Source organism: Acinetobacter variabilis, assembly GCF_000369625.1.
GTDB classification, from domain to species: Bacteria; Pseudomonadota; Gammaproteobacteria; order Pseudomonadales; family Moraxellaceae; genus Acinetobacter; species Acinetobacter variabilis.
Genome location: NZ_KB850117.1, coordinates 115,343 through 170,445, shown reverse-complemented (window position 1 = coordinate 170,445; position 55,103 = coordinate 115,343). Strand labels below are relative to the sequence as shown.

Genomic DNA, 55,103 nt, shown 5'->3' with positions numbered 1-55,103 from the left:
CGCTCCAATATTCTGTTGAAAATTGCCGACCGTCTGGAACAAAATCTGGAAATGTTGGCTGTAGCAGAAACCTGGGACAATGGAAAACCGATCCGTGAAACGCTGGCTGCCGATATTCCACTGGCCATTGACCATTTCCGTTATTTTGCCGGCTGTATCCGGGCTCAGGAAGGTGGCATTTCCGAAATTGATGAAGATACTATCGCCTACCATTTCCATGAACCGCTTGGTGTAGTCGGACAAATCATTCCCTGGAACTTCCCGATTCTGATGGCCGCCTGGAAACTCGCGCCAGCCTTGGCTGCAGGCAACTGTATTGTGCTGAAACCTGCAGAACAGACTCCGGTCAGTATTCTGGTGCTAGCTGAACTGATTCAGGACATTTTGCCGCCGGGCGTGTTGAACATCGTCAATGGCTACGGGGTCGAAGTCGGCCGTCCACTGGCGACCAATCCCCGTATTGCCAAGATTGCCTTTACCGGCTCGACTGCCGTCGGCCAAATGATAATGCAGTATGCAACTGAAAATATTATTCCGGTAACGCTGGAACTTGGCGGTAAATCACCAAACTTGTTCTTTGCCGACATTATGGATCAGGAAGACGATTATCTGGACAAAGCTCTGGAAGGCTTTGCCATGTTTGCCCTGAACCAGGGTGAAATCTGTACCTGTCCTTCCCGTGCCTTGGTACAGGAAAGTATTGCCGATGAATTTCTGGCGCGTGCAGTAGAGCGGGTGCAACGGATTAAGACTGGTCATCCGTTAGATACCGACACCATGATTGGTGCGCAAGCCTCACAGGAACAGCAGGACAAGATTCTGGGTTGTATTGCCACTGGCCGTGAAGAAGGCGCACAGATCCTGACCGGTGGTGAAGCACGTCATGAAGTGGGTCAAGGTTTCTATATTGAACCGACCATCTTTAAAGGCACCAATGACATGAAAACCTTCCAGGAAGAAATCTTCGGGCCTGTACTGGCTGTGACCACCTTCAAAGACTTCGATGATGCGATCAAGATCGCCAATGATACGATTTATGGACTCGGTGCCGGTGTCTGGTCACGCTCAGCGCATACCTCTTACCGTGCAGGCCGTGCTATTCAGGCCGGCCGGGTCTGGACCAACTGTTATCACATCTACCCTGCCCATGCGGCTTTCGGTGGTTATAAAAAATCAGGGATTGGGCGTGAGAATCACAGAATGATGCTGGATCATTATCAGCAGACTAAAAACTTGCTAGTCAGCTATTCGACCAAACCAGCCGGGTTCTTTTAAGAAGTGAAATAAAAGCGAACTTCGGTTCGCTTTGAATGTATGGTAGCTAGCTTTCACAAAATATCAGCAACATCTTCAAGCTGCGGCCAATTCAAATAAAGTTTTTAGTCTATAAACACTTTTTTTTAAAGGAAAGAGCATCACCTCAAATTTCTATTTGCAATAGTGTCATTTCAAGATAATGTCACTCTATGAAGATTTCGCCACATCCTCCAGCCATTTAGTGCAAGAAGAATAAAGAGAAAATAGAGTACAGCTGTTAAATACAATGATTTATGGGTGTACATACCGACATAAATTACATCTAGAACACACCATAATCCCCAGCTTTCAATATATTTTTTGGCTGCCCAATAACTTGCCACCAAGCTAAAAGAGGCCAACATGGAATCCAACCAAGGGAGTGATGCTGTGGTGAAATGAGCAAATAAGGCGCCAATTGCCAGACCGGCGACAATACCCACAATCAGACTATATACCCAGATTTTTTTATTCAAATAGCCAATCTGCACGGTGATAGCCTGATCATGATTTTTCTTCGACCAGCTATACCAGCCATACAGTTGCATCAAGATAAATACGGCTTGTAATGCTGCGTCTGCAAATAAATTGACACGATAAAAAATAATCATATATAAAAATACAGCGACAATATTCACCAACCAGCAGACTTTATATTGTTTGGAGGTCAGCCAGACACCTAAAACGTTTAAAATGAACGCTGCAATTTCTATATTTTCCATAGCAATATAACCTGATTAAGCAGCCAATTTAGAAGTTCAGATTGAATGACAAGGTTGCTGTACGCGGCGAACCCAAGAATAAATAATCATCACCCAAAAATTCACCTGCATCACGCCAGTATTTTTTGTTGAACAGATTATTAATATTCAAGCGCAGCAATGCATCGGTCGTATTCAGCTTAAATTGATAAGCAGCGCCTAAATCAACCACACTATAACCCGCGACTTTCGCAGTGCCCTCTTTATTGGCATATTTGCTGGAACTGTATTGACCACCTGCCAGAACAGTGAAACCTACAATGCTCGGTACGTTATAGCGAAGATGCGTTGCGAAACGAACTTTTGGCACGTTTTGCGCTTGATGATGGCCATATTCAACCGCTTCCACATTTTCTAAACGGGCTTTGATCAAGGCTAAAGATGAAGTTAAGGCCAGATGATCGGTTAATGCACCATTCAGTCCGAGCTCCAGACCCTGACTATGTTGTTCGCCTTCCGCAACAAAATAGCGAAGTCCTGAAATCGGCTTGCTATATTGGTTGTCTTGGCGTAAATCAAATAGCGAGGCAGTCAATAAAAACTGCTTGATCTGTTGTTTGAAACCAACTTCATATTGCTCTGAATAGATCGGCGCTAGAGTTTCAGCAGCATTCGCTGCAAACCAAGGCGCTGTTTTTCCATCTGACAAGCCTTTGGCATACGAGGCATAGACGGTAGTCGATTCCAAGGGGCTATAGCTGATTGCGAATTGCGGTAAAAATTTAGCTAAATCGGTATCGCGGACTTTTACCCGATCTGCATCATATGCTTGTTCATCCAGCTTGATCCATTTTCCGCCAATCAAAGTGGTCCAATGTTCATTCCATTCAATACGATCTAAGGCTGTGAATGCGGTTTGTTTACTTTTAAGCGCTTGATACTTTTGTCCAACATCAACAGTTGTTGGCTCAACATCAGTAGTTTCTGTATAAATATTACCTACACCAATCCATTCATAGACATCACCGAAACGATCACGTGATTTATTGGTTTGTGTAATATCAAAATTTAGATAATGTTGCGCCCAATTGGTAGCAATCACCCCATCCAATTTGACTTTAAATTGGTTGGTTTTAAAAGTGTCATCTGGATTTTGATAGTCGTAAATATCATACTCGCCAGCTTTACCAAACGTGTTACAGGAATACGCTTCTAGACAGCCTTCCCGATAATAACCATAAGCAAAGCTTGAATAGTCATCAACTCTGGATTTACTGTGGGCGGCAACGAGTCCCAAGTTCCAGTCATCATTCAAAGCATAACTATATTTTAAACTGCTATTCAGACTATCGATCGTGACCGGTTTGCCCCAAGTCTGATAACCCAGCAATCGATCCCATTTCACATTTTCTGGGACTTTGCCATCCAGTAATTGATAACCTGGCACTGATTTTTGTTCGGAACGCTGTGCTTCTAGATCAAGTTCTACTTTGGATTGCGCTGACATCTTCCAATCTAAGGCCAATGCCGCTAAATAGCGTTCACCCTCCACATGATCGACATAAGAATCCATCTGTTCATTCACCAGATTGATGCGATATCCGAATTGTTGCTCATCACCCCAAAAACCACCGAGATCAGTTGCCACTGAAAACTGTCCATGTTGGTCAGCAGAGAATGTCAGGGCCTGGATATCTTTAGGTCGCTTGGTGACATAATTGACCACACCACCCGGGGTCGACATACCACTTTGAATCGCGGAAATGCCTTTTAAAATTTCCACACGTTCTTTGTTTTCAAGTGCAACATTTTGTTCACCACGAATCACATTGCCATTAATGAGGTAGCTTGATGCCAAATCGAGTGCAAAGCCACGCGAGACAAAGTTTGGATAATAGCCAATTGCAGCATAGCCCTCACCGATGGCTGCATCATTTTTTACAACATCGCTCAGCACACGCGCGTGTTGTTCAGCAATGAGATCTGCAGTCAAGATAGAGACCGATGCAGGTATTTTTTGAAGACTGTCCGTACCCAAACCTTCAATATTCACTTTGGCACTTGAGTAAGGCATGCTTTGATCGGCTTTGATCACAATCGTGTCAAGCTGTTGAACATCGTCTTCAGCATAAGTCAGCGGGGCTAAACACAGCGGTGACAGAATGATCATTTTTAAAGATCGGGTTAATACATTCTGTTTGAGTTGACGAGTGTTCATACGAAACCTTATGTCTGTGAAGTGGGTGATGATGCTGGGTTTAGAGAGCATTGAGAAGCTTGCAATTCATCTTGAATGAGCCGAGTTAAAGTCTGGGTAAATTGTTGGCCTTGTTCGCCAATGAACCAGTCTACATGACCGATAATCCAGTCGTAATAAGCCGCATCTGCATGGTTGAGGTTGTGGGTAATACCCACAAAATACTCCAGCTCTGAAAAAGCGAAATCCAGATGCACGATTTTCAGCAGTTCTGGCAAAATACTAAAATCTTCTTGTGGATGTATTTGGGAAAAATAAGCATGGAGAAAAGCGGTTAAACCGGCTTCATCAATCGGAATATGTGGGTTCTGCTTTAATTCCAACCAATCAATGAAATTACGTTCAATCGTCACAGCCAGATCATAAAGTGCCGAATTTCGGTCAGATAAACCAAAATCAATTACGGCAGTAATCTCAGCTTTGGCATCTGGCGATGACCAAAATAGATTAGAAGCGTGTAAATCGTTATGGGTCCAAATTCTGCTTGCTTGTTGCAATACAGGCTGAATACGCTGGTGAACCTGTAAGATTTGATCTAAAAAGTAAGGATCCAAATTTTTGTCGGCAAAGTAACGGCTTAATTCTGGACTGTTTACAATGCGCCGTTGAATGGCTGTAACGATATTTTCACTGTCTAAAAGTTGCTGATTGGACACTAAATAAGATGCTGATCGGCCTTGCTGCTCAGGAAAATCCTGCATGGCCATATGTAACTTTGCCAGCAATTGCCCAGCTTTCGCAGCATGTTCAGCATAGAAAAAAGGTTTCCAGGATTGCTGATCTGCATACAGATCTAAGCCGGCTGCTTTTGCATAGACTTCATAGGTCCAGTCACCTAGCTCTAAAGCAGTCAGACCTTGATTTGAGCTAATCAATGCTGCAACAGGAATTTCTTTGCTAGCTAAATGCTGAAGAACAGCATGCTCCTGTAAAATATCGCGGGCACGACGAAAGGAACAATGGCTGCGCTTAATCAAATACTGATGCGCGACTGCTTCATCCCTGATCACAAAATCCTGCTCCACCTTGACCAGAGCCGCAGATGAAAATGGCCGGGGACTATACCACAAAATCTCAAAATGACCTTGTAAACAGGAATAGTGCTGCTGCAGGCTTTGTAATTCTGGATCAGAAATATGTGCCCAGTCTTTATTTTCCCAGGCATTGCCCATACCATGACCTAAATCATTGGTAATTATGGTCATCATCACTATTCCTGAGCTAGATCATTATCTAATAATGGAAAATCATCGTTTAGGCGAACATGCAAACAGTATTTTTAAATACATTTAATATTGAAGACACGCCCTAAAGTTAAGTGGTACATACCAGTATTAAATTGAAGGCAAGTTTAGCCTTATAAATATAAAAATAGAATAGATCTCTCGCATAAATCAAAAAATGATCTTCTTTTTGGTTAATATTCGAACTCCAGATTTCTTAGCATTCGCGCATAATCTGCGGATGAAATATATCGATTCAAACAAGCTTTCTTATCCTCAGTTCAAGCGATAACGTAGTTTTGAAATGTACCGTAATTCATTTTCATGACTTCACTAAGTAGCTCTTTAAATCCCTGTTTATCAGCAGCAAATTCTACTAGTGATTCATTGTTCAGATCAGTAACACATGCCATGGTCGAAATGACCTGTACACTATGAGCTTTGAATAACCCTCTCAAAATTTCATTTGAATGATTTTGGTCTTTAATGAAGTTCTTTAACGGCTCAGCAGGGATTGCCCAAGTATCGAAGTCTTTCATCTGTATCTGACGAACTTCAATGTCATTGATTTTGATGCTTCGATTCGTTTCTAGAAAAAAATCATTCATAATGATGTCTCAAATTAGATTTTAATGACAAAAAAATACCCTGATGGTTATCCCATCAGAGCTAAATATAAAATTATTTATTTCTTAATTTGAAATACTTTGATCAATCAGTTTCTCAATAGTATTAGAGGCAACATCATTAAAGTATGCACACTCACACTTAACTTCTTCTATTGTGCATTAATGGAAATACGATCCTCTTGGCTAACATATGATTGATGAAGCATATTTTCATATTCTTTCAATGTTTTTTTGCAGTACAGTATTTGGATCCTTTTCCCAATAACCAATACCCAGCTTACCATCAATATTTGCAGCGTAATATTTAGGTTGATCATATTGAACCGTACCGGGTTTGTCGGAGACCACTTTTCTTGAGATGAGAAGCATTGCTTCGAAAGACGTAGCGAAGCGTAGTATCCCGATGACAATATTAAAATATACCCCTGAAATCAGAGAAAGAGCGGTTCAATTATTGATTGAATCTGAAAAAGATTATCCATCGAATTGGGCTGCAATCACAGCAATTGCGCATAAGATTGGTTGTACTCCTGAAACACTTCGTGCCTGGCATCAAAAGCATTTAGATCAGCAAAATCCTATTAAAGTACAACAGATATCTGATCAAGAAAAAATGAAGCAAATGGAACGTGAAATTAAAGAATTAAAGCGTGCCAATGAAATTCTACGTAAAGCAGCCGCTTTTTTCGCCCAGGCGGAGCTCGACCGCCCACACAAATAATGGTGGATTTTATCCATAACAATAAAGATCGATATGGTGTTGATGCGATTTGTAGGATTTTACCGATCGCAGCTTCAACCTATTACCGGACTCTAGATCTCGCTGACAATCCAGAACATCGAGCAAAGCAAGATTTACATGATGAGCATCATGCTGAACAAATTAAAAGAATTTGGAAAGAAAGTTCAGGTCGGTATGGTGTGCGTAAGGTCTGGCAACAATTGAAACGTGAAGGTTATGTTATCGCACGTTGTACAGTTGCTCGATTGATGCAGAAGCTAGGTATACAAGGTGTTTGGCGTGGTAAGAATAAACAAACCACCCGTAGCCGAGATGATCAAAAAAGAGCAGATGATTTAGTGAAACGTAATTTTAATGCTGATCATCCTGACCCTTGCGAAGCAGTGCTTCTCAGGTGAGTGACTTTACCTATATTCAAACAAATTCAGGCTGGGTCTATACCGCCTTTATTATTGATGTGTTCTCACGAGCAATTGTTGGATGGAAAGTATCTACACGGATGAATACAGATATGGTACTCGATGCATTAGAGCAAGCATTGCACGATCGAGGCATGCCAAAGAATGTGATTCATCATTCCGATAGAGATGTTCAATATCTTTCCATTCGCTATACCAATCGTTTAGAAGCTGCAAATTTACGAGCATCAGTCGGTACAACTGGTGATTCATACGATAATGCTCTGGCTGAAACGGTGAATGGCTTATACAAAACAGAGGTGATTGTATATTTAAAAGCAGATTGGCAAGGTTTAGCAGATGTACAACTTGCGACACTAAACTGGGTAGATTGGTTCAATAAAAAGCGTGTACACAGTGCACTGGGTTATGTATCGCCTTTTGAGTTTGAAGCAATGTACTATGATAAGATTAACCCGTTAGGTCAGGTGGCCTAACTTAAATAAAAAAGTCTCCGACAAACCCGGTACGGTTCAACCATCATTGGATGACTACCGTAAACTAGGTAAAAAATATCACCAATATAGATATTATTCATCTTTAGTCAGCTAAGGGTAAGATTAAAATTCTTAAACTTCTGATAAATAAATTAATGCCATCAATTGAGGACTTTTTTAAGCTGAGAAAACCTTTATAAAGTCCAATTAAGTCCTTGTCCCATCTCATAAATAATGAGTATTAATGCAATTACCATTAGTGAAATGACAATGGCTTCGACCTTAGTGAGCATCTTAAATTCTCCACCTTTCATGTTCTCTATGATAAACAAAGTAAACGATAAATAACAATAAAGTTACAAAAAATTACTTGATGTTTCAAAGATGAAGCTGGTAAAGAAAAATCTCTCAGAGGAGGTGCTAATTCTTTTCAAACTTAACCTTATGTATCAGCGATGTCCTGTATAAGACTCATGACCTACTGCGATCATATCAACACCACCTTCTTCTTCTAAACTTAATAAGAAAGTATGAACACCCTGCATATCATTTAACTCAATATTATTGCCGAGCCATTTCATCGTACCTAGTTTCATATTGTTTATGTCTTCTTGGATTCTATTGTAGTTGACCATTGCTATGCTCTTTTTATAATTTGCCATTAAATTTTATTCCCTATAAAAGATTTTCAAGAAAATCGGTCCGTATTTGCCGATCAATACTACAAAAAAGCTCATCTGATAAGTATTCTTACATAAACCCAAGGTTCTATAACTTGGATCCATTAATGAAGTGATATAACGTCTAATTTTCCCTTCCTCTCAACTTCAATCAAATGCACTTCCCAATACCCCCTAATATTGGATTAAGTTTCTTGGCATTTACTGATATTGGCATCCTGATATGAAAGTCATGCTGAGAATTACGCTTGATTTAGAATTGTTCAAACACAATTTAAACCAGATCCCTTCAGGAGCCTTTGTTCTTACAGATAGAGGTTATCAAAGGATTTATACTTTGTATCCCCAATACCCTGTTGCCATTAGAGTAGAGGCCAAAAGCCGCTGTAAACTGGATCCTGAACTAAAAATCTATAATCAGGAAATCAATAAAGAAGAATAGAAATTAAGTATGTATTTGGCAGTCTAAAAACTTTCAAAATGCTTTCAGAACGTTATCGCAATAGAGCTAAAAGCCCCCCTCTTTTGAGATTCAATCTAGTTGCTGGAATTTATAATTTGCAACTGAGTAAGAATGATTTATGAAGGAGGTCTAATCTAAGAAAATAAAAAAAATCCTAAAACCATTTAACTTCTTAGGATTTGAATAGGCAGGATATAAATATAAGCTTATGCTTGAATATCTAAGGTCATTTCAATTTTGTCCTGTGACCAGATTTCGATGTCATATTCAATCACTAGATCATCTGATTTTGAAATACGTTCAATATAAGTGGCGGTTTGACTTAAAGGAATACCTAAGTGCTGGCTCTCAAAATGAGACACACCGGTATTTTTAATTTTTAACTGACTACTCGTGTAATTATAATGAAAGTGATTTTTAATGACGTCTTGGACCGAAGTAATCACATTATAATTCAGCACATCTGGAAACAGCGCAACAGGTAAATAATTATATTCTAGAAGTACTGGTACATCATCAGCATAACGTAAACGGATAATTTCAATAAAGCCCAATTTACGATTTTCTTCACTAAAAAGATGACTGTGATCAAATCGCTCCAGCTGTCTGGTCGAGATCAGTTCAGTTTTGGCATTAAAACCCTGTGCCTTCATATAAGAACGAAAATTTTCAATTGAGTTTGGATAGTATTGAATTTTTTTATTACTCACAAACCAGCCGAGATTTTGCCGTTTGAAAATTTTATCTTCGGCACGAAGCTGTTCATAGGCCTTACGCACTGTTTCCCTTGAACAGTCAAACTTTAATGCCAAGTACCGTTCGGATGGAATCATTTGATTAGAACTGTAATTTTTTAATTCAGCCTCAATCAAATCTCTGATTTCCATATACTTCATTCAGTGAATCCAGTGAGTGCTCATAAGTGATAAAGATAGTACTAAATTAAAGAACAGAGGAAAATTAAAACAAGGTACAGATCAGTAAAAGATGCATTCCCTTGTTTTAATGAAAATGTTTAGCAGCATGATTGATACGTGATTCTGAGAGAATATCGTTGTCCACTCATAATGTTCTCATTTATGCAAAAAGAATAAACTAAATTTGTCTAGGAGAGTGGTGACAGTCTAATCTAATTAAAAGGCATCTACAAAATCGGCGGCTATTCGTAATAATCGACTGAGAAAATTACGTACCTTGATTCTAGACATTATTGCCCACCTCTACTAGCACATTTCCTGACACAGTCCCTATCTATACATTTGAATGCCTTTGACTCTTAAAGATTATCTTTAATAAAATGAGCTTTATAGGGCAATATACTAAGATCTCCAGACTGTTGAATCCGGCAAGCGCACTGAGTGCGGTTCCGTAACGTGACACTGGGTAACGTCGTATGTAGACAAAAATTAAAGCTGTAGTTTAAGGCTGGCATCCTTTAAGATTTATTTTAATTTACCACTGATGTCTGGATTTTTAGCTAATTATACTATATCCAAAAAACATCTATTTACTAATAATTGCTTAGGCTATTTATTATAAAAAAACAACCATACATCATTGATATATGAACATTTATTTCTATTTTTTTCATAGACATAAATTAATTAATTTTTTAGGCCCCCATACACTATAGCTAAATTCCAAATAAGTTACTGCAATGTTCTTTGAATAATAAATCTATATCCTTAATTCTAAGTCTTTTCCTAACTGATTTTATTTGAGCCTACATTTTTTCTATCAGATTTAAGTCAGGGCTATATTTGAGTAACCATACAAGGTAATGGCCTACTTCTTGGATTAATTTTTTAAGACTTTTACCTTTATGGAACGTCGCATTATCCATGATGAGAACACTTTTCTCTTTTAATTTCGGCAATAGATCATGCTCAATCCAACCCTCAAATACTTCTGTCGTGATAGAGCAGTTGAATAAACTCACAGTCAGTAACTTATTTTTAATCAAGGCTCCAATGGCATTACAACTGTTCTTAATTTGCCAATTAAATGTACCTTCTGCTCGTGTACCTTTATGACTATAGCTGTGGGAGCGGGTATCATCACTCTGAAACCCACTTTCATCAATATAAATTAAGGGAAGTTCAGGTTCTAAATCTTCAATTGAATTTTTAAATTGTTCTCGTTGACGAGCATCTGATTTTGGAGGAGTTAACGTCTTTTTTACGTGATATTCCTGCTTTATGTAATGCATTAAATACAGCATGAGTACTTACTCCCAAACGTTCAGCTCGTTCATACTGATAATCATCAGGATATTTTTCAATATCTGCCAATATTTGTGCTTCAATAATTTTAGCTGGACGCCCAGGAATAGGTTTTCGCTCTGTGGACTTTTGCCACAGTTGGATCGTACGTGTAGAAACACTGAAATGCTATGCTGTTTTTCGCACAGACATTTTATCTCTGGTCATAATCTCAATGACTTTGTCTTTAAAATCTTTTGAATATCCCATAGTTTGCATTGTAGTTAATATTTTAGAACTTGGCTATATAAGCCAGCATTTCATTTACTGCGATTTGTTCGCTACTAAAAAGTGTAGCAAGTTACTACACTTTTTAATTCCTATATTGATTTAAATGAATAGGTAGTGTTCCAAAAAGTATGCTGAGATTAAATGAAGCCATTATTGATATATAATAAGGTCAACTCGAAAGCTTTAAAGTGGTTTCCAAGTTTTTTTGAAAAATTACAACTTCTCCTAAAGCAACATCTAATCTGATGCCTTATTTTGCAATTATTTCCTTCAATACCTACAGTGAAAAAACTTACCAATACTTTACTCACAATCTTTAAATGCAGTGATAAAACTATCCCATTGATCACTTGAAATTCGGGTATAATGAATACCTAACTGCTTCCACTTTTCCTTCAGTCGTTGGACTGTAGCTAGGGCCTGTCATCAATTAGCTTGAGAAAATCTAATCTGTCCTCATTATTTTTTCATGACTAAACGCTATGCATTAAGAGATGATCAGTGGGAGCAGATTAAGGATCTGTTGCCCGGACGAGCAAGTACTGTTGGAGTAACTGCCAAAGACAACAGGCTATTTGTTGAAGCAGTATTATATCGGTATCGTTCCGGTATTCCGTGGCGAGACTTACTAGAACGCTTTGGGGATTTTAGAGTCGTGCACACTCGCTTTAGCCGTTGGGCTAAAGCAGGCGTGTGGCAGAGAATTTTTGAAGTGCTATCACATGAAAGTGATAATGAATATGCCATGCTGGACTCAACCATTGTGCGCGCTCATCAGCACAGCGCCGGAAAAAAAAGAACAGGCAATCGGACACAGTAAAGGTGGCTTAAGTACCAAAATTCATGCCCGTACTGATGCTTTAGGCAACCCAACAGGATTTTATCTCAGTGCCGGGCAGGCTCATGACTTAAATGGTGCTGATGTGCTGCTGGATTTATCGTTAAGTCAGACTTGGCTCATGGATAAAGCCTATAATTCTAAGGATCGGGTGATTGATCCAATCCATAAGATCAATGGTCAGATCGTGATGCCGTCCAAAAGTAACGCGCTTGAACAGCGTGATTATGACCAGCATCTGTATAAGGCAAGACATCTGATCGAGAATTTCTTCGCCAAGCTCAAGCAGTATCGAGGTATTGCTACGCGCTATGATAAATTGGCTCAAAACTTCCTGTCAGCAATCTACCTTGCCTCAAGCATAATATGGCTTAATTGATGACACGCCCTAGTCCCCAAGAAGAAAGTTAGAGTTTAATCTTAGTCTAAAGTAACAGTACTCTCAAAGACTAAATGTAAAGAAGCATACTTAAGAAAATAAATCTCAATAATGCATGAGGATGTAATTGGTTTGAGGTTATTAAAAAAAAGTGTAGCAAGTTGCTACACTTTTTCGCTTTTTTGAATCAGCTGTTTTAAAAAATCTTCTAGTTGTAATAAACTGGCTTCGTCAATTTCCGAGATATTCAGAGAAACCTTAAGCTGTTTTTGATTCAGTTTAATATTCCCCGCAATCTTACCCGCATATTCAATTTTTCTGACCACTGATGTCGTGGTCAGTTTTTCTGGATCCTGACTCAATAATTTTTCAGCATAGGCAGTAACTTTGCTTTGCTCAAGTTTTTTGTCTTTTACTTTTTCCCAAGCCCCGAGTAAAGCCGTTTCGGCCTCAGAAAGTTGTTCCAGATGATCCGATAGAAATTTTTTGAATGCAGTTGCAGCAGTACGACCTAGCAGGCCTGGTTCCACATCAAGGTCATTTAAAATTGCTTGAGGCAGCTTTTCGTACGCTAAATACTTGTACATATCTTCGCGATTTAAACCCAGTGAATTGGCTAAACGTTGCTTGTTTTTCTTTAATTTCTCATCGAGAGAGTTCAGGCCAATAAAAATTTCATAATCTGTTAGATCCTGACGCTTTAAATTTTCTGCCAAGGTTAACAAAGATGCTTCTACATTATTTGCATCAATGATAATGGCTTCAATTACAGACTTACCGAGTAATTGATGCGCCCGTAAGCGTCGCTCGCCTGCAATCAGTTCATATTTCAGATTATCCAGTTTACGCACTGTAATGGGCTGCAAGAGGCCGATTTCATTAATAGAATCCGCCAGTTCCTTTAACTGTGACTCTTCAAAGACTTTACGCGGCTGGTTTGGACTGCGGCTGATATCCTCAATAGGGACATTACGTCTAAACTCTTTTAGCTCTTTAATATTGTCTTTCTGTGCTTGCTGGTGTTTTTCTGTATTCTGTTTCAGTTTCTGAGCTAAAAGCTCCTTGGTGCTTGCCATAATGCTCTCAGGTTTAAACTTTCGCTACAATTTCATTGGCAAGGCTTTCAAAAGCCTTACGTACTTTTGAATTTTTTTCTACTTTCAAAAGTGATTGTTGCAAAATCGCTGCTTGATTGACTTTAGTACTTTGAGGAATGGTGGTTTCTAAAATTTTTCCCACCTGTTTCAAGGCTTCCTCCCGAATCAGTTTACAAACATTCTGACGTTCATCATGCTTAATCAGTAAAGCGCCTAAAAGCTCTAAATCTGGATTAATACGTTTGATCTTTTCAAGATGGTTTAAAAGATCTGTTACCCCATACAGTCCATATTGTGATCCGGATTCGATAGGGATAATGACATGGGTTGAAGATGCCAGCGCATTGCTGGTTAATAATTTAAGACTAGGTGGACAATCAATCAATATGAAGTCATAAAGATCTTTTAACAGTTCTAGCTTGATATTTAACTCTTCAGAAGGACGGGGAGCTTCTTCTTTTAGTTGGTCTTCTGTTTTTCCTAAATTCAAGGAACCATAAATTAATGATACTTTTTCAAAGTTCGTTTCTTCTTGTAATGCATCTGCCAACAACGAAATATCGCCCACCAGTAATTCTGCTGTAGTCACAACAATTTCGCTTGGATGTTGGATCCCAATATGTAAACTTGCGTTTGCTTGAGGATCTAAATCAATAACTAAAACTTTATTGCCCAGATTGGCAAGTTCTGAGGCGAGGTGCACAACAGTCGTTGTTTTGCCACATCCGCCTTTATGGTTAGCAACAGTAATAATTTTTGCAGACATGCGTGTCAGATGCTTCCGTATTTGAATGTCTAGTAATATAAATAACTTTCACTCATCTTACTATAGTTTTTAAATTTATAAATCGTATTTGTTCAGATGTAAAACAGCTTAAAAAATAAATCTTTAACTAGGCTAGCTTAATTAATAATTAGAATAATTAGTTATTTAGCTAATTAATAATTAAGAGCATATTTTTATTATATAAAACAAATACTTATTTCTTTAAAAGTGGAAGGTTTGTCACCGTAAAGTGGAAGGTTTGTCACCGTAAAGTGGAAGGTCTGTCACTCTAAGGTGGAAGGTTTGTCATCGTAAAGTGGAAGGTCTGTCACTGTAAAGTGGAAGGTCTGTCACTAGGGTGGAAGGTTTGTCACTGCTACTTTTTAAACTGCTGTTTTTAAAAAAATATATTAAAAAAAACAATAATTTAGGTTGTTAATAAAGTCCCTTAAATAAGCTTTAAAGGTGGAAAGGTTGTCACTGTGTATTTTTGACCTGTGGATAATCTATTTTTATTGGATATTTCCTGATGATTATATGTGTAGTTATACCTTTCAAATCTGACTGAAAGGTGGAAGCCTTGTCACATCAGGGTTTCTATTTGAGCTAGCTTACCTAAATCTAAAAGAAAAAAGTAAAAATAGTCATTCTAAACTGTAATTTCGGGGGCTAAAGGTGGAAGGTCTGTCACTGTAGGGTGGAAATACTATATTTAATTCCACTTTAAAGGCAAAAAACCGGATAATAATGCTTTTTTTTGATGACGGACCTTCCACTTTTAGAATCTTGTGGTGAAAGTCTTGAAAGTTTTTCCACTTTTGTATATAAAAACTAAGTCAAATTATAAATATCACGGTTATGACAGAATCTGAACCATTGCAAGAAGAAACGAATTATATTCCCTATTGTATAGGCAACATTCGCCATAATGGCGTTGTCAGTACCAGTAACCGCTTAATTCGCCCAATCGAGTTGTCATCCAATGAATATAAGGCACTTCTATATGCAATGGCGGTTGCGAATTATAGTGAGAAAAATAGGGTAGATGGTGAAATTACCGAACAAACTTATATTTATTTGTATAAGGATGATTTGGCAGATTTACTAGGATTAAATAAACGTAACTCAATTAATGTTGCAATAGATCGGATCTATAAAGAGCTTTCATCCCGGGTAGCTCATTTTATTATTGAGGAGCCTGCTGATAATGGTAAGAGAAAGACTAAAAAAGTACATTCTGTCGTTCCCATTATCCGTGAGTTAAGATGGGAAGATGACTCTAAAAATGCGATTCAGATTCGTTTTACTAGTGAAGTGTTGCCGTATTTCACTCAACTGGCTGGGGGTAATTTTACTACCTATCAGCTAAAACATCTTTTTGCCCTGGATTCTGTTGCCAGTATGAGTCTTTATACTTATTTCATTAAAAACGAATTCAAGTATGCCAACCAGAAGAGTTATGAAGTGCCATTACTTTTAGAAAACTTGAAAGCACTGATTGATATTAATGAAACAAAATATGATCGTTGGGTAGATTTCAGGCGCTATGTATTAGACAAAATAGTGGCAGAAATTAACGAAAATACAGATCTACAATTAGAGTATGAAACTGTTAAGAAAGGCCGTCCAATTGTAGGTGTGAATTTTAAACTGCATCATCGGATTGCTGATAAAGCACCGGATGAAATGGCAGTAATTGAAAAAATCTATCTTGATGTTCCATTTGAAGACAATGTATTCGTAAAAGAGTTAGGTGCTAAATTCGATATGAATGTACGTTCCTGGTATATTTTTAATAATGATGAAAATTATCAGCAGTTCAAGAAGTGGTTTAAAAAAGTAGGGTGTCTCACTGACTCTCAAGCAAATATTGTCATTAATGACACTTTATTCCAAATGGATTTTGCTGAAATTGGTATAGGGCTGAATGACTTTAAACGAAACATGAAGCATAAACTTAAAAATAATCCGGAATTCGTTCAAAGTATTCGTGAAAGACTGAATGATATTTTTGGTAAAGACCTTATTTAGAAAAAAGTGTAGCAACTTGCTACACTTTTGGAGATATATGTTCTTAAAAATACAAGTGGTAAGGACTATAGAAGAAAAACGGCTCTATTGCATATAGGCTTTAGAGATAGATCCTTCCTAAGTTAGGCAAATTAGGTATAAAGTTTGCCTAATTTCGTAAATCTATCCAAAACTGCTACCCGTAGATGAATCTCATACCTGACTTTAAAAATGTTTTTCCGTCAACTCATCTCCTAATAATTTAATGCAATGCGCCTTGGTTTTAATCAAACTGCATCGATGATAACCTGACTTTTTTTCCAAACAGCTCTACCTAGACATTTGACTGTTTTTAATAATTCGTTTTTCTCTAAAGATTCTGTTGTTTGATCTTTTTAGAATTTTGCATTTTTTTTCTGGAGTAATGACAGTATGTGCTCATCGGTCTGAAATCACTTCTCTGCAGCATTTTATGTCTTACGCCCCATCGGTATAGACAGAATCTATTCGCTCATCTGACTGAATTTGGTCCAGCAAATCCTGAGTAATTGTGAATCACTCACATTATTTGTCGCAAGGTGAACGGCTCCAATTTGCATGGTTTCAACATCTATACAATAAGTTTATCTCATTCGACGGTATTCTGGGTGATGTTTCTTACGCTTCCATTCACCTTCACCTTCACCTAAAGATCTTGAACCCGTAGAGTCGATGAATAGGTGTAACTTATCAGTAACCTATCACGAATTTTTTAATAGCTTATCGCAATATCAATATGCTTTTGTCATCTACAGAGGACAGAGTAATCTAGTACTCTCCAATTCAAGCTACAGAGTTTAATTAGACTTCGAACAAAGCCTGTGGCCATGAATAAAAAAAGATGGAAAAAGGATTTGATCATTAAATAGCATTTAATGGCTTTATCGGAACAAGTTTGATTTCGTTCGTGCTTGCCTTGTGGTTGTGCACCATTGGGTCTTAGGGTCAAACCAGATTGATATATTTCCTCGCTTGATTAAAGTTTAGTTATACGAGGACCAATTGGTTATACGGTGGATTCTAGATGTAGGCGTCCTGGAAACTATATTGCTAAAGAAGCCTTTAAGAGTAGAGTAGTTTCGTGCAACAAAATCGTTTTAGAACTTTTAATCTTATTAGTAAATCTATTTCTAAAATTACTAGGGCGTGTCATCAATTAAGCCAGATGATTGTTGAAGCCAGGTAGATCGCTGATAAGAAGTTTTGAGCCAATTTATCATAGCGTGTGGCGATTACTTTAAATTGCTTTAGCCTTGCAAAGGTATTCTCAATTAAATGCCTGATTTTATAAAAATAACAACCCATATGATCATTATTTGAAAGCGTATTAGATTTTTTGGAAATATTAGTTTTATTACCAGTATTTTCTATCTGTTTTCTCAATGACTCAGAGTCATACCTTTTATCAGCATAGAGAATTTTTGTCTTATTTAGGTCTATGTTGTTAACTAAGTTCTATGCCACTTTTATATCGTGTATTGTGCCATCCTTTATTAGGAACTAAACAGGATTCCCATTAGAATCACCCCCCAAATGAATTTTAGAACTTTTTCCACTGATACTTTTTGAGATTGCTTGATCCTTGATTCCTATAGCGTGCTGCAGAGCCCTCACATTACGGGCATCACTAGACACCTATTCCGAATCAGCATCAGATCAAATTAACTTTAATATTTTTTAATAAGTTATTGTGTTTTGACTATGGGGAAAGCTTCTTGAATATGGAATTTGGTTCTCCAAAGGCAGCAGGTAAATCCCTCCATGGACAGCCCGTACGAATCCTAAAAAGAATAACTTCAATAAAATTTTCAAGATTTTGTTTATTCTTAACCACACCCAACACCTTGTATACCTAGCTTCTGCATCAATCGAGTAACTGTACAACGTGCAATAAGATAACCTTCAAGTTTCAATTGTTGCCAGACCTTACGCACACCGTATCGACCTGAACTTTCTTTCCAAATTCGTTTAATTTGTTCAGCATGATGCTCATCATGTAGATCTCGTTTCGCTCGATGTTCTGGATTGTCAGCGAGATCTAAAGTTCGGTAATAGGTTGAAGCTGCGATCGGTAAAATCTTACAAATAGCCTCAACGCCAGATAGGTCTTTATTGTTATGGATACAATCCACCATTATTTGTGTAGGCGGTCGAGCTCCGCCTGGGCGAAAAAAGCGGCTGCTTTACGTAGAATTTCATTGGCACGCTTTAATTCTTTAATTTCACGTTCCATTTGCTTCATTTTTTCTTGATCAGATATCTGTTGTACTTTAATAGGATTTTGTTGATCTAAATGCTTTTGATACCAAACACGTAGTGTTTCAGGAGTACAACCAATCTTAGGCGCAATTGCTGTGATTGCAGCCGAATTCGATGGATAATCTTTTTCAGATTCAATCAATAATTGAACCGTTCTTTCTCTGATTTCAGGGGTATATTTGGGTTCTTTCATCGGAACACTACACGTTATATTAGAATGAGAACCTCGATAACTAAGAGCATGATCACCAATAAAGTGACGCTTGCAGTTTTTGCATTGATATTTTTGCTTACCATATAGTTTGAAGCCATTTTTCTTTATACTGTCACTTAGACAGGTTGGACATTTGATTTCTAGTGTTATTTGCATCTCACTATCTTATCAAAAGCCAACCTATTTTTTTCAGCATATTGAAACACCACCGAAGATGATTAGGTAGTTATCTTGCTGAACACCGTTAGAAAACGAGCTGATAGCATAGTTTATGACGAAGCGAAAAAGTGAATTAAAGACTAAAATGGGAGGTATAAGCTCGCATTTTTGCATTCATATAATCACCACTATCTTGAATGTAGCTAAATTCCTTAATACGACAGAACCAAACTATACAAGCAGATGAACCAGAAAAGGACCTACCAAAACCATAAAAATACCAGCAAGTACCATTGTTAAGCTGGCAATCACCCCTTCTTCTTTATCACGACTATAGGCTTTAGTCGTTCCAAATCCATGTGCTGCGTTGCCCAAAGATGCACCCATGACAAAATGAGATTTTAACGGTAAGGCGGCTAGCACAATATCACCAATGATCATACCTATAACACCAGTAATCATGGTAAACAAAATAACCAGTTCGACAGAGCCACCTATATGATTGCTCAACTCCATTGCAAAAGGTGTAGAAATGGAACGCGCCATTAAGCTATAGGTCGTTGACTGATCAAAATTAAACAGCTTAGCCAAATAAAATGAACTGATCATTCCTGCTAGCATCCCTATCACCACGCCCATACTGATAGAAAGTAGATGTGTTTTGATTATTTCACGGTATTCATAAATTGGAATGGCAAAGGCGACTGTTGCAGGGCCTAACATCCAGACAATCCATTGGTTATCTTGCATATACGTATCATAGGATATATTCAAAGATAAGATTAAAATAATCAGAAGGATAGGGGGTAGTATCGCTGGTGATAAAATGAGATAAGGATATTTTTGATGGATTTTTTTTACGACAGTATAAAAAAGTAAAGTTGAAATCAGACAAACAATGGCGATTAAAGTCATGATTATTTTCCATCCTGATCTATATTACGCAGAGATTGGGAGCGATTATTCTTGATTTTATTTTCAAAATGAAAGCCAAGATGTACACTATATGCTGTAACCACCATGACACAAATGGTGCCCAGAATAACAGCAAAGATTAATTGCCAGCCTTCTGTTAAAAAAAGATGTTTATATTTAATTAGTCCAACAAAACAGGGAATAAAGAATAAAACCAATTCACCCAAAATAAAATCGGAGCCACTCTTGATCCATTCAAGTTTAAAAAATCCAGTCAATAAACCTGCTAAAACAATAAAAAGCCCGATCACTGCACCAGATACTGGAAGTTTAAATAAGGATTGAAGTATGCTGCCAATCCACCAGAAAGCAAGTAATAAACTGATTTGCAAAATGATTTTACTGATATATTTGAGTCGGGTCGGATGTTCGATTTGTACAGGCATTAATATCACAGCTTGATTTTGAAGATAAGGTAATTTTATATGCTGTACGTATGTGAAATAATGAATAATTTTATAAATATTATTCTATATTGGAATAATTTATGGATCTAAAATCACTTAAAATTTTTGTTGAAACTGTTAATAGCCAGAGTTTTAGTTTAGCTGCAGTACGCTTGTTTATGACGCAACCGACTTTAAGCAAGATCATTAAAAGCTTAGAAGAAGAGTTGGGAACAGCACTATTTAAAAAAGGTGAAGCAGGAAGAAAACGTGAAGTCGTACTGACTTATACAGGCGAACTGATTTATCAGCATGCATTAAACATACTGTCAGAACATGAAAAAATATATAACACGATTGAGCAAGTTAAGTTACTTAAAAAGGGTAAACTGACTTTAGGTTTACCACCATTAGGTTCTGTCTTATTTAGTTCACTTATTGCCTTATTTCATAAGCAACATCCGGATATACAGCTTAGTTTTTTAGAGGTAGGCTCAAATAGTATTGAGGAAGCAATTGCAGATAAACGTATTGATGTTGGTATTTTACTTGGTAATTTTCGACCGACTTTTGCGTCAATCCCAGTTGTTGATTCAGCAATGTGCTTACTATCCATAAAAGATTCACAGTGGAGAAATAGGAAAACTGTAAATTTGATCGAATTAAAAGAAGAATCCTTTCTATTATTTTCTGATACCTTTACTTTGAATAGTATGATTATTAAAGCAGCAAATACAGTAGGTTTTGAACCTAAAGTTGTCTGTAAAAGCAGTCAATGGGACTTTATTGCAAAAATGGTTGAATCAAATATGGGAATCGCATTACTTCCTCAAATATATTGCCAGCAATTAGATCAGGAAAAATTCAACACTGCCGTATTGGAAAATCCAGGTTTAAATTGGACTTTAAGTATGGCCTGGAATACGACTATAGCAATGAGTCCTGCAACTAGAGCATGGCTAAATATTGTAAAAGATCATAAACAGAAAATTCACTTTTAGTTCAATGCTTTTACAACCAGTTTTTGATTGTCGTTACAATCAGTTTTGGCTGTTTAATTCATCGGTGCTATCGCATTAAGGAATTTAGGTCTATTTAACTTATGTTTACCTAAAATCTAGTTTATAAATTATTTTTACAATATATTTATTAATTTCAATATTTTGAAGAAAAATAATAGAAATTTATAAAAATTAGTTGATGAACTTATAGGATTTTTAAGAGCATTTATATGAATGACTAAGTACTGTGAAAAAAGAGAACTAGATGACGTTTAGATAAAATTTTCAATCAAATAATCTTATTGTTGTTATTTCTAGTCACATAGTCTATTTTTATTATATGAATTATTCCTCCTCACCCAAAAGACCACGTGGTCGACCAACCAAACACGGTTGTAACTATGCAGACACTAAAGAAGTTTTAATCCACCGAGGTATCGAGTTACTGACCGAACGTGGAATGAATGCTATGAGCTTGGATGATCTCATGAAATCAGTCCAAGTTCCTAAAGGGTCTTTCTACCATTATTTTGTAAATAAAGAGGCTTTTATTTTAGAAGTCTTAGATGCTTATGAACTTTATTTTGTGAAGCGATTGAATAAGTTTTTAAGTCAAACTGATCTTTCCCCACTAGAAAAGCTGCAAAATTTTGTAAAAGATGCGGGTGAAAAAATGCAAAAATATGATTTTAAACGAGGTTGTATTTTAGGTAACTTAGGACAAGAAGTGTCGTATTTGCCACAAGAAATCATTGCCCGAATCGAAAGTATCTTCAAGGTATGGGAGAAATTAGTTTCTGATTGCCTACATCAGTCAAATTCACAATATAGCCTAGCTGATTGCGATGAAGCTGCTTATCAGTTTTGGATTGGGTGGGAAGGTGCAGTTCTAAGAGCACGTTTAGTCAAATCAACAAGTCCCTTAGATGCATTTTATCGCTTGTTTACTTTAGCTGTAAAACAACAAAATCACGTAAAAAGTTAATTAAAAAATAAATGCAGACGTCTGTATTTATTTTTTAATTAATTCTAGACAAGCAGTCTAATTAAATAGAGAGGAAGTTCTATGTACAAAGGTATTGTAATTACTAAAGATGAAGCAGGTTACACATCGCAAATTACTGAGATTGCATCAAAGCCTTTACAAGAAGGAGAGGTTAGAGTCGAAGTCAAATATTCAACACTCAATTATAAAGATGCTTTAGCCATTACTGGGCGTTCACCAGTGGTGCGTAGTTTTCCTTTGACTCCAGGCATCGATTTTTCGGGTGTTGTGATTGAATCAAAACATCCAGCATGGAAAGAAAGAGATGAAGTTCTACTGAATGGTTGGGGAGTGGGTGAAAAGTATTTTGGAGGGCTAGCCGAGCAAGTCACTGTTTCTGGTGATTGGCTCATACAAAAACCTTCTGCTTTTTCTTTTAAAGATACGATGGTTATTGGTACAGCAGGTTATACCGCAATGTTGTGTGTCATGGCTTTACAAAAACATGGTATTAAACCAAGTGATGGAAAAATTTTAGTGACAGGTGCAAATGGTGGAGTAGGTAGTATTGCCATTATTATTTTGAATCATCTTGGTTATGAGATTACAGCTTCAACTGGTCGACCTCAAGAGTCAGAATATTTAACCTATCTAGGTGCGAGTGAAATTATTGATCGTATTGAATTATCTTCCCCAGGAAAGCCATTAAACAAAGAAGTTTGGGCTGGCGTAATTGATACTGTTGGAAGCCATACTTTAGCCAATGCATGTGCTAGTACAAAATATCGTGGTGCAGTTGCTGCGTGTGGTTTAGCAGGCGGAATGGATTTTCCAGCAACAGTCGCTCCATTTATTCTAAGAGGGATTACCTTATATGGAATTGATAGCGTGATGGCACCAATCGAATTAAGAAAAGAAGCATGGGAACGTTTGGCTACAGAATTAGATCAGACAAAATTAGAAACAGTAACGACTGAAATTCAGTTGACAGATGCTTTAAATATTTCAAATGAAATTTTAGATGGAAAAATTCGAGGTAGAGTTGTTGTACAGATATAGTTCAACAAAATGAGTTGTGGGACTGTTCTAAATTTTGTGTAAGTACTTAATTTTCATTTGTCCTACTGAGGATAATAAAAAGAGGTACTTCACATGGATGAAGCTACAATCAAAAGTATGGCAGCTGAATTAGCTAAAGGTTTAAAAACTCCTGAAGATTTAAACCAAATGACAGCCATATTTAAAAAGTTCATGATCGAAACCGCTCTGAATACTGAGCTTTCTGAACATTTAGGCTATGAAAAGCATCAACCTAAGAAAGGATCTAATGCACGTAATGGTTTTAGCTCCAAAACAGTTCTAACACAAGATGGGCAGCTTGCTTTAGATATCCCTCGTGATCGTGATGGCTCTTTTGAACCACAGATTATTAAGAAGTATCAAACACGCATTACTAGCATGGATGATCAAATTCTTTCGTTACATGCGAAAGGAATGAAAAATAGAGAAATTGTTGCTTTTTTAAAGAAATGTACGATGCCGATGTATCTGCCTCCCTTATTAGTAAGGTGACGGATGCTGTCATTGAACAAGTGACAGAATGGCAAAATAGAACACTCGATAGTCTTTATCCTATTGTCTATTTAGATTGCATTGTTGTTAAGGTTCGTTAGCATTCAACAGTAATCAATAAATCAGTTTATTTAGCATTAGGCATTAACCTGGATGGCCAAAAAGAACTTCTTGGCATGTGGCTTGCTCAAACAGAAGGTTCCAAATTCTGGCTATCAGTCATGACAGAGCTTAAAAATCGAGGAGTGCAAGATATTCTTGTAGCCTGCCTTGCGAAGCAGCGCTTCTCAGGACTAAAAGGCTTTCCTGATGTGATAGCCTCTGTCTACCCTCATACTGATATCCAGCTGTGTATCGTACATGTTGTACGCAATAGCCTGAGATTTGTGAGCTGGAAGGACTACAAAGTTGTAACAGCAGAATTGAAGGCGATCTATCAGGCAAGTACAGAGGAAAATGCTTTAAAGTCCCAAGATATCTTCTGCGATCAATGGAATCACCAGTATCCAAAAATTGGAGAATCCTGGCGGGCAAATTGGGAAAATATCCGAACGATCTTTAGCTATCCTGCTGAAATACGTCATGCGATTTATACAACAAATGCAATTGAATCATTGAATAGCGTGATCCGCCATTCAACTAAAAAAAGAAAGATCTTCTCTTCTGATGATTCAGTGAAAAAGGTCATTTATTTAGCAACTTCAAATGCTGCTAAAAAATGGACCATGCCAATTCAAAATTGGCGTTTAGCAATGAATTGGTTTACGATTCAGTTCGATGATCGCTTAAAAGATCATTTATAAAAAATGAGACTTACACAAAATAATTTACAGGCTCGTAGAAACATGAAAATACATTCTTTTGGTGAACACAATAACATTACTTTATCTAATAATTGTATTGAAGTTCGAGGTGCACGTGAGCATAACCTTAAGGATGTAGATGTTTCTATCCCAAGAAATGCACTTGTTGTTTTCTCAGGTGTATCGGGTTCAGGAAAATCATCACTTGCTTTTGGAACTATTTTTGCTGAAGCACAAAGAAGATATTTCGAATCTGTTGCACCTTATGCAAGACGCTTAATAGATCAGGCCGGAGTACCAGATGTTGATGCTATTGATGGTCTACCACCAGCAGTAGCATTGCAACAACAACGTGGTGCAAGTAATACCCGTTCTTCTGTTGGAAGTGTAACAACTTTATCAAATCTCGTGCGAATGATTTATTCGCGTGCTGGTGCATATCCTGCCGATCAGCCAATGTTATATGCCGAGGACTTTTCACCGAACACTCCTCAAGGTGCTTGTCCTACCTGTCATGGTTTAGGTCACATTTATGAAGTTACAGAATCGACAATGGTTCCTGACCCAACACTCAGTATTCGTGAGAGAGCTATCGCATCATGGCCACCTGCTTGGCACGGGCAAAACTTACGCGATATCCTAGTAACCCTAGGGTATGATGTTGATCGACCATGGAAAGATTTACCGCAATCGGATAGAGACTGGATTTTATTTACTGAAGAAACCCCAACAGTTCCTGTCTATGCTGGTTTAAGCCCCGCTGAGACTCAATCTGCACTTAAACGTAAACTAGAACCCAGCTATATGGGCACTTTCACTGGTGCTCGTCGCTATGTCCTTCATACTTTTGCTAATACCCAAAGTACGTTGATGAAAAAACGTGTTTCACGTTTTATGGAAGGAAAAATATGCCCTTCCTGTCATGGTAAACGCCTTAAACCAGAAGCCTTATCTATTACCTTTGCTGGAGTAGATATTGGTGAGTTTATGCAACTTTCTTTGGATAAGTTAACTTGCCTGCTTGAGCCCATTGTTCTTGGCAATTTCGACGCTCATGATGCTGGAGAAAAGACTAATAATAAAGTAACCCAACTTGATAGATCTGAACGAGCAACAACAGGTAGAGCAGTGCATTCTGTATCTCCAGATGTAAGACGTACGTCAGCACTTTCAGATGAAAAGAAAATTGCTGCCCAGCGTTTAGCAAATGGTGTGGTGAGGCGTTTAAATCAATTACGCCAGTTAGGTCTTGGTTATCTAACATTAGATAGAGCCACACCGACTCTTTCAGCGGGAGAGTTACAACGTTTGCGTTTAGCAACACAATTAAGTTCTATGCTATTTGGTGTAGTTTATGTACTGGATGAACCGTCTGCTGGATTACATCCTTCAGATAGTCAGTCATTATATGATTCTCTCGATAAATTAAGAGACGCTGGAAACTCCGTATTTGTTGTAGAGCATGATTTAGAGCTCATGCGTCGTGCTCAATGGTTAGTGGATGTTGGACCAGATGCAGGAGAGCAAGGTGGTAATATTTTATATAGTGGAGTACCTCAGGGTTTAAGTGAGATTTCAGCTTCACGTACTGCAAGTTATTTATTTAATAAAATCCCAGTTACTCAAAGTTATGGACGTACACCCTCTGGTTGGCTTGAACTTAACAATATTTACCGACATAACCTGCATAATATTGATGCTCGTATACCTCTTGGTGTACTTACAGCAGTTACAGGTATTTCAGGTTCAGGTAAATCTAGTCTCATTTCTCAAGCTTTACCCGAGTTAGTACTTTCATATTTAGGCAATGAATCTGAAACTGAAAACAATAATGAAAATAATCCTTTAAATGAAGGAATGTTGGTTACCGAGGTTACACAGGGTTCTCTGGCTGGTGATGTGGAGGCTATACAGCGTCTGGTACAGGTTGATCAAAAACCAATTGGCCGTACTCCACGTTCTAATCTGGCAACTTATACGGGTTTATTTGATCATGTTAGAAAGTTATTTGCTGGGACTCCTGAAGCTCGCCAAGCTCATTATGATGCTGGACGTTTTTCGTTTAATGTGGCTAAAGGGCGATGTGAAACTTGTGAAGGTGAAGGCTTTGTCAGTGTAGAATTATTGTTTATGCCAAGTGTATATGCCCCTTGTCCGACATGTCATGGTGCTCGATATAATGATGACACTCTGAAAATTCGCTGGAATGGACGTAATATTGCTGAAGTATTAGGAATGACCGTCAATGAAGCACGTGATTTTTTTGATGGAGAGGTCTCGATTGCTCGTTCACTACAATTATTAAAGGAAATTGGCCTTGGTTATTTACGTTTAGGGCAACCAGCGACTGAACTATCTGGTGGAGAAGCGCAACGTATTAAATTGGCGACCGAGCTGCAACGCAATCAGCGTGGAAATACACTGTATATACTTGATGAGCCAACTACAGGTTTGCATCCATCAGATGTAGATCGATTGTTAGTTCAATTGCAGCGATTAGTCGATGCGGGTAATACCGTGGTTATGATTGAGCATGATATGCGTGCCGTTGCACAAGCAGATTGGGTGATTGATGTGGGACCAGGTGCTGGAAATGCTGGTGGGAATATTGTTGTGGCAGGAACACCAAAACAAATAACAGAAAATCAAGATAGCCGTACTGCTCCATATTTAGTTAATGAGTTAGTGAGTCGTGATACTAAACGTTGATATTGCGAGTGGGTAGAATAAAACCTTAAATTAAAAGCCTGTAAAATCAATTAGATATTTTTCGTTTTAGGTGGTGTGTGAGCATGAAATCTAAAAGTTTTTTCAACTAAGGGCTTTGTTGCACAAACCTATCTGTAACGGCTTTTTCAGCGATATAATTTTCAAATGAAGAAGCCTACACACAAAATCTACCGCACAACCAATTGGCCCGCATATAACCGAGCACTCATGAGTCGCGGAAATATTGCCATTTGGTTTGATTTAGTATAAAAATAAAGTTAGTAAATAAATCATATAAATCATATAAATCAAATACTTTTTTATTAAATATAAAATCTACTTGAATTAATTTTGTTAATTTTGGGACTATAATATTCTATTATTGTAACGCTAAAAATAATTTACCGGTGCAGAAAAAAATGATGACTCCATTGCTCATTGACGCATTAACAATTTCTGAAGGCAGGTTTAAAAAACCATGCCCTGTTTTAGTTTTGAAAATGCTGTTACTTGATGAGGAAACGAGCGGGTTTTCAGAGGTGATTAAAAATCAAGCATTACTACTGCTCGCGACATATCGCAAATTACTGCGTGCTGTCGCTAGGGATTTAAGTAATGTAAAAACTATAGAGAACAGTGTGAAAAAAAGACATTGGGGGAAAGCGGATAAAGCACAGGATAAGATGGTGATTGCAGACCAACTTCGACTAAAGCATTTAGATTTAGAAGAAATGATTTTATTTTTAAATACACAGCATTTTTTTAAACAGCTGCCGATTTCCTTTGTTAAAAAATTAGTAGATTGGGCACCACCGGTAGTTAGTGGTATTTTTTTAATCGAAAATGTTTTAGCCGGTTATATCGCCCAGAAGCTTTTGCTATTAGAAAAAATTAAAGTAAAGGAGCTTTGCAAGTCTGTGCAACCCTATTTTCACATAGCTGACTTTTTTGTATTTTTACCTCGATTAGAGGAACTTTATCAAAAACATCAGCAGCAAATTGTTCGTGTGGCACCAACGGCAGAAGTTGCTTTAGCTTTAACAGACTTTAAGAAAGCATGGATCTATCGTCTTAGGAGGAGGCCATGAATATTTATTTTAAGCAGCTTCTAGAATGGATGAATCAGAATGCGAGCATAGAAGAACAAGTACTTATCCAAGCATTATTTTTGTTACGTGTACATTATAGCTTAGCTGGTATTGTTGTCATTTGTCAGCGAATTTTCACATTGGTTGGTGATGATGAATTACCAGAATTTCGTGATGAGCTTAATACTTTAAAGATCATTAGTACATTACAGTATTCTGATCAATACTCACATTTTTTCTCAGAAACAATAGATAGAAACAGACATACACCCACGCCACTACGTCCATACACTGGAGACAGTGGAATTTGTGATTTGCTATTGATTCAAGCAGGACGAAGTCGAAATAATGAGAGTTTTGATAAAGTAATTATTTGGTTTTTAGAGCAAATATTTAACTTTCAAAAAAAAGTACATACTCTAGAGCTTTATAGTAGTTATTTAACGAGTGATGGAAGCATAAAGCTGAAAGATCAAAAAGGATCTCGTGTGTACAATGCCTTTTTAGCGATTAGGCTATTAGGTGATGCTGGTAATACACAGAATTTAGAAGATGTAAAAGCATCACTGCTTCAAAATTCGCCGAAACAACTGATTCAGTTAATGTCTGTTCATAATAAAGATGAACAATTAAATAAAATTTATTATGCATTAAAGCTATTTTTATCACAAATCTGGCAAAATAATCGGCAAAAAAATAACAAAAAACGTCGAGAATTTTTACACCGTATAGGTTTAAAGCATAGAAAACTGATCTTGCAACGATACGGCTCATTAAGTATTGCTATTCAACCTTTAGAGGATGTAGATGAAATTCATCGTGGTCTAGTATCTGAAGTATTTGAGGATGATGAGATTGAAGAAGATGAACCACCATTGGAGCCATTGTTTACATTTTTTTTGGCAGAACAATCCGATTTAATTCGAGGGTTTTATGCATCTAAGTCTACTTCTCAGCATGTTGAAGCTGCAAATGTTGGTTTAGTTTGGACCAAATGGCGATTGTCATTAAATTCGATTCAAGAAGTGTTTAGGCTCTGTCAACCATCTCATACTGATACCAGCTTAATTTTACGCGCAAAATTAGCTTTAATATTAAGTTTACTCACAGGACGTTCGGTGAGTGAATTAACAGCGCCTCGTTTTAGTCAAAATGCAGATCAGAATAATATTGCTATTCAGTATGATCATACTTTATCTGCATATGTATTAAGTGTGTTTGCAGGGACACCGACACTCAAAAAAAAACCAGAAGATTCTAAATTTCATGTGCCATGGACCAATGAATTACATTTGGTTTTACCGATTGAACTCAATGATTTAGTGAGTCAAGTCAAAAATCTTGGGATTACAAGACATCATATGGCAGTTGAACGTGACGTGAGTGAACTGATTAACCGTGTACCTAAAGAGCTAGAAATCAGCCTCAAAAGCATTCGAGATATTCTTCCACGTTTGTTATATGATCATAGCCAAGGTGATTTAGCTGTCGTTAAAGCAGTGACTAATGCATCAGGTCGAAATTATGATAACTTGATTCATTATGCCTCTTTTGAACAGAGGCAACTTGAGCAACTCTGGGCTGCTTGTTTAAGAACGATAAAAATTAATATTCCTGAATATATATACTCTTCCAATAAGCGGGTGGGTAGCCCAATTGGAATAAAGATTATTGAAATACAAAATGAAATTACACGAATAAAAAAGAGAATAAATCATGCTGCCGAACAGAAAGATTGGCAGACGCTCTTTGATAACTTAACATTGTATACAGCATTATGGATGAATCTTGCAACTGCAGGACGAGGAATTAAGCAGCCCTTTCCAAAGTGGATCAGTCAGCAAGGCTGGGCATTGATTCAAGATAAACATCATCAAGATGAATCAACCGATCGTTATGTGCCATTGACGCAAGCGTTGATCAAACAGATTCAAGGTTTACGTGGTTTGATGGGAATGCTAGGGGAGCAAATTGAACCACGTGTTGATTTATCATCTTATGCTGTGCAACTTTGTGCTCCTCATCAGATTGAAGGTTTAGTTAGAAATTGGGCACGGAAGTTGGTTCGCTCTGATTATAATCAGTTACCTGGACGGTTCAAGGACGCTGGACTTGGGCACTGGGTAAGGGGTCGCCATCCATGGGATATGTTATCCGTATTTCCTGTATCAGCCTTTAAAAAACAGTGGCTTGATGTACAAGAAAACTTGCAAAAACAATTAGGTTTCGAGTGTCTTGAAGATTTTGATTTTTTAAAAATCAAGGATATTCCAACATTTGTTTTAACTCAAGAGACTAAAACAGTACAGGTAGAGACAAAGCCTAGAATAGAGTTTTCTGAAAATGATGTAAAAGAATGGCTCAAAAACCCAGACTATAAGTCCTATTATCCGCTGATTTTTGAGGAAAATCCTGAGCCACAAGTAGCTTTAGAGCTTGGACATCTATTAGCCTCAAATTTAGCTAAAAATAAAAATATTGATTTGCCTCAAGCGATTAAAGCATATTGTGCTTATATTCGCGATGAAGCGAAAATTCCTTTATTCGTTCAGCTACCTCAAAAGGCGCATCGTACATGGCTGACATCTGAAAATAGTTTTAGTACATGGTGTTATATAGAACAAAACTTACTTGATGTTATTAAGAGGGATTTAGAACATTTACCTGAACATCAAAATTTTGATGTTGAAATAGGACGTTTGCTGGTTGTACTCTCGATGTATTCACAATTGTGCAGAGTAAGCCATTTACAAGCAATGTTAGAGTTTATTGCTTCTGATCAGCCTATAGTCGCTATGGGATATAGTCGGCTTATTGAGCTGGCAGTGAATAATGATAGATCTGTGACGAAGATACGCCGTACAGTACTGTTAAGTCCTTATGTCTCGACTTTAATTTTAGTAGACCGACAGTATCTACAGCCCCGATTAAAAATTATTTTAGCACAGTCAAAAGATCAACAAAGAAAGGCTTGGCAAAAGTGTTTTAATACATATTTAAAACAAATAGGACTTAAGTCAACTCTATCGTTAGCTCAATGGTTGAAAGCTTTACAGCAAAAGGTGATGTTAAATAGCACTCCGTTGATTGCAGGTTATATATCAGGCCAAGTCCTGACTGAAGATCTTTCAATAAATGAATTATTACGATTATCCGAATATGAAAAATTAACCATAGGTTTAGATAGCACTGAGCCTGAAAGTGAAATAGAAATAGGCGATGAGCAACTACATTTGTCTGATATTTTAGTGATGATTCAGCAACTAAAAGGTGAGTCTAGGTCAAGCATTTGGCTTAAACAGCTTGCCAATAATAAAACGAATCACTACTCAGTCAATTTATTAACGTGCTTTGTGCAATGGTTGATTTTACGCTGTGATGCAGAAGAGTTAAGTCTACAGAATCGAAATATGATTCATCTACATTTGGCCATTGTCAGTGCAGGTATATTGGGGTTTTCAGAAGATTTAACAAAAGATAGCCAGATTGATGAAGATGTATTTCAAAAATGGATGGAGTTGACGCAAGAGCATTTTCCACACCGCAAGCATCTCGCAGCGTGGAATCGCTTTAGAGATTTTTTAATTCAGTTAAATAATGATCGTATAAAGTTACACAAGTGTACAGCGCATCAAGCAAGTGCTAAAGTTTTTTCAAAAAATGAAGTGCAGCAGATCGTTCAAATATTACAATCTGTAGAATCTGGGGTGAATGATGCTGCTTTACGTCTAGAGATTCAGCGTCATTTTCGTTTATCTGCGGCGATGGGTGTACGCCGTTCAGAGACACTTCATTTACGACCCTTAGATATTGATGAAGATATGCTCCGAATTCGTCCTTATGGTGAGCATCAGTTAAAAACACTTGGATCAGAACGTGTTGTTCCGATGAATTTATTAAGTCAGACGATTCAAAAGGGATTAGATAATATTTATAAGAATAAAAAAGATTCAATATTAATGTCTGATGAGAATAGTGGGCATAGGCCTTTTTTTGATCAAATATCTCAAATATTAAAGAAAGTCACTGGAGATGTTGATCTCAGCTTACATCATTTAAGACATACGTTTGCAAGTGCATATACTTTAAAGTGTTTGCAAACAGTGGTGGATTTTAAAGTGCTGACGATAGAACTTCCATGGCTACAAACTTGGATGCCATCGAATGAGCAATTTAATACGCTAGTAGGCAATGAAGGACAGGTTGGGCAAGGGATTAAGGCGATTAGTCGAGTGCTTGGACATTTACATGAATCGACAACATTAAAGCATTATATTCATATCTTATTTCTAGCTACTTATGCCTATAGCATGCAACAACAGCAACCCAATTTACATACTGCATTTTTTAACCGAGTCATGAGTCGGAGTAATTTATTCAGGCATTTCCAAGCGATTAACCAACAGAATGGTAATCTAAACTATGAGTTGAGAGATACCATCGAAAAATATGTGCTCAAAAAAATAGAAAGTCAGAGGTGGGTAATCTATGCTCAAAAAATAGGGAATTCGACGGGTAAAGTAATTAAACACGACCTGTTTCAAAAGATTGAAGATATTGAGCGGTATCTTATTTCTGGACAGGGGCAGCCACAATTAGATATTGAGTCCTGGAAGAGAGCTTTAATTACGATGTCAAACATTCCTTCAGGTAAACGTGGTTCAAATATAGGAAAACATCCATTATTGACACAAGGGAAATTAGCACGTTTGCCTGAATTACTAAGGGCTGTAGATTTTAATTCCGCACAAGAGATTTTAGAGCGATTTGATTATTTAGAACGAAACCAATCAGACACTTATAATTGGTTAATAAAAAAATGGTTGTATGAAAGTAATGTAACAAAAGTATTGATGCATTTTACCGCAGAAGATAAACCTATGCTTTCACTTCTTATAGAACATCAGTTTTTTCCGGTAGTGATGAAACATAATAAATATGATTATTTTAGAATAATGTCTCAACAAGCGTCATTAAGCGCCGTGCGATGGGTACTTACGTGGTTGAGTGTACGATATTTAGCGATTGGAGATCATATCAGAATCTAAGTATATATGACTTACGCACGCTTTGTTACACAAAGGTTTGAAAGACAGCGCTACCTTAATTGAGCTAATTTCAAGTGACAACTTGGATGTAAGTGCAGCCAAATTCTGTGAATTCGTTCGAGATAGCTACGCGTGCATGAATATCATTTACCTGACTAGGAAAATTTCTTGCTGCTCATTTATAGCTTAATAATAGAGACTTAAGTATTTTTTATGGATCAACAGAACCAAAAAACATCGCATTATCTATTGTGTTTTGTCTGCTGCTGGAAACTATGTAACATGATTCCTTAGGGGAAATAGCCTAAGCTTAATAAGTGATTAAAAGCGCTGAAAATCCGCAAATTTGATTTTTTTCTTCGCTTTCAATTTGATCCATACGTTATTTATTTATATTTTTCATTTACAAAGCAATAAAAGATTCTAATTTGGTTTGCTCAAAGAAAAAGATACCCATTTGATAATTAGGTTACAGCAAAATCTGTAATCAGGCGTGGAAACCTGAAAATTACTACAGAAGTATTAAAACCGCTTTAACAGTTTTTTGTGCCTATTATGCTTAGTTTGCTATTATTAAATATCATTCAGCATAAAGTCATGTTGCAGAAGAAATGTCACCTTCAATGCAGCGTGACAATTTTGAAGTAGCACTAACTGATTTTGAAAAACATCCAATCATCAAATGTTTATTTAAAGCGAATAACCAGCGTTCTACAGAATATTGGAGCGTGCAAGAAATTGCAAACTTTATTGAGGATTGTACAGAAGATCAAAAACATCAATTTATATTCTAGTAACTTAAATTCTCAATAAAAAATTATGTTTTTTTTAATAAACAATAGCTTATTTTACTATTTCTAGGACTTACGCATTGACGGATTCAAAAAAGTATTAAAATACTTTATAAAGTATCTGTGATTAGACGAATTAAACATGCTTCTACAGCAACTTGTACATTACCCATTTATATGGGCTTTCTCATGACAGAACCGAACTCTATTAGCTGCACACAACTTGCCGAGACTTATAATATCTCGCATGATAGTGTAAATCGCTTTCTAGAGCGTGAAGACTACACACCTCACGACCTATATCAAGAATCAATTCAACATATTGATAATAATAAACTTATAGTCAGTATTGATGATACTGTTTTAGATAAACCATATAGTCAACATATGGACTTGGTTAGCTATTTTTGGTCAGGCAAACACCACCGATCCGTCAAGGGTATTAATCTCATTACCTTGTATGCGACAGATCAAAATGGTCAAAATATTCCAATTAATTTCCGAATTTATGACAAATCTGAAAGTAAAACCAAGAATGATTACTTTATGGATATGTTAAGTGAAGTACTCAGTTGGGGTGCAAAGATTCAATTTATTACAGGTGATAGTTGGTATTCATCGACTGGAAATCTAAAAACCATAAGAAAATATGGTATTCGATTTATGTTTGGTATCGACTGTAACCGTAAGGTTTCCCCAGAAAAAGGACAATGGTTTCAACTGCGTTTATTGCCAGATTTCCATCAGGGTCAAGTGGTCTGGCTCAAAGATTTTGGCTTTGTACAATTATTTAAGACTCAGTTAAAAGAACAGCAGAGGTTTTATATTGTGCATCAAGATGAAGATGATTTATTGTCCTTTGAGGGTTTTCATGAATTACATTCAAGTCATTGGAAAATAGAGCAATATCACCGGGTGATTAAACAGGTTTGTCATATTGAAAAGTTTCAAGTAAGACGATCTAAACTGATTTTGAATCATATTTTTTCAGCCTTGATGGCCTACGTTGAGATACAAAAGAACCAGTTTGAGCGGATCTTTGAAAATGTATATCGTTGGCAGAAGAAATTATTTAGACCAGTTATCAAAAACTTCATTGATGACTTTATTCTCGATAAAAATCATCTGCTACCACAGAGAATCTATAAATAATAGTGCGTAAGTCCTAATTTCTTATTAATAGTTATAATTTTTTCATAACAAAAAACTCTTGATAAAAATTTTACAGCAAGCTTACATGTTTGGTAACCAGCTGTCTCGATTACCTGAATTTTCTAATTTAGCTGTAGGAGGTGAAAGTTATGAATCTCTCGCTGTCAAAATCAAAGAAATGCTCAGAGATCCAATACAACAAAAGCAATTTTTACCAAATCTAAGAAACTTAGGCTTCAAACCTTGAGTGTATTGGAGAATACACTTATTGTATTCTCCAATACGTATCGTAAATACACAGTAATACACCATGAAAACAAGTACAAAATACAGTGTTAGTGATGCAGCTACACTGTATAAAAAATCTCGTGCTACACTTTATAAAGATATAAAAAATGGGGTATTAAGTCGTGATCATGATGGCTCTATCGACTTCTCTGAGTTACTCCGCGTTTATGGTGAACCTTTTAGTGGAAAGCACTCAAAACACACTGATACGTCTCCAACACAAACTATAAATACACCTGAATACACCGACAATACAGTTATTGAACTAAAGAATCAGATCGATTTTCTAAAGAAACAGTTAGAAAAAGCAGAAGATCGCGAAGCTAAAGCAAATTCTCGTATTGATACATTACTTACCCTAATTGAAATGAGGCCAACTCAGGTTCATTCCACACCAACTTCAGATCAATCTTCAGTGCAATCTAGTTTATCTCAAGTAGAACCTACATTGAATGTAGATAACGACAAACATGACGGATTGACTACTCCAGATCAAAAAGAAAATAAGCGCATTCTGGTGCCTAAACACATTGAACCAGTGCCTGAGAAAAGAGGCTTTTGGAGCCGTTTTTTTAGACCCTATGATTAACCACGATTGTTTAACTCATATGAATAAAGTCGTGAAACTTTGATTAAATAATAAGCGTGGAACGTGAAAAATCATAAAAAAAAGTCCACCTTGGGGAGGTTGGGCAAAAAAGGAACTACAGCTTTGATTTGTAAGCGGAATTATAACGCATTTCGTATAAGGTGTATTATGTTAATTTTAGGGAAATTAAAGAGTAGAAATGAACTTAAATCTAAATAATAAAAAATTTGTAAATGCTAAAAATACATCTAATGGAGAAGTATCTCACGAGACTGTTTTTAATTATTACCAAGTAGGTGAGTGTATAGAAGCTACCTATTCTGGTGGCAGTATTACCAATGGACATTTACTAGGTTTCATGACTTCTGAAAAAACTTTCACTATGGCGTACCACCACATCAATCAGATGAATGAATTACGTATAGGTGAATGTAATACTGAGATTGAGATCCAAGCCAATGGGAAAATTAAGTTAATTGAAAACTGGCAATGGCGTAATGGCGACTGTTCTACAGGCGAATCAATACTTATTGAAATCTAAGGTAGAGATAAATAAAGCCCTGATCTAGGGTCAGGGCTTCGTATAATCCGTATTATGTAAATTTTAGATGAATTAAAAAGCTGAAATAATCAAGAAGTGAAGTGCCTACATGTATCTGTTTTTAATAACGATAAAAACTGATTGCCATATAATTTCGGATCTAATTTTTTGATTCTACAAATAATTTTAGAGATTGATTCATATATTCAAAATCTTTCGTTATATGTGTCAAGTTTTTATGCATTATAGGTACAAGCACACCACTAAATCTTTCAGAGTGTACGAGATGGGTTTTTCCATTCTCTTGAGAGTAAATTTCAAAACGATGATTACCATCTAAAAGACCAGGTATTAGAAAGTGACCTAGCCAACTTAAAGACTGAGCATTTTTAACTTCCAATAGTGTAGGCTTAAATTCCATTGCTTTTTTCTTAGTTGGATGAATCCTAATCTTTAGTTTTTCACCTATGTTTAACTTTCCTTCAACTTTACGGTTAAAGGGATTCCAACTCTCATACGATTTAAAGTCAGTCAGTACCTGCCAAACTTGTTCCGGTGTCGCATTAATATCAATATGTGTAGTTAGCTTTAAAGAAAGCATAATTTACCTCTGGTATCTAGAATGGCGATTCTCTGCTTATAAGCATAATTTAGTAGGGTTATTTTTTGCTGACAGTAATCCTCTTTATGGCAGACACATTTTCAAATGTCTCATCAGGTGACAGTTTCTTTAAAAGTTTTTCTGTACTGTAACCCCATAAAACTGCACCGAAAGCAATTCCTACCGATCTAGCTGCTTCATAATCGGTAATCTGATCACCAATATAGATAGTTTCTGAGGGTTTAAAGTCTGCTTTTTTTTAAAGCTGCTTTAACCTAGATGCTTTTCCAAAAAAAGATGCACCGCATTCAAAGTAACTAAAGTATCGACAGCTTGAACCAAGAACACTGGTCACATTTTCGTATCCATTTGAAGAAACTAATCCCACTGTAATTCCATGTTCATTAAGGTGTGCAAGCATTTCATCTGTATGATCAAATAGAGGAATCTTTGAAGAATTTACCTTCATAAGTTTTATAAAACTCTGAGTAATCGCAGGTAGTTTCCATACTGGTATCCCAAGATTTTTCATTATCTCTCGGGAAGATATTTCCCTAAAAGATTCAACCTCATCTAAATAAATCTTCTTGAAAGAATGCATGTCAGCTAGATGATTTATAGTTGAAACAAAGAAAGGAAAGGAATCTGCTAAGGTTCCATCAAAATCGAAAATAACCAACTTATATGCTGTAGTTGAATAAGTTTGTGTTAATACCATTTACTCTACTTTCTCTATATAAAATATTTTGAAATCATAAACTTAATGACTACCCCATATTATGGAATAGCCACATTACTTTGATTATTTGAGTAGAGGTAAGCATGTACTAAGCACAACGCATTAAAGCTGCTACTGCTTTTTCTAAAAATTGCAAAGTGGTAGGTTTGAGCCAGGTTCCCTCGGCAAGACTTGGTTCATTTTGCATGGCATTGCGAATCTTCGCATGTGTCGCCGGATTTTTGCCTGCGTAACCCTGTAACATGGAGAGCCATTGCTGTGCTAAACACTTTGCTTGTTCACTGTCAGGTTCAATCCCAGCACGAATGGCCTTCTCCAATGCAATCAATAACTGGGGCCAATTTTTCATCTCACGTACATAATTTTGCTTCATAAAAGCAAATTCCTGCTCGGATAAATAACGTGCGAACACGTTCAGCTTGCTCTCGGCAAATGCTTCAAGTAGAAACTCAACCACTTCCGGACGCACACCCAATTTTTCCTGAAATGCCGATTCAGCTGAATGCATGCTATTCAATTTAGCCAACCATTCAGGATTAGCAGCCGTATTCTGTTCAAGGGTCAGCATCCAACGTGAAGCCAGGTTTTGGGCAGCTTCACTACTAGAAGATTCTCCGGCCTTAAAGAGTGTATTAGCTTCGATGACAAGTGCTTCCCACTCTTTTTGTTGTTTACTATCTGCCTGTAAAAAAGTCAGATCTGCAAGTTCCTCTTTTGTAAAATATTGTTCGTACATAGACATAAGCTCCAATGTTTTTAGCCAATTTTCCAATTCCAGCTCTTCACCATTCATCAGTTGATTTTTGAGACTGCTCAAACGATAGCGCAGTTGATTCTGCTTAATGATCATCTGATCGATTGCCTGAATCTGCCGATCAATTAATGGGGCGAGTGCCAGGTTTGGACTATTAAGAACCGCGCCAATTTCTGCCAATGTCATTCCAAGCCCTCGCAATGCCTGAATTTGGTATAAGCGAGTAATATCTTGGCGACTGTAAAGTCGGTAACCGGCATCGGAGCGGGCCGAAGGCTGAAGTAAACCGATATCGTCATAGTGATGAAGAGTGCGAATAGTTAACCCTGTCCGCTTAGCCAGTTCACCGACTTGTAAGAACATCTTTTGACTCCTTTATTACTTAGGCGTGTCTTATGCTAGAGGCTAACGTTACGTTAGGGTCAAGTATCTAAGCTATAAAAAATATTTATGGCAAATAATTTACATTTCTAATGTTTTATTTATTTAGGTAGTAGAATTTTTTATATTCCAAAAATTTCGTATCCATTTAACATAATGGGCGTTATACGAAATTTTCAAAAAAATACAGTAAAAATGGGAGCTTAAGGCCATTGCTGTCCCACAATTTTTCACAAGAGGAAGCTCATTTGAGCTTCCTCTTGTTTTATAGGTATTTTATCGGGTGAAAATAAAGCTTTTAAAGTTCTTCTTTCAAACAAATTCACTTGAATTATTCTGAGTAAACGTTGAACTGTCCAACCTGTTTTTCCTAAATGTTGAGCGAAACTCACCAATAAATAGGCGATCATCGCAATCCAGATTTGTGTCTGAATTGCGTTCCTGCTGCGGCCTAGAAACGCTTTTAATTTGAGATTCTGCTTAATCGCCTTAAAGAACAGCTCAACTTTCCAACGATCTTTATAAATCGCCGCAATGGTGGAGGCGGCTAAATGAAAGTTATTGCTGAGAAAGCTAAAGTGCTTGCCACTTTGCTGATCTCTATATTCAATTCTTCTTAACACTGGGGCTTTTCTTTTTAGGGCATGTGCGCTATTCAGCTGAATGGTTTCATCTTTTAGAATACCTTTGGATTCAAGCACTGGATGTTGCTGGATCACCTGATACACAGATTTAGGCCTAAAACGTGTGACAAATCCAATGTTTTGAGCAGTCAGATTTGCATACCATTGGTCATCGACATAGCCTTTATCAAAAACTACAATGCTGCCAGCAGGAAACTGGAATTTGCGGCCTTGTACCATGTCATTTTCTTTGCCATTTTCAACTGCAACAAACTCAGGAATATCATTGCTGTGATTCAATCCTATACTGAGTTTCATGCTGGCTTTTGAATCGTGAACTTTGGCCCATTCACATAAGGAAAGCGACAGGTCAATATGACTGGCATCCAAGGAATACAAGGGATTCTTAAAGCGAAATTTATGAGCTACTTTTGAGTGTTCATAGTATTTAAGCAACTTGTAAAATAGCTGTTGATACAAGGCAGCAGGCTGCTGCTCATTGATTCGTGCCAGCGTGCTTCGGGGAATAGACTTTGCTCCGAGATGACTTAGCTTTTCCCGTTGGCACTCCAAATTGGATTGAATATCTCTCAGACTTTGCCTACAAGAGAATTGAGACATCAATATGGCAATAAACTGATCCCACCGGGAAGCCGCTCTAAATTTCTGTCCAACATGGTGTACTTTAGCAAGTTGTTCAAAATCCTGTCGCACAACAGGTTTAATTAGCTCATGAAATACGGTATTCTGATGTGACAAAACCTGAATCCTGGTCGTTAAAGTGTTTGTTTGCACTCATATTTTAACTGTTAGGACTCAGGTTTTTTATTTAAAGCAAACTATGGGACAGCAGTGAGCTTAAGGCTCCCATTCTTGACTTCGCATAAGGTGTATTATGTTAATTTTAGGAAAACTAAATACTCTTTTGATTCATACTTCTTTAAAAACTTTTTTTCTAAGCCATAGCGAAACCGTGACTAAGGCAATCAATACAGGCACTTCAACAAGCGGTCCAATCACTGTTGTGAAAGCTACAGGTGAAGCTAATCCAAAAGTGGCAATCGCCACAGCCAGTGCTAATTCAAAATTGTTGCCTGCCGCTGTAAAGGAAATAGCAGTCGTTTTAGGGTAATCGTTACCCATCCACTTACTCATAAAGAAGCTGATGAAGAACATTGCAACAAAATAGATCGATAAAGGAATAGCGATTCTAAGCACGTCTAGAGGAAGGCTAATCACTTCATTACCTTTAAGACTGAACATGGCTACAATCGTGAATAAAAGCGCAATAAGGCTGATTGGGCTAATCTTTGGAATAAACTTAGTTTGATACCAATCCAAACCTTTCTGTTTGACTAAAATCAGCCGGGTTAAAAAACCAAGTAAGAATGGAATACCTAGATAAACCAGAACAGCATGGGTAATGGTCCAAAAACTTACATCAATGATTTGTGCTTCTACCCCAAAGAATGGCGGTAAGAAGGTCAAGAACAACCAAGCATAAGTACTAAAGAACAAGATCTGGAAGATACTGTTAAACGCAACCAAGGCAGCAACATATTGATTATCCCCACATGCCAGACCATTCCAGACGAGGACCATCGCAATACATCGAGCTAAGCCTATGAGAATTAGGCCAGTCATATATTCAGGATAGGTGTGCAGAAAAATGATTGCCAAAGCAAACATTAAACAAGGTGCAATGATCGGCACTGTTGCAAATAGAGATTTGAGTCGATGATGTTTCCTTTAAAAAGTACTTAGAGACCGAAAACCCTGTTGATTAGACACACTTCACCCTGAGGCTGACCATAATAAAATGACGATGCTTGTCCTTTACGTAGTGCACGCATGACTTCAATACCTTTAATTGTGGCATAAGCCGTCTTCATAGATTTGAATCCTAATGTGGCCCTGATGATCCGCTTTAGCTTGCCATGATCACATTCAATCACGTTATTTTTATACTTAATCTGCCTGTGCTCAAGGTCTGGTGGACATTTACCTTCCCGTTTTAACCGTGATAAAGCACGTCCATATGTGGGTGCTTTATCCGTGTTGATCACTTGTGGAATTTGCCACTTCTTCACATTATTTAAAATTTTTCCAAGAAAACAATATGCTGATTTGGTATTACGTCTAGAAGAAAGATAAAAATCAATGGTATCGCCACGTTGATCGACTGCACGATACAGATAAGACCATCGTCCATTCACTTTTACATAGGTTTCATCAATATGCCACGAGCTCAGATCTGTAGGATTACGCCAATACCAGCGTAAACGTTTTTCTATTTCAGGAGCATAACGTTGAACCCAACGGTAAATAGTCGTGTGATCAACATTCACACCCCGTTCGGCCAGCATTTCCTGCAGTTCACGATAGCTAATGCCATATTTACAATACCAGCGCACAGCCCAAAGAATGATTTCGCCCTGAAAATGCCGACCATGGAAAGGATTCATATGCTGCACCTTTAGCTAAAACAGTCTTCAGCTTACCATTCGTGGTTATTTGCAACAGTGCCTTAAAAAGTAGGTATTTATTGATTCTTACTATTTTATCAAAGACTCTATTTCGAAAACTATCCCTCAATTTTTGTGGGTTAGAGCTTACAAAGATATCGGCTTTTTTTGGTTATTTGGAATAGGACTAATTTGCCTAACAGATTGGTATATATAACAATTTTATTATTTATATAATTTATATAAAATAAGCAAAAAGAATTTCACTACAAGGAAATCATGAGAAAAAAGATCACCTATCTAGCTGGGGCTATGACCATAGTTTTACTAATAGCGGTGATTAAACATGAAAATGAAGTAAAGGGGGATGAACAATTTAGATATTTAGATTCCATAGCATCTAAGCAACCTTAGTAAAATTGCACTTATATTTAGAAATACTAGATCATATAAAAACCATTATTTAACATAAAATCTCTTATATGAAATTTGAATACAAGTCCCAGTTAGCTTCAATCCTGGCTTACTTTACGTTTTGTAATTTTAAAAGTTCGTCGTTCCGCAAATCGGTGAGCTAGGTCAGGATTCCGGCCGTCCAAGTGTTTAACCAAGATTAGCACACCATTCGGTGTGACTCTACTTCGTAGTTTCATAGGTTTTTTTAAGCCCGTATATCTTTTGGTGAAGATATACGGGATTCTATTCTTTATATTTTTGGGAAATAAAAGACCTGCTAATAGAATATTTATAGCGGGTTTCGTGCGCTATAATCTGTCAAGAAAAGCTTAGCTATTAATAAACCTCCCGGAGGAGGTTTAAACAATATTTTTTAGATCAGATCGAATATATTTTTTTATTTTTGGGGTGAATAAAACAATTATCTAAAGTTAATCTTATGACTTGCCCATCAACAATAATTTGATTAGAAGGTTGATATATATTTCCTCCAATATTTGAAGTCAAATTACTACTAGATTTAGGCTCATAAACTCTTTTTACAATAACCTCATCACCTTCATTATTCATGGCAGTAACATCTTCAAGTCTATGCTTAGAACACATATATACCTCTATTCTTTAATGATGAAATAGTAAACTCAATAAATCATAGCTAGATATAGATAATATCAAACAAATCACAACAGAACTGCAAATCTTTTTAGCTTGTACTCTATCTTCCAGGATATTTACCCATAAGAAAAGAAAAAACCCTTCAATATCTAGAATGCGAGGGGTAATGTGGTTGGCGAGGCTCGTATCAGCAAAGGATGGAAAGAACAAACGGGCTTTATCATGATTGATTCACAAAGTGTAAAAAACACAGATACTGCACGTGATAAAGGGTATAATGTTGGTAAAAAAGTTTCAGGCATTAAAAGACATATTATTGTTGATACTGAAGGTCTCCCGCATGGAATATTGGTTACGACAGCAGATAAAACAGATCGTCAAGGTGCGTTAGATACTATAACTTTGCATAAAGATAGCTTACAAAATGTAGAGGTTGTACTTGTTGATGGCGGTTATACAGGTGAACCCTTTTCTTTGGCTGTTAATAATTTAATCGGATCCCGAGCTGATGTAGCTAAAAGAAGTGAATTGCATAAATTTGCAGCCATTCCACAACGCTGGGTTGTGGAAAGATCATTTGCCTGGTTAGAAAAATGTAGAAGGCTCTGGAAAAACTGTGAAAAGTACCTGAATACGAACCTTCAGTTCATTAATTTAGCCTTTTTAAAGCTACTTTTGCATAGAAAATATTCTGGATAGGTTCTAAGGTGGGAAGTCTCAAGGAAGCATACTTCTTTGGCATCCACTTATTAGAATATAGAGCAATGCGCAAAATACTTCATAGACATCAACGACTCTTGGACGTGTTTGTTTTCTTCTGCTCAATCGTAGCAGTTCAATTTCTTTAAAAGCTTCTCGACTAATGTTGCAGGGATATGGTTTTCTCATGAGGGGAATTTAACAAATTATTTTTTCAATTGCTAAAAAAGAATGAAATTAATACTGGATAGGCTCTTAGTTTGGCCAATAGATTCCCTCTATGGGCATTTTTTTGATATAGATACCCTAAAATAAACTCTTTAGTATTTCATAAGCAATGAGTATTAAGGCTGAGACCATCAGCAACACAAAACTGAGTTCCACTCTAGTTAACATCTTAGTTTTATTTACTTTTCACTTAATTTATATAGCAGTTAAGTCGTAGCATCAATGACATAACATGACATGGAAAATAATCAAAAAAGATAGAATCTAGATTTTTATTACATTTACTATCCGCATGCTTCAACAGCAGCTTTGAATGTTTCACTTAACCTTTAAACTTTTTTAAAAGTTAAATGTATTTACATGTGAGTTCTAAAATTTGATATAATTTATTAAAAATTTAGATTCTAAGTGTAAATAATGAGAAGCGCTAATATTCGACGTGATGGTTACTTAAAATTTCTGAATACATGGCAAAACCGTGATGTCATTAAAGTACTTTCAGGTGTACGTCGCTCTGGAAAATCCACCTTATTGGCGATGTTTCAACAAGACCTAAAAGCACAGGGTGTACAAGCCGAAAACATCATTGCCATCAACTTCGAATTTATGGAATTTGAAGAACTCACCGATTACCGTAAACTACATGATTATGTATTGTCCAAAGTTGATAAAAGTAAAAAAAACTATGTTTTTTTAGATGAAATACAACATGTTACAAATTTTGAGAAAGTGGTCGACTCTTTATATGTTCGGGATTATATCGATTTATATATTACAGGCTCAAACGCATTCTTTCTAAGTGGAGAACTTGCGACTTTACTTACAGGACGCTATATCGAGCAACATGTTCTACCTTTGTCATTCCAAGAATTTAAACAGTGGCATATTGAAAATAATCCGATCATCCAACAATTATCCAATCGTGATTTGTATGCCATGTATACGAGCAGTAGTTTCCCTTATACGCTTGCCATGACTAGCCAGCAAGAAACTTATGATTACTTGCAAGCGGTCTATGCCAGTGTAATGTTTAAAGATGTAATTCCCCGTTTGAATACTGCCGATATTAACTCTCTCGAGCGTGTCGCAAGATATTTGGCAAGCGTGACAGGCTCACCTATTTCCATCAATAAAATTAAAAATACCTTTGTTTCAAGTGGGGTTAAAATTTCATTTGAAACAGTAAAACGCTATATTCAGGGCTTACAGGACAGTTTGTTATTTTATAGTGCTGCACAATTTAAAGTACGCGGGCGTGAGTTATTACAATCCTCTGAAAAATACTATTTAGTTGATGTCGGATTGCGCCGGATTATGTTGCCTGATGCTAATGCTGATCAAGGTCATATCTTAGAAAATGTAATTTATCTTGAGCTTATCAGACGAGGTTATACGGTCTATGTAGGGCGGGTTGATGAATATGAAATTGATTTTGTTGCTGTCGATACTTTACAGAATTTAACTTATTATCAAGTGGCGTTAGAAACGCTCAATGAGGAGACACTCAGCCGAGAGTTACGTCCATTACAGAAAATTTCTGATTCGTATCCCAAATATTTACTTACCTTAGACACGATAGGGGCTGAAGCAAATTATAATGGTATTGTAAAAATGAGTGCTCTCGATTGGTTGCTGTCTGAAAATAAGTAAAGTTGAGGGTAGACATGGATACTCTTGTTTATTGATTAAAACTCAAAGACTTTTCAGCATTATCCAAGAATGTATTAAAGCATAATTTCTGCTCCAATTGTGATGGATCGATTTACCTCGATTCGATTGAGTCAGCCCATTATGATTGAGCCAGAGTCGCTTACTGAAAGTAGCGAGAATTGCGCTGGTGTACTAGCTTGTATCTTACCCCTCATAGTGATTAGCTATCACTATATTGCAAATTACAGAGTTTCGTGTACTAGCAAAACATAAGGTTTGGGTTTGAGATAAAACCTGTAATTTGCCCTAACCACTTACACAACTCTGGACGGTAACTAAGCACTCTGATGCTGTATTCACAAGAAAAGACAGTGGTTATGCTAAAACAATAATTGGGTAAATCAGGCAGGTAAGATTATGTTTTATCTTGGTATTGATGTTGCTAAAGCTAAAATTGATTGCTGTTTAATTGTAGACAATTCTACAAGTAAGAAGAAGACAAAAACCTTTTCGAATACACAAGACGGTTTTGAGCAACTTCAAATTTGGCTAAATCACCATGCTGCTACATCTATGCAGACCATTACATTAATGGAAGCCACTTCTATTTATCATGAACTCTTAGCTCAATATTTATTTAAAGCAGGTTATCAGGTCTGTGTAACCAATCCTGCCAGAGCTCGATATTTTGCTCAGAGTATGTCCAAGCTGAATAAAACAGACAAGGTAGATAGCGAAGTTTTAGCCAGATTTGAAATGACAGCAGATCTACATTTTTGGCAACCTCTGCCTGAACATATTCAATTGCTTAATGCATTGCTAGAGAGAAGAGCTGTCCTTTACGACGATTTACAACGTGAAAAGAATCGTTTGGAAAAAGCAAATTCTACTTTTACTATGGAGCCTGTACTGGAATCTATTCATAATAGTATTACGCAATTAAACAAACACATACAAAATATTGATCAGCAAATTGATAATCATATTGACCAAAATCCAGATTTAAAAAATGACAAAGATCTGCTCAGTAGTATTCCTGCCATTGCAGACCGAACCAGCTTATTAATGCTTAGTTTCTTGCGCAGCCACACTTTTGAAAAAGCTAGCCAAGCAGCAGCCTTTATCGGCTTGGTTCCAATTCAAAAACAATCGGGTAGCTCCATTCGTGGTAGAAGCCGCTTATCTAAAGCAGGCTCTTCCAAAATACGTGCTGGTTTATATATGGCAGCCGTTGTAGCAACTCGACATAACCCTCATATCAAAAAAATGAATGAGCGCTTATTAGCGAATGGTAAAACTAAGATGATGGCGATTGGAGCTGCGATGAGGAAGTTAGTCCATCTTTGTTATGGTGTACTCAAACACCAACAACCTTATCAAGCAAATTATTGCATCAATTCTTAATAATTTGCTTGACGGTGGAGACGGTATCTCAAACCTGATCTGACAGTTACCCATTTTTTATTGTGCCTGTCAGGTTAAATTTGAGCTAAATTTTTCTCAGCCCAAATCCGTTTTCCATCAAGTAAAGTTTCAAGTGGTATACGACCACAGCACATTTTTCCTTGATGAGTCCGTTCAGTATTATAGAATTTCAGCCAATCGTCTAGATCAACCTGTAATTCTTCCAATGAGCTATAAAGCTTCTTCCTAAACGTAATTTGATAGAACTCCTGCAAAATCGTCTTATGGAAACGCTCACATATACCATTTGTTTGCGGGGAAGCTGCTTTTGTCTTCGTGTGATCAATATCATTGACTGCCAGATACAACTCATAGTCATGTTGTTCTACCTTAGCGCATCCTCAGTACCTCTGTCTGTGAGGATGCGAAGCATTGGTAAGTCCTGAGATTGATAGAATGGCAATACACGATCATTGAGTAAATCAGCCGCTGTAATCGGTGTTTTTGTTGTATAGAGCTTGCAATGAACGATCTTGCTATAAGTGTAGATGAATGTTTGTTGGTAGATTCGTCCAACACCTTTGAGATTCCCGACATAAAAGGTGTCTTGCGCGCCTAAATAGCCTAGATGAGCTGTTTCGATTTCACCACAAGCAACGTCATCCTCATGCTTACGTTCAAGTGCCGCAATCTGCTGATCATTTAATTCAGTACCATCCTGTGCCACTTTAGCCTCAAGTGCTTTTAAACGCTTCTTAAAGTTCTCTAAATCGTGACGAAGCCATATAGAGCGAACACCACTCCCTGAAACGAATACACCCTTCTTGCATAATTCATTACTAGTACGGTGCTGACCATATGCGGGATATTGAATTGCGAAATCAATAACAGCCTGTTCAATAGCATCATCTACACGGTTTTTTGAATTTGGTACTCGATAGGATTTATTGATCAGTGCGTCAATATCACCAGACTTCACTAATTCTTGATAGCGATAAAATGTATCTCTTGAAACACCCATCATCACTTTGCATGCTCTGGATACATTCTGAAGCTCTTCAGCTAAATTGAGCAGACCTACTTTGTGTTTAATGATTTGATTGTTAGTATGCAACATAAGAAAGTTACCTTTGTTTGATTAAGATTTCGACACCTTTATCAAAACGGGTAACTTTCTCTTTTTCAAGAAGAATGTACGATCAAGTCTGAACGAATACACTTAAATATTGAGGTTGCGCCGCTATAAATTGAATCTGATAGCCATATTTGTTTAACACCTTTTTTACCAGAGAAAAGTCTAGTCCGTGCCCATTTTCCTGGACAGATTTACACCTGAAACACTGTCCCAGGTACTGACTTTATTACATAAGAGCTTCAGAAGTTTATCTATTCTAAGTCACTGAAATTAAAATTAAAATATGCATATCGGCTGACTTAATTTCGTGAGTTTATTTAACACGGCTACACGTGCATGAATTTCATTCACCTGGCTATCAAAGCACTTTGCCGTTAATTTATCGCCTAATAGCTTGATACAGGCTATCTGGGTTTCTATCAAGCTTCGCCAATGTTAACCTGACCACTTTTTCCAAATAGCTCTAGCTAGATGTTTGACTGTTTTTATAATTCGTTTCTCTCTAAATATCCTGTTTTTTGATGTTTCCAAAATTTTGTATTTTTTAGAGGAATAACTGCATGTGTATCTTGATCTAAAATGACTTGTCGGCAGTGCTTGGTGTCATAAGCTTCATCTGTACAGATAGGATCAATTTGCTCATCCAATGAGATTTAATCAAGTAAATCTTCGAGTGCTTATTAATCATTTACATCATTTGTTATAAGCTGAACTGCACGTATTTGCAGCGCTTCAGCATCTATTATACCTATATGGAGTTCACGCTATTTTTGTCGATATTCAAGCTGATGCTTCTTACGCTCCCATTCCTTTCGCCTAGAAACTTCAAACCAGTAGATGGAGACCATCAAGATTTTTTTGATAAATAAAAAGCCCCCCAGTGGTAAGTTTTTGTAACAGGATCTTATTTAACTAAAAATCAGATGAATGTAAGACATATATAAAGTTATTGTTTAGTATACTTCATTTAACTTATGTTCACCTGAAGTCTACTTCATTAATTAACGATTAGATAATCATCACTTATTACATTAACTTATTGTTTTTTTATAAATTAGAATTTATAGGTTCATTAACCTCCCTATAAAAAATTAATAACTTTTAGGATACTGCTCAAGATGCTTATTATTGACTAGTTCATTCTTAAATCTAAAAAAATTTAAAATTTAAAAGATTGAAAAAAACAAAAATGCCAGCATCAAGCCAGCATTTTGAGATAAGTCAGTTATTTATCCAGCTATAGTTCCACCATCTTTACGAGTGATTACTACAGTTGCAGAGCGTGGCCGGGAAGTGGCAGACGAGTTAGTCTGTGATGCAGGCCAATGACTAGTGGGCTTATCATAACTTCGAGAATCTTCTCCAGGATGCTGTACATTAATGAAAATCGCTTTATAGTCTGGTGTCATGGTTACCCCCGTAATCTCGCAGCCTTTCGGACCTGTCAGGAAACGACGTAAAGTTTGATCTGAGACTTGAGCACCGACAATAGTTTCCTGACCAGAAGATGTGATTGTTCGAGTACCATCTCCAACCTTACCAGGTAAAGCAGCCAACATCATACAGTTGGTCGTATCTGTATAAGCACCATCATCAGTCTGAATCCAGAGTACACCACGAGGGTCAAACCACATCCCATCTGGTGAAGACAGATCATTATTATCATTCAAACCTGATAGATTAATATTTTGTGCCATTTTAGCTTCAGCACCAAATAGGTAAATATCCCATCTGAATGTGATGGCTGTGGTCGTATCCTTATCTTCATGTAAGCGGATAATATGACCATTTACATTACCTTTGCCACCCTCAGGATCGCTATAGTTACGTGGATTGGCTGCATCTAAGGCATGTGTAGTGCCGCGGTTAGAGTTATTAGTGAGCGTAACATAGACTTCTCCATTCTCAGGATTAACTGCAACCCATTCTGGACGATCCATTTTAGTAGCGCCTACGCTATCTGCTGCTAGACGAGCAAAGGTCACGACATCTGCTTGGGAATTAAAAGGATAGATATTGTTCAGCTCATTCAAACCATTAATACCATAACTCAGCTCAATCCATTGACCACTCCCGTCTGCATTGAATTTAGCAACATAAAGCTTGCCATGATCCATATATTTATCTCCGACTGCATAACCACCATTACGGTCGTTTTCACTCCATTTATAGTCAGAAACAAACTTATATATATATTCTCCACGTGAGTCATCGCCCATATAGAAAGCCAGGTTATCATCTTCACGAGCACGACTGGCACGACAGTCTTCATGCGCAAAACGTCCTAAGGCTGTACGCTTAACTGGATTTTGTCGGCTATCAAATGGATCAATTTCTACAATCCAGCCAAAAGTATTGGGGCCATTACGATAATCTTTGCTAGCATCACCGGCAGTAATATCTGCACTCCATCGATCATAAAGATCCTGAGGTTCAATTGTACCTATTGCAGATTCCCAGCCATAACGTGAGCTTGAACCTGCTTTTAAACCATAACGCTCCAAAGCGACCGTTTCTTGCGGTAAGCGATGAGCATCGTCAGTTTTGCTACGGACAAAGTAACCAATAAAGTTTTCTTCAGTGGTGAGATAAGTACCCCATGGGGTATAGCCGTTGCCGCAGTTGTTATGCGTACCGCGTGTTAGTTTTCCACCTGGTGAAAAGCGTGTAGATAGAAGAGTAGATCCACTCGCAGGGCCTGAAAAGCTCATGACAGTTGAGGCAGTAATTCGACGGTTATAAATCGAATTTTTGACAATTTCTATTTTTTGATTGGAATTGTCTTTTTTGATATGAATGATTGAAACACCATGTGCATTTGTCTCACGAATGACTTCATCTTCAGGGCGGCGACCATCAACTTTGGTTGGACCTTGAGGATGTAAAAAAGTCGGATTGATATATTCATGGTTCATAACGAGTAGACCGTGCTCAGACACAGTCGGGTCATACCGGCCAGAAGTGATATTTAAGCCAAAAAAACTCATTCCATCATGGCAGTCGCCAGAGCGAAACTGAAAGCTTGGCCCATTCGGGATATTGTTGTCATCCCAGTCTGAATATGCAGGATTAATAGAATCTCCAAGTGCATACAGGACATTGGCTTCATAACCGTCTGGTACAGTGACGATATCATTCAAGTTTTTAGCAACTGGTGTAAAGTTCAGTTGCTCTGGTTTTGCATTTGGGTCAATAGCAGGCGGGTTTGGTACAGTCTCGGTTGGCGGCAGAGAAGAGCTATTATCGCTGTCCCCACATCCGGCCAGAGAGGATGCAAGGGCCAATGCTGCAGCCCCACTTGCAGTTTTGGCAATTAAAGCACGACGAGAAATGGATTGTTCTAAAATATCCCGAAAATGATGATTATCTGATGTATTATTATCCAATTCCTGATTTTCATCATAAGGTAAGTAATCTGTCATTATTTTATTCCCATAACTAAGGTCTGGTTGTTTTAAAGTCAGGAATAAATTAGCGGTTGAATATGACAGTCAGGTGAAGCTAATATTGCGGATTTATTAAATATAATATTGATTTATATATTAAAAATAAAAGCAGCTTAAGCTGCTCATAGAGTATTTTCTTCTTTTATGTTCTTTTTATTATTATTCAGTTATGTCCGGTCATCATTTTTCTATCCATTTTCCTGCCGCTAAGCCTAATTCAAATAACAGCCACATTGGAACAGCTAACATAATCATTGATAGGGCATCGGGTGGTGTCACAAACATGGCAATAAAAAAACATCCCACCACAATAAATCGTCTTTTTTCCACCAAGGTCTGTGTGCTGACAACACCAATTATAATAAGCAGGAGCGTGATAATAGGGATTTCAAAAGTAAATCCGAAAACTAAAAATAGTTTTAAACAAAAAGCCAGATAACTATTGATATCGGTCATCGGTGCAACAGTGTCAGGTGATACGCTGATAAAAAAATGAAGGATAGAAGGTAAAGCGATTAAATAGGCAAAAGCAATACCTGCATAAAACAGTACAATACTGCTGATTAATAGTGGTAAAGCTAACTTTTTTTCTTTTAGGTACAATGCTGGTCTAATGAAGGCCCAAAGTTGATACAAAATAAAAGGCATGGCGATAAGTAAAGCAATAAAGAAGTTCAACTTAAATGGAGCCATGAAAGTCGCAGTCACATCTGTTGCAATCATGCTAGAGCTTTCAGGTAACTGAGCGCGTAAAGGCTTTGATAAAAGCTGATAAGTTTGGCTTGCAAAAGGCAGTAAACATAAGAATAGTCCTAATAATACGCCCACAATTTTGAAAAGGTGCTTTCGCAGAATCACTAGATGCCTGGTAATTGGCATTTCTTCTAACGGGATTTGCCGGGTATCGTTGTTGGTTTGAGTCGAAGGCAAAATACTCATACGGCCACCTTTATATCAGCATAAATTTTTTCTTGTTTTGTCACTTTATTCAGCTGGATTGGCGGTAAATGAACAGGTGAAACTGATTCATTAATTAATTGGTAAGTCAGCTCATAGTTCAAAAGATGTTGTTCCGGATTTCTAATGATGGGCTGATGGATTACATTTATATTATCCATTTGTGCCTGCATTTTAATTTCTAATTCCTGAATACGTTTCAGCTCGCTTTGCATTTGTTCCCGTAGTTCCGATAGTCGCAATTCACGGTCAAGATCATTTTGTATATTGCCGGCGATCCTTTTGATTTTGGCTGACCATTTACCTATAAAACGTATCGCTTCAGGGAGTTTATCTGGTCCAAGAATGAGCAAGGCAATTGCCCCAAAGACCAACAGCTCAGTCATTCCAATATTGAGCATAGCAATACCTCAATTCTTGATTGAACTCTCACTGGCTTTAACTTTCGCATCAATCGTTCGAGGGTACTGAAGTTGAGCTGCCTCAGCTTCTTCTTCACGGACAGATTTCTTAAAGTCCTTGATTGCACCCCCTACATCTTTTCCTAGATTTTTTAGTTTAGAAGTACCAAACAGTAAGATCACTACAATTGCAAAAATTAGTACATGCCAGATGGATAACCCTGCCATATTTTATCCTCATTTAATCTTTTTAAATTTATTGGCTTATATCAACACTAACAAATGACAGAGCTATGAAGATTTGATGTCAATATAATGACAAGGGTAATCCGCCCATAAATAACCGAAGTTAAAAATAGAGGTCAAGCAGCCATTAATTAGAGGTAGCCTTCGTCTGTTTGCTTGGTGTGGTCTTTCATGGTTGTAATGCCACAGCCAACTCGTTGCATAATCTTGCACTTCTTCCAGTGTTTCAAATAAATGCGTACTTAGACAGCTATAGCGTATAGTTGGATTATAATGTTCAATATACGCATTCTGCTGTAGCTTACCTGGTTGAATATATTCAATACGAATACCTTATTCAGTTCCCCAGCGCCCACATTCATGATTGATAAACTCCGGACTATTCTCAAACCGAATAACTAACGGATTTTCTCGCCACTCTAGCAACTGATTCAACGTACGAATAACCCGAATTGTTGGTAATGAGAATTCTGCTTCAATCGCTAAACCTTCTCGACGAGAATCATCAATTATATTCAATAGCCGACACAAAAAGTGCCCCAAATAGAAGAATTACTGCCACACCGCTGGAAACTTGAACGGAATTAAAAAATAGGTATGGGGTTCAGCGGATGCTTACAAAAAAGATGTCTACACAGACCTCTTTTTTATTTGGGCTTAATACGTGAAATTATTGCTGAGTGTCATCTTCATTCAGAATTTGCCCTGTGTGCTTTGGTGTGATTAAAGGTGCAGTCGGACGCGGTCCTGTGTATTGCAAACCGATACCCGCATAGACATCATCTGCTGCAACTTCGGTTTCAAAACGTTCCTTATCTCGTTCTCGGATTTCTTGGCTAATTTCTTCAACATTACTCTGGTCAACACCCAATTCTTCTAAAATGGCACCGCCAAATAGCATTGCCGACTCGAAGGTTTCTCGAATCATGTAATCCACATTTTGTTTTGCTAAATGCAGCGCATGCTCACGGTCATAAGAGCGAACCAGTAACTTGGTTAAAGGAAATTCATGTTGCACCAACTCTACAATCTTATTCGTCGTTTCTTTGTGGTCTACGCAAACAACAATTGCCTCAGCCGTATCTGCTCCCGAGGCATGTAAAATATCTAAACGAGAACCATCGCCATAGTAAATTTTAAATCCAAATCTTTCAGCGTTTTGAATCATGTCGATATCATTATCAATGATGGTCACATCAATCCCTCGAGCAAGCAGTAATTGACTGGAAACTTGTC

General features: G+C 37.2%; 36 protein-coding genes, 19 pseudogenes and 2 other annotated features (1 of these 57 cut by a window edge). Of the genes and pseudogenes, 21 read left to right on the top strand and 34 right to left on the bottom strand.

What is annotated here, in order from left to right:
- A partial coding sequence (locus tag F897_RS16755) for an aldehyde dehydrogenase family protein (protein WP_005237690.1) occupies nucleotides 1–1,275 on the top strand: 1,275 nt, incomplete at its 5' end.
- Nucleotides 1,276–1,448: 173 nt separating this feature from the next.
- Here the strand turns inward: F897_RS16755 and pnuC are convergent.
- From pnuC to F897_RS16735, 4 genes are all read right to left on the bottom strand, one after another.
- Entirely contained in the window at nucleotides 1,449–2,018 is a 570-nt protein-coding gene (pnuC, locus tag F897_RS16750) for a nicotinamide riboside transporter PnuC (RefSeq protein ID WP_005237551.1), read from the bottom strand.
- 28 nt (nucleotides 2,019–2,046) lie between these two features.
- The gene (locus F897_RS16745; protein WP_005237550.1) at nucleotides 2,047–4,215 is read right to left on the bottom strand and encodes a TonB-dependent siderophore receptor; all 2,169 of its coding nucleotides are present in this window, start codon (nucleotides 4,213–4,215) and stop codon (nucleotides 2,047–2,049) included.
- A gap of 8 nt (nucleotides 4,216–4,223) precedes the next feature.
- On the bottom strand, nucleotides 4,224–5,459 hold the full coding sequence (locus F897_RS16740) for a phosphotransferase enzyme family protein (RefSeq protein WP_171065479.1): 1,236 nt from the start codon (nucleotides 5,457–5,459) through the stop codon (nucleotides 4,224–4,226).
- Between the two features lie 299 nt (nucleotides 5,460–5,758).
- Nucleotides 5,759–6,085, bottom strand: coding sequence for a hypothetical protein (locus F897_RS16735; RefSeq protein WP_004779940.1), 327 nt, complete (start codon nucleotides 6,083–6,085; stop codon nucleotides 5,759–5,761).
- Nucleotides 6,086–6,509: 424 nt separating this feature from the next.
- Between F897_RS16735 and F897_RS17395 the strand changes: the two are divergent.
- Nucleotides 6,510–7,743: pseudogene (locus tag F897_RS17395) on the top strand (IS3 family transposase).
- Nucleotides 6,785–6,901 (top strand) — a sequence feature (AL1L pseudoknot). It overlaps the preceding pseudogene by 117 nt.
- 449 nt (nucleotides 7,744–8,192) lie before the next feature.
- On the opposite strand, the gene F897_RS17815 reads toward F897_RS17395, so the two are convergent.
- Complete coding sequence (locus tag F897_RS17815; protein WP_004812059.1) at nucleotides 8,193–8,405, bottom strand: hypothetical protein; 213 nt, start codon at nucleotides 8,403–8,405, stop codon at nucleotides 8,193–8,195.
- Between the two features lie 241 nt (nucleotides 8,406–8,646).
- On the opposite strand from F897_RS17815, the gene F897_RS17390 reads away from it, so the two are divergent.
- Entirely contained in the window at nucleotides 8,647–8,865 is a 219-nt protein-coding gene (locus F897_RS17390) for a hypothetical protein (protein WP_005237679.1), read from the top strand.
- A gap of 227 nt (nucleotides 8,866–9,092) precedes the next feature.
- Here the strand turns inward: F897_RS17390 and F897_RS16705 are convergent, their stop codons facing one another.
- The 4 genes and pseudogenes from F897_RS16705 to F897_RS17380 all read right to left on the bottom strand — a co-directional run.
- Nucleotides 9,093–9,782, bottom strand: a complete 690-nt coding sequence (locus tag F897_RS16705) for a GntR family transcriptional regulator (RefSeq protein WP_005237677.1) — start codon at nucleotides 9,780–9,782, stop codon at nucleotides 9,093–9,095.
- An 827-nt stretch (nucleotides 9,783–10,609) separates the two neighbouring features.
- Complete coding sequence (locus F897_RS16700) at nucleotides 10,610–11,107, bottom strand: transposase (protein ID WP_004779959.1); 498 nt, start codon at nucleotides 11,105–11,107, stop codon at nucleotides 10,610–10,612.
- Nucleotides 11,013–11,216 (bottom strand): IS630 transposase-related protein, encoded by a 204-nt coding sequence (locus tag F897_RS17385; protein ID WP_265596744.1) that lies wholly within the window; start codon nucleotides 11,214–11,216, stop codon nucleotides 11,013–11,015. Before F897_RS17385 ends, F897_RS16700 begins: the two co-directional genes overlap by 95 nt.
- Before the next feature lie 299 nt (nucleotides 11,217–11,515).
- Nucleotides 11,516–11,795 (bottom strand): annotated as a pseudogene (locus F897_RS17380) (IS1 family transposase); the annotation flags it as partial.
- A 52-nt stretch (nucleotides 11,796–11,847) separates the two neighbouring features.
- Between F897_RS17380 and F897_RS17375 the strand changes: the two are divergent.
- Nucleotides 11,848–12,595: pseudogene (locus F897_RS17375) on the top strand (IS5 family transposase).
- Nucleotides 12,596–12,759: 164 nt separating this feature from the next.
- Here the strand turns inward: F897_RS17375 and F897_RS16690 are convergent.
- Both F897_RS16690 and F897_RS16685 read right to left on the bottom strand, forming a co-directional pair.
- Nucleotides 12,760–13,671, bottom strand: coding sequence for a ParB/RepB/Spo0J family partition protein (locus F897_RS16690; RefSeq protein ID WP_004779964.1), 912 nt, complete (start codon nucleotides 13,669–13,671; stop codon nucleotides 12,760–12,762).
- A 13-nt stretch (nucleotides 13,672–13,684) separates the two neighbouring features.
- Entirely contained in the window at nucleotides 13,685–14,458 is a 774-nt protein-coding gene (locus F897_RS16685; RefSeq protein WP_004779965.1) for a ParA family protein, read from the bottom strand.
- An 858-nt stretch (nucleotides 14,459–15,316) separates the two neighbouring features.
- On the opposite strand from F897_RS16685, the gene F897_RS16680 reads away from it, so the two are divergent.
- A complete protein-coding gene (locus F897_RS16680; RefSeq protein ID WP_004779966.1) occupies nucleotides 15,317–16,489 on the top strand; it encodes a replication initiation protein in 1,173 nt (390 codons plus the stop codon).
- A 131-nt stretch (nucleotides 16,490–16,620) separates the two neighbouring features.
- On the opposite strand, the pseudogene F897_RS17370 reads toward F897_RS16680, so the two are convergent.
- From F897_RS17370 to F897_RS16660, 6 genes and pseudogenes are all read right to left on the bottom strand, one after another.
- Nucleotides 16,621–17,553 (bottom strand): annotated as a pseudogene (locus F897_RS17370) (IS5 family transposase).
- A gap of 106 nt (nucleotides 17,554–17,659) precedes the next feature.
- Nucleotides 17,660–18,350: pseudogene (locus F897_RS18105) on the bottom strand (IS5 family transposase).
- Nucleotides 18,337–18,959 (bottom strand): annotated as a pseudogene (locus tag F897_RS17360) (IS3 family transposase); the annotation flags it as partial. The pseudogenes F897_RS17360 and F897_RS18105, both read right to left, overlap by 14 nt.
- Nucleotides 18,568–18,684 (bottom strand) — a sequence feature (AL1L pseudoknot). It overlaps the preceding pseudogene by 117 nt.
- Before the next feature lie 12 nt (nucleotides 18,960–18,971).
- Nucleotides 18,972–19,136 (bottom strand): annotated as a pseudogene (locus F897_RS17355) (IS1/IS1595 family N-terminal zinc-binding domain-containing protein); the annotation flags it as partial.
- Nucleotides 19,137–19,370: 234 nt separating this feature from the next.
- Nucleotides 19,371–20,054 carry an LrgB family protein gene (locus F897_RS16665; RefSeq protein ID WP_004779971.1) on the bottom strand — a complete coding sequence of 228 codons (684 nt, stop codon included), beginning with the start codon at nucleotides 20,052–20,054 and terminating at the stop codon, nucleotides 19,371–19,373.
- Between the two features lie 2 nt (nucleotides 20,055–20,056).
- Nucleotides 20,057–20,500 carry a CidA/LrgA family protein gene (locus F897_RS16660; RefSeq protein ID WP_004779973.1) on the bottom strand — a complete coding sequence of 148 codons (444 nt, stop codon included), beginning with the start codon at nucleotides 20,498–20,500 and terminating at the stop codon, nucleotides 20,057–20,059.
- Between the two features lie 101 nt (nucleotides 20,501–20,601).
- Here F897_RS16660 and F897_RS16655 point away from each other — a divergent pair, with 101 nt between their 5' ends.
- The 8 genes and pseudogenes from F897_RS16655 (at nucleotide 20,602) to F897_RS16620 (ending at nucleotide 33,706) form a co-directional block, all read left to right on the top strand.
- Complete coding sequence (locus tag F897_RS16655) at nucleotides 20,602–21,501, top strand: LysR family transcriptional regulator (protein WP_004779974.1); 900 nt, start codon at nucleotides 20,602–20,604, stop codon at nucleotides 21,499–21,501.
- Between the two features lie 340 nt (nucleotides 21,502–21,841).
- On the top strand, nucleotides 21,842–22,486 hold the full coding sequence (locus F897_RS16650; protein WP_004779976.1) for a TetR/AcrR family transcriptional regulator: 645 nt from the start codon (nucleotides 21,842–21,844) through the stop codon (nucleotides 22,484–22,486).
- A gap of 81 nt (nucleotides 22,487–22,567) precedes the next feature.
- Complete coding sequence (gene acuI / locus F897_RS16645) at nucleotides 22,568–23,545, top strand: acrylyl-CoA reductase (NADPH) (RefSeq protein WP_004647831.1); 978 nt, start codon at nucleotides 22,568–22,570, stop codon at nucleotides 23,543–23,545.
- A 93-nt stretch (nucleotides 23,546–23,638) separates the two neighbouring features.
- A pseudogene (locus F897_RS17350) lies at nucleotides 23,639–24,861 on the top strand (IS256 family transposase).
- Nucleotides 24,862–24,903: 42 nt separating this feature from the next.
- Entirely contained in the window at nucleotides 24,904–27,570 is a 2,667-nt protein-coding gene (locus tag F897_RS16630) for an excinuclease ABC subunit UvrA (protein ID WP_004779992.1), read from the top strand.
- 165 nt (nucleotides 27,571–27,735) lie between these two features.
- Nucleotides 27,736–27,831 (top strand): annotated as a pseudogene (locus tag F897_RS17620) (IS5/IS1182 family transposase); the annotation flags it as partial.
- A gap of 158 nt (nucleotides 27,832–27,989) precedes the next feature.
- Nucleotides 27,990–28,658, top strand: coding sequence for a hypothetical protein (locus F897_RS16625; RefSeq protein ID WP_004779994.1), 669 nt, complete (start codon nucleotides 27,990–27,992; stop codon nucleotides 28,656–28,658).
- Nucleotides 28,655–33,706: a site-specific integrase gene (locus F897_RS16620; protein WP_005237669.1), complete on the top strand. Its 5,052-nt coding sequence runs from the start codon at nucleotides 28,655–28,657 to the stop codon at nucleotides 33,704–33,706. The genes F897_RS16625 and F897_RS16620 overlap by 4 nt, the downstream gene beginning before the upstream one ends.
- Before the next feature lie 70 nt (nucleotides 33,707–33,776).
- Here the strand turns inward: F897_RS16620 and F897_RS18015 are convergent.
- A pseudogene (locus F897_RS18015) lies at nucleotides 33,777–33,878 on the bottom strand (IS5/IS1182 family transposase); the annotation flags it as partial.
- Between the two features lie 383 nt (nucleotides 33,879–34,261).
- Between F897_RS18015 and F897_RS16615 the strand changes: the two are divergent.
- From F897_RS16615 to F897_RS16600, 4 genes and pseudogenes are all read left to right on the top strand, one after another.
- Nucleotides 34,262–34,479 (top strand): annotated as a pseudogene (locus F897_RS16615) (hypothetical protein); the annotation flags it as partial.
- A gap of 141 nt (nucleotides 34,480–34,620) precedes the next feature.
- Nucleotides 34,621–35,649 carry an IS701 family transposase gene (locus F897_RS16610; RefSeq protein WP_079255106.1) on the top strand — a complete coding sequence of 343 codons (1,029 nt, stop codon included), beginning with the start codon at nucleotides 34,621–34,623 and terminating at the stop codon, nucleotides 35,647–35,649.
- Nucleotides 35,650–35,959: 310 nt separating this feature from the next.
- A complete protein-coding gene (locus F897_RS16605; RefSeq protein ID WP_005237663.1) occupies nucleotides 35,960–36,526 on the top strand; it encodes a plasmid replication DNA-binding protein in 567 nt (188 codons plus the stop codon).
- A gap of 199 nt (nucleotides 36,527–36,725) precedes the next feature.
- Nucleotides 36,726–37,067: an avidin-fold protein gene (locus F897_RS16600; protein WP_005237660.1), complete on the top strand. Its 342-nt coding sequence runs from the start codon at nucleotides 36,726–36,728 to the stop codon at nucleotides 37,065–37,067.
- A 160-nt stretch (nucleotides 37,068–37,227) separates the two neighbouring features.
- Here the strand turns inward: F897_RS16600 and F897_RS16595 are convergent, their stop codons facing one another.
- The 7 genes and pseudogenes from F897_RS16595 to F897_RS16565 form a co-directional block, all read right to left on the bottom strand.
- Nucleotides 37,228–37,668 carry an SRPBCC domain-containing protein gene (locus F897_RS16595; protein WP_005237659.1) on the bottom strand — a complete coding sequence of 147 codons (441 nt, stop codon included), beginning with the start codon at nucleotides 37,666–37,668 and terminating at the stop codon, nucleotides 37,228–37,230.
- A gap of 58 nt (nucleotides 37,669–37,726) precedes the next feature.
- Nucleotides 37,727–38,386, bottom strand: a pseudogene (locus tag F897_RS16590) (HAD-IA family hydrolase).
- 109 nt (nucleotides 38,387–38,495) lie between these two features.
- On the bottom strand, nucleotides 38,496–39,524 hold the full coding sequence (locus tag F897_RS16585; RefSeq protein WP_005237657.1) for a MerR family transcriptional regulator: 1,029 nt from the start codon (nucleotides 39,522–39,524) through the stop codon (nucleotides 38,496–38,498).
- Between the two features lie 248 nt (nucleotides 39,525–39,772).
- Complete coding sequence (locus tag F897_RS16580) at nucleotides 39,773–40,924, bottom strand: IS4-like element ISAbe18 family transposase (RefSeq protein ID WP_005237656.1); 1,152 nt, start codon at nucleotides 40,922–40,924, stop codon at nucleotides 39,773–39,775.
- 171 nt (nucleotides 40,925–41,095) lie between these two features.
- Nucleotides 41,096–41,872, bottom strand: a pseudogene (arsB, locus tag F897_RS16575) (ACR3 family arsenite efflux transporter); the annotation flags it as partial.
- Nucleotides 41,873–41,925: 53 nt separating this feature from the next.
- Nucleotides 41,926–42,630: an IS6-like element IS1006 family transposase gene (locus F897_RS16570; RefSeq protein WP_001067784.1), complete on the bottom strand. Its 705-nt coding sequence runs from the start codon at nucleotides 42,628–42,630 to the stop codon at nucleotides 41,926–41,928.
- 834 nt (nucleotides 42,631–43,464) lie between these two features.
- Entirely contained in the window at nucleotides 43,465–43,692 is a 228-nt protein-coding gene (locus F897_RS16565; protein WP_004812210.1) for a hypothetical protein, read from the bottom strand.
- Nucleotides 43,693–43,866: 174 nt separating this feature from the next.
- Here F897_RS16565 and F897_RS16560 point away from each other — a divergent pair.
- Nucleotides 43,867–44,400 (top strand): annotated as a pseudogene (locus F897_RS16560) (IS5 family transposase); the annotation flags it as partial.
- A 21-nt stretch (nucleotides 44,401–44,421) separates the two neighbouring features.
- Here F897_RS16560 and F897_RS17345 read toward each other — a convergent pair.
- Nucleotides 44,422–44,589: pseudogene (locus F897_RS17345) on the bottom strand (IS5/IS1182 family transposase); the annotation flags it as partial.
- A 456-nt stretch (nucleotides 44,590–45,045) separates the two neighbouring features.
- Here F897_RS17345 and F897_RS16555 point away from each other — a divergent pair.
- The 3 genes and pseudogenes from F897_RS16555 (at nucleotide 45,046) to F897_RS16550 (ending at nucleotide 47,682) form a co-directional block, all read left to right on the top strand.
- A complete protein-coding gene (locus F897_RS16555; RefSeq protein WP_005237650.1) occupies nucleotides 45,046–46,278 on the top strand; it encodes an ATP-binding protein in 1,233 nt (410 codons plus the stop codon).
- 38 nt (nucleotides 46,279–46,316) lie between these two features.
- A pseudogene (locus F897_RS18155) lies at nucleotides 46,317–46,418 on the top strand (HNH endonuclease signature motif containing protein); the annotation flags it as partial.
- A gap of 277 nt (nucleotides 46,419–46,695) precedes the next feature.
- Nucleotides 46,696–47,682, top strand: coding sequence for an IS110 family RNA-guided transposase (locus F897_RS16550; RefSeq protein WP_005237648.1), 987 nt, complete (start codon nucleotides 46,696–46,698; stop codon nucleotides 47,680–47,682).
- Between the two features lie 74 nt (nucleotides 47,683–47,756).
- On the opposite strand, the pseudogene F897_RS16545 reads toward F897_RS16550, so the two are convergent.
- From F897_RS16545 to F897_RS16520, 8 genes and pseudogenes are all read right to left on the bottom strand, one after another.
- Nucleotides 47,757–48,799 (bottom strand): annotated as a pseudogene (locus F897_RS16545) (IS481 family transposase).
- A 294-nt stretch (nucleotides 48,800–49,093) separates the two neighbouring features.
- Nucleotides 49,094–49,655, bottom strand: a pseudogene (locus tag F897_RS18010) (IS5 family transposase); the annotation flags it as partial.
- 391 nt (nucleotides 49,656–50,046) lie between these two features.
- Nucleotides 50,047–52,239, bottom strand: coding sequence for a PhoX family protein (locus F897_RS16540; RefSeq protein ID WP_004812202.1), 2,193 nt, complete (start codon nucleotides 52,237–52,239; stop codon nucleotides 50,047–50,049).
- A gap of 204 nt (nucleotides 52,240–52,443) precedes the next feature.
- A complete protein-coding gene (gene tatC, locus F897_RS16535) occupies nucleotides 52,444–53,202 on the bottom strand; it encodes a twin-arginine translocase subunit TatC (protein WP_004812200.1) in 759 nt (252 codons plus the stop codon).
- Nucleotides 53,199–53,621 (bottom strand): Sec-independent protein translocase protein TatB, encoded by a 423-nt coding sequence (gene tatB / locus F897_RS16530; RefSeq protein ID WP_004812198.1) that lies wholly within the window; start codon nucleotides 53,619–53,621, stop codon nucleotides 53,199–53,201. Before tatB ends, tatC begins: the two co-directional genes overlap by 4 nt.
- Nucleotides 53,622–53,630: 9 nt before the next feature.
- Nucleotides 53,631–53,849 (bottom strand): Sec-independent protein translocase subunit TatA, encoded by a 219-nt coding sequence (locus F897_RS16525; protein WP_004812196.1) that lies wholly within the window; start codon nucleotides 53,847–53,849, stop codon nucleotides 53,631–53,633.
- A 147-nt stretch (nucleotides 53,850–53,996) separates the two neighbouring features.
- A pseudogene (locus F897_RS17335) lies at nucleotides 53,997–54,392 on the bottom strand (integrase core domain-containing protein); the annotation flags it as partial.
- A gap of 145 nt (nucleotides 54,393–54,537) precedes the next feature.
- Nucleotides 54,538–55,103, bottom strand: the 3' portion of a protein-coding gene (locus F897_RS16520; protein ID WP_005237644.1) for a monovalent cation:proton antiporter-2 (CPA2) family protein. Its footprint extends 1,246 nt past the window's final position; 566 of the gene's 1,812 nt are visible here — the last part of the coding sequence; the start codon falls outside the window, past its right edge; its stop codon occupies nucleotides 54,538–54,540.

Bases quoted from the DNA above. Each gene is read 5' to 3' on its own strand.
- F897_RS16625 (WP_004779994.1), top strand. From the start codon at position 27,990: ATGATGACTCCATTGCTCATTGACGCATTAACAATTTCTGAAGGCAGG.
- F897_RS16565 (WP_004812210.1), bottom strand. From the start codon at position 43,692: ATGTGTTCTAAGCATAGACTTGAAGATGTTACTGCCATGAATAATGAA.
- F897_RS16540 (WP_004812202.1), bottom strand. From the start codon at position 52,239: ATGACAGATTACTTACCTTATGATGAAAATCAGGAATTGGATAATAAT.
- F897_RS17390 (WP_005237679.1), top strand. From the start codon at position 8,647: ATGAAAGTCATGCTGAGAATTACGCTTGATTTAGAATTGTTCAAACAC.
- tatC (WP_004812200.1), bottom strand. From the start codon at position 53,202: ATGAGTATTTTGCCTTCGACTCAAACCAACAACGATACCCGGCAAATC.
- F897_RS17815 (WP_004812059.1), bottom strand. From the start codon at position 8,405: ATGGCAAATTATAAAAAGAGCATAGCAATGGTCAACTACAATAGAATC.
- F897_RS16665 (WP_004779971.1), bottom strand. From the start codon at position 20,054: ATGACTTTAATCGCCATTGTTTGTCTGATTTCAACTTTACTTTTTTAT.
- tatB (WP_004812198.1), bottom strand. From the start codon at position 53,621: ATGCTCAATATTGGAATGACTGAGCTGTTGGTCTTTGGGGCAATTGCC.
- F897_RS16650 (WP_004779976.1), top strand. From the start codon at position 21,842: ATGAATTATTCCTCCTCACCCAAAAGACCACGTGGTCGACCAACCAAA.
- F897_RS16700 (WP_004779959.1), bottom strand. From the start codon at position 11,107: ATGCTGTATTTAATGCATTACATAAAGCAGGAATATCACGTAAAAAAG.
- F897_RS16585 (WP_005237657.1), bottom strand. From the start codon at position 39,524: ATGTTCTTACAAGTCGGTGAACTGGCTAAGCGGACAGGGTTAACTATT.
- F897_RS16735 (WP_004779940.1), bottom strand. From the start codon at position 6,085: ATGAATGATTTTTTTCTAGAAACGAATCGAAGCATCAAAATCAATGAC.
- F897_RS16620 (WP_005237669.1), top strand. From the start codon at position 28,655: ATGAATATTTATTTTAAGCAGCTTCTAGAATGGATGAATCAGAATGCG.
- F897_RS16525 (WP_004812196.1), bottom strand. From the start codon at position 53,849: ATGGCAGGGTTATCCATCTGGCATGTACTAATTTTTGCAATTGTAGTG.
- F897_RS16570 (WP_001067784.1), bottom strand. From the start codon at position 42,630: ATGAATCCTTTCCATGGTCGGCATTTTCAGGGCGAAATCATTCTTTGG.
- F897_RS16600 (WP_005237660.1), top strand. From the start codon at position 36,726: ATGAACTTAAATCTAAATAATAAAAAATTTGTAAATGCTAAAAATACA.
- F897_RS16605 (WP_005237663.1), top strand. From the start codon at position 35,960: ATGAAAACAAGTACAAAATACAGTGTTAGTGATGCAGCTACACTGTAT.
- F897_RS16680 (WP_004779966.1), top strand. From the start codon at position 15,317: ATGACAGAATCTGAACCATTGCAAGAAGAAACGAATTATATTCCCTAT.
- F897_RS16705 (WP_005237677.1), bottom strand. From the start codon at position 9,782: ATGAAGTATATGGAAATCAGAGATTTGATTGAGGCTGAATTAAAAAAT.
- pnuC (WP_005237551.1), bottom strand. From the start codon at position 2,018: ATGGAAAATATAGAAATTGCAGCGTTCATTTTAAACGTTTTAGGTGTC.
- F897_RS16740 (WP_171065479.1), bottom strand. From the start codon at position 5,459: ATGACCATAATTACCAATGATTTAGGTCATGGTATGGGCAATGCCTGG.
- acuI (WP_004647831.1), top strand. From the start codon at position 22,568: ATGTACAAAGGTATTGTAATTACTAAAGATGAAGCAGGTTACACATCG.
- F897_RS16655 (WP_004779974.1), top strand. From the start codon at position 20,602: ATGGATCTAAAATCACTTAAAATTTTTGTTGAAACTGTTAATAGCCAG.
- F897_RS16660 (WP_004779973.1), bottom strand. From the start codon at position 20,500: ATGCCTGTACAAATCGAACATCCGACCCGACTCAAATATATCAGTAAA.
- F897_RS16630 (WP_004779992.1), top strand. From the start codon at position 24,904: ATGAAAATACATTCTTTTGGTGAACACAATAACATTACTTTATCTAAT.
- F897_RS16550 (WP_005237648.1), top strand. From the start codon at position 46,696: ATGTTTTATCTTGGTATTGATGTTGCTAAAGCTAAAATTGATTGCTGT.
- F897_RS16745 (WP_005237550.1), bottom strand. From the start codon at position 4,215: ATGAACACTCGTCAACTCAAACAGAATGTATTAACCCGATCTTTAAAA.
- F897_RS16595 (WP_005237659.1), bottom strand. From the start codon at position 37,668: ATGCTTTCTTTAAAGCTAACTACACATATTGATATTAATGCGACACCG.
- F897_RS16685 (WP_004779965.1), bottom strand. From the start codon at position 14,458: ATGTCTGCAAAAATTATTACTGTTGCTAACCATAAAGGCGGATGTGGC.
- F897_RS16555 (WP_005237650.1), top strand. From the start codon at position 45,046: ATGAGAAGCGCTAATATTCGACGTGATGGTTACTTAAAATTTCTGAAT.
- F897_RS16690 (WP_004779964.1), bottom strand. From the start codon at position 13,671: ATGGCAAGCACCAAGGAGCTTTTAGCTCAGAAACTGAAACAGAATACA.